This is a genomic window from Pseudomonas sp. GX19020, from assembly GCF_023371075.1.
Classification (GTDB): Bacteria; Pseudomonadota; Alphaproteobacteria; order Rhodobacterales; family Rhodobacteraceae; genus Pseudogemmobacter.
In genome coordinates, this window is the sequence record NZ_JAMCCR010000017.1 from 57530 (window position 1) to 106750 (window position 49221).

Annotated in this window: 45 protein-coding genes and 3 pseudogenes (1 of these 48 running past the window's edge); 29 read left to right on the plus strand and 19 right to left on the minus strand. The window is 61.9% G+C overall.

The features are described from left to right. Positions 1–81, plus strand: partial view of a hypothetical protein gene (locus M3484_RS19960; RefSeq protein ID WP_249498921.1) — the 3' portion only. The gene continues 645 nt to the left of window position 1, outside the view; 81 of the gene's 726 nt are visible here — the last part of the coding sequence; the start codon falls outside the window, past its left edge; its stop codon occupies positions 79–81. Positions 82–382: 301 nt separating this feature from the next. Here M3484_RS19960 and M3484_RS19965 read toward each other — a convergent pair whose 3' ends face one another. Then, positions 383–1414: a hypothetical protein gene (locus M3484_RS19965; protein ID WP_249498922.1), complete on the minus strand. Its 1032-nt coding sequence runs from the start codon at positions 1412–1414 to the stop codon at positions 383–385. Positions 1415–1915: 501 nt separating this feature from the next. Then, positions 1916–2686 (minus strand): AraC family transcriptional regulator, encoded by a 771-nt coding sequence (locus tag M3484_RS19970; RefSeq protein WP_249498923.1) that lies wholly within the window; start codon positions 2684–2686, stop codon positions 1916–1918. Between the two features lie 98 nt (positions 2687–2784). Between M3484_RS19970 and M3484_RS19975 the strand changes: the two genes are divergently transcribed. Continuing rightward, the gene (locus M3484_RS19975; protein ID WP_249498924.1) at positions 2785–3702 is read left to right on the plus strand and encodes a DMT family transporter; all 918 of its coding nucleotides are present in this window, start codon (positions 2785–2787) and stop codon (positions 3700–3702) included. Positions 3703–3964: 262 nt separating this feature from the next. Continuing rightward, complete coding sequence (locus M3484_RS19980; protein ID WP_092903178.1) at positions 3965–4633, plus strand: GntR family transcriptional regulator; 669 nt, start codon at positions 3965–3967, stop codon at positions 4631–4633. Positions 4634–4639: 6 nt separating this feature from the next. On the opposite strand, the gene M3484_RS19985 is transcribed toward M3484_RS19980, so the two are convergent. Next, the gene (locus M3484_RS19985; protein WP_249498925.1) at positions 4640–5092 is read right to left on the minus strand and encodes an Lrp/AsnC family transcriptional regulator; all 453 of its coding nucleotides are present in this window, start codon (positions 5090–5092) and stop codon (positions 4640–4642) included. 147 nt (positions 5093–5239) lie between these two features. Here M3484_RS19985 and ocd point away from each other — a divergent pair, with 147 nt between their 5' ends. The 7 genes from ocd to M3484_RS20020 all read left to right on the plus strand — a co-directional run bounded on the left by ocd (position 5240) and on the right by M3484_RS20020 (position 11257). Continuing rightward, on the plus strand, positions 5240–6316 hold the full coding sequence (gene ocd, locus M3484_RS19990) for an ornithine cyclodeaminase (protein WP_249498926.1): 1077 nt from the start codon (positions 5240–5242) through the stop codon (positions 6314–6316). Next, positions 6313–7245 (plus strand): citrulline utilization hydrolase CtlX, encoded by a 933-nt coding sequence (gene ctlX, locus M3484_RS19995; RefSeq protein ID WP_502942488.1) that lies wholly within the window; start codon positions 6313–6315, stop codon positions 7243–7245. Before ocd ends, ctlX begins: the two co-directional genes overlap by 4 nt. 110 nt (positions 7246–7355) lie before the next feature. Next, positions 7356–8156 (plus strand): dimethylarginine dimethylaminohydrolase family protein, encoded by an 801-nt coding sequence (locus tag M3484_RS20000; protein WP_249498927.1) that lies wholly within the window; start codon positions 7356–7358, stop codon positions 8154–8156. A 40-nt stretch (positions 8157–8196) separates the two neighbouring features. Beyond that, positions 8197–8979 (plus strand): transporter substrate-binding domain-containing protein, encoded by a 783-nt coding sequence (locus tag M3484_RS20005; protein WP_249498928.1) that lies wholly within the window; start codon positions 8197–8199, stop codon positions 8977–8979. A gap of 65 nt (positions 8980–9044) precedes the next feature. Further along, entirely contained in the window at positions 9045–9755 is a 711-nt protein-coding gene (locus tag M3484_RS20010) for an ABC transporter permease (protein WP_092903189.1), read from the plus strand. After that, positions 9755–10444: an ABC transporter permease gene (locus M3484_RS20015; RefSeq protein ID WP_092903191.1), complete on the plus strand. Its 690-nt coding sequence runs from the start codon at positions 9755–9757 to the stop codon at positions 10442–10444. Before M3484_RS20010 ends, M3484_RS20015 begins: the two co-directional genes overlap by 1 nt. A 45-nt stretch (positions 10445–10489) precedes the next feature. Continuing rightward, the gene (locus M3484_RS20020; protein WP_249498929.1) at positions 10490–11257 is read left to right on the plus strand and encodes an ABC transporter ATP-binding protein; all 768 of its coding nucleotides are present in this window, start codon (positions 10490–10492) and stop codon (positions 11255–11257) included. 143 nt (positions 11258–11400) lie between these two features. Here M3484_RS20020 and M3484_RS20025 read toward each other — a convergent pair whose 3' ends face one another. The 3 genes from M3484_RS20025 to M3484_RS20035 are packed head-to-tail and all read right to left on the minus strand — an operon-like array spanning position 11401 to position 14601. Further along, positions 11401–13071: a M20/M25/M40 family metallo-hydrolase gene (locus M3484_RS20025; protein WP_249498930.1), complete on the minus strand. Its 1671-nt coding sequence runs from the start codon at positions 13069–13071 to the stop codon at positions 11401–11403. Beyond that, positions 13061–13726, minus strand: coding sequence for a TetR family transcriptional regulator C-terminal domain-containing protein (locus tag M3484_RS20030; protein WP_249498931.1), 666 nt, complete (start codon positions 13724–13726; stop codon positions 13061–13063). Before M3484_RS20030 ends, M3484_RS20025 begins: the two co-directional genes overlap by 11 nt. Then, on the minus strand, positions 13723–14601 hold the full coding sequence (locus M3484_RS20035) for a dimethylarginine dimethylaminohydrolase family protein (protein WP_249498932.1): 879 nt from the start codon (positions 14599–14601) through the stop codon (positions 13723–13725). Before M3484_RS20035 ends, M3484_RS20030 begins: the two co-directional genes overlap by 4 nt. A 486-nt stretch (positions 14602–15087) precedes the next feature. On the opposite strand from M3484_RS20035, the gene M3484_RS20040 reads away from it, so the two are divergent. Continuing rightward, positions 15088–15531 (plus strand): DUF6891 domain-containing protein, encoded by a 444-nt coding sequence (locus tag M3484_RS20040; protein WP_249498933.1) that lies wholly within the window; start codon positions 15088–15090, stop codon positions 15529–15531. A gap of 483 nt (positions 15532–16014) precedes the next feature. Here M3484_RS20040 and M3484_RS20045 read toward each other — a convergent pair. Next, positions 16015–17010, minus strand: a pseudogene (locus tag M3484_RS20045) (alpha-hydroxy acid oxidase). A gap of 37 nt (positions 17011–17047) precedes the next feature. Continuing rightward, on the minus strand, positions 17048–17386 hold the full coding sequence (locus M3484_RS20050; protein WP_502942489.1) for a transposase: 339 nt from the start codon (positions 17384–17386) through the stop codon (positions 17048–17050). A 116-nt stretch (positions 17387–17502) separates the two neighbouring features. Between M3484_RS20050 and M3484_RS20055 the strand changes: the two genes are divergently transcribed. Further along, positions 17503–18762, plus strand: coding sequence for an ROK family transcriptional regulator (locus M3484_RS20055; RefSeq protein WP_249498934.1), 1260 nt, complete (start codon positions 17503–17505; stop codon positions 18760–18762). Here M3484_RS20055 and M3484_RS20060 read toward each other — a convergent pair. From M3484_RS20060 to M3484_RS20100, 9 genes are all read right to left on the minus strand, one after another. Beyond that, positions 18733–19518 (minus strand): response regulator transcription factor, encoded by a 786-nt coding sequence (locus M3484_RS20060; protein ID WP_249498935.1) that lies wholly within the window; start codon positions 19516–19518, stop codon positions 18733–18735. The genes M3484_RS20055 and M3484_RS20060 overlap by 30 nt on opposite strands. Further along, positions 19515–20489, minus strand: a complete 975-nt coding sequence (locus M3484_RS20065) for a substrate-binding domain-containing protein (RefSeq protein WP_249498936.1) — start codon at positions 20487–20489, stop codon at positions 19515–19517. The genes M3484_RS20060 and M3484_RS20065 overlap by 4 nt, the downstream gene beginning before the upstream one ends. Before the next feature lie 136 nt (positions 20490–20625). Next, complete coding sequence (locus M3484_RS20070) at positions 20626–21534, minus strand: ABC transporter substrate-binding protein (protein ID WP_249498958.1); 909 nt, start codon at positions 21532–21534, stop codon at positions 20626–20628. Positions 21535–21674: 140 nt separating this feature from the next. Continuing rightward, positions 21675–22688 carry an ABC transporter permease subunit gene (locus M3484_RS20075; protein WP_249498937.1) on the minus strand — a complete coding sequence of 338 codons (1014 nt, stop codon included), beginning with the start codon at positions 22686–22688 and terminating at the stop codon, positions 21675–21677. A gap of 123 nt (positions 22689–22811) precedes the next feature. Beyond that, a complete protein-coding gene (locus M3484_RS20080) occupies positions 22812–24344 on the minus strand; it encodes a sugar ABC transporter ATP-binding protein (RefSeq protein ID WP_249498938.1) in 1533 nt (510 codons plus the stop codon). 177 nt (positions 24345–24521) lie between these two features. After that, positions 24522–25133: an AAA family ATPase gene (locus M3484_RS20085; RefSeq protein WP_249498939.1), complete on the minus strand. Its 612-nt coding sequence runs from the start codon at positions 25131–25133 to the stop codon at positions 24522–24524. Further along, positions 25126–25446 (minus strand): transaldolase family protein, encoded by a 321-nt coding sequence (locus M3484_RS20090; RefSeq protein ID WP_249498940.1) that lies wholly within the window; start codon positions 25444–25446, stop codon positions 25126–25128. The genes M3484_RS20085 and M3484_RS20090 overlap by 8 nt, the downstream gene beginning before the upstream one ends. A 287-nt stretch (positions 25447–25733) precedes the next feature. After that, the gene (locus M3484_RS20095; protein WP_249498941.1) at positions 25734–28334 is read right to left on the minus strand and encodes a hybrid sensor histidine kinase/response regulator; all 2601 of its coding nucleotides are present in this window, start codon (positions 28332–28334) and stop codon (positions 25734–25736) included. 173 nt (positions 28335–28507) lie between these two features. Then, complete coding sequence (locus tag M3484_RS20100; protein WP_502942490.1) at positions 28508–29770, minus strand: MFS transporter; 1263 nt, start codon at positions 29768–29770, stop codon at positions 28508–28510. Positions 29771–29878: 108 nt separating this feature from the next. On the opposite strand from M3484_RS20100, the gene M3484_RS20105 reads away from it, so the two are divergent. From M3484_RS20105 to M3484_RS20120, 4 genes are all read left to right on the plus strand, one after another. After that, positions 29879–30316 carry a winged helix-turn-helix transcriptional regulator gene (locus tag M3484_RS20105; RefSeq protein ID WP_249498943.1) on the plus strand — a complete coding sequence of 146 codons (438 nt, stop codon included), beginning with the start codon at positions 29879–29881 and terminating at the stop codon, positions 30314–30316. Between the two features lie 552 nt (positions 30317–30868). Continuing rightward, a complete protein-coding gene (gene ahpC, locus M3484_RS20110; RefSeq protein ID WP_249498944.1) occupies positions 30869–31432 on the plus strand; it encodes an alkyl hydroperoxide reductase subunit C in 564 nt (187 codons plus the stop codon). An 85-nt stretch (positions 31433–31517) separates the two neighbouring features. Then, on the plus strand, positions 31518–33083 hold the full coding sequence (gene ahpF, locus M3484_RS20115) for an alkyl hydroperoxide reductase subunit F (RefSeq protein ID WP_249498945.1): 1566 nt from the start codon (positions 31518–31520) through the stop codon (positions 33081–33083). Between the two features lie 14 nt (positions 33084–33097). Next, a complete protein-coding gene (locus tag M3484_RS20120; RefSeq protein ID WP_249498946.1) occupies positions 33098–34003 on the plus strand; it encodes a LysR substrate-binding domain-containing protein in 906 nt (301 codons plus the stop codon). A 235-nt stretch (positions 34004–34238) separates the two neighbouring features. On the opposite strand, the gene M3484_RS20125 is transcribed toward M3484_RS20120, so the two are convergent. Then, positions 34239–35021 (minus strand): DeoR/GlpR family DNA-binding transcription regulator, encoded by a 783-nt coding sequence (locus M3484_RS20125; RefSeq protein ID WP_249498959.1) that lies wholly within the window; start codon positions 35019–35021, stop codon positions 34239–34241. A gap of 269 nt (positions 35022–35290) precedes the next feature. Between M3484_RS20125 and glpD the strand changes: the two genes are divergently transcribed. From glpD to M3484_RS20170, 10 genes and pseudogenes are all read left to right on the plus strand, one after another. Then, positions 35291–36889 (plus strand): glycerol-3-phosphate dehydrogenase, encoded by a 1599-nt coding sequence (gene glpD / locus M3484_RS20130; protein ID WP_249498947.1) that lies wholly within the window; start codon positions 35291–35293, stop codon positions 36887–36889. Positions 36890–36952: 63 nt separating this feature from the next. Continuing rightward, positions 36953–38041, plus strand: coding sequence for an ABC transporter ATP-binding protein (locus tag M3484_RS20135; protein WP_249498948.1), 1089 nt, complete (start codon positions 36953–36955; stop codon positions 38039–38041). 2 nt (positions 38042–38043) lie between these two features. Next, complete coding sequence (locus tag M3484_RS20140; protein ID WP_249498949.1) at positions 38044–39126, plus strand: ABC transporter ATP-binding protein; 1083 nt, start codon at positions 38044–38046, stop codon at positions 39124–39126. Next, positions 39126–39240, plus strand: a pseudogene (locus tag M3484_RS24065) (sugar ABC transporter permease); the annotation flags it as partial. The gene M3484_RS20140 and the pseudogene M3484_RS24065, both read left to right, overlap by 1 nt. A gap of 62 nt (positions 39241–39302) precedes the next feature. Beyond that, positions 39303–39995, plus strand: a pseudogene (locus M3484_RS20145) (carbohydrate ABC transporter permease); the annotation flags it as partial. A 26-nt stretch (positions 39996–40021) separates the two neighbouring features. Further along, on the plus strand, positions 40022–40798 hold the full coding sequence (locus tag M3484_RS20150) for a carbohydrate ABC transporter permease (RefSeq protein ID WP_502942492.1): 777 nt from the start codon (positions 40022–40024) through the stop codon (positions 40796–40798). Next, positions 40798–41223: a DUF2160 domain-containing protein gene (locus M3484_RS20155; RefSeq protein WP_092903231.1), complete on the plus strand. Its 426-nt coding sequence runs from the start codon at positions 40798–40800 to the stop codon at positions 41221–41223. Before M3484_RS20150 ends, M3484_RS20155 begins: the two co-directional genes overlap by 1 nt. Positions 41224–41285: 62 nt before the next feature. Beyond that, a complete protein-coding gene (locus tag M3484_RS20160) occupies positions 41286–43007 on the plus strand; it encodes an ABC transporter substrate-binding protein (RefSeq protein WP_092903233.1) in 1722 nt (573 codons plus the stop codon). Positions 43008–43074: 67 nt separating this feature from the next. Further along, positions 43075–44562, plus strand: a complete 1488-nt coding sequence (gene glpK, locus M3484_RS20165) for a glycerol kinase GlpK (RefSeq protein ID WP_249498951.1) — start codon at positions 43075–43077, stop codon at positions 44560–44562. Then, positions 44559–45695, plus strand: coding sequence for an iron-containing alcohol dehydrogenase (locus M3484_RS20170; RefSeq protein ID WP_249498952.1), 1137 nt, complete (start codon positions 44559–44561; stop codon positions 45693–45695). Before glpK ends, M3484_RS20170 begins: the two co-directional genes overlap by 4 nt. A 10-nt stretch (positions 45696–45705) precedes the next feature. On the opposite strand, the gene M3484_RS20175 is transcribed toward M3484_RS20170, so the two are convergent. Next, the gene (locus M3484_RS20175; protein WP_249498953.1) at positions 45706–46287 is read right to left on the minus strand and encodes a GNAT family N-acetyltransferase; all 582 of its coding nucleotides are present in this window, start codon (positions 46285–46287) and stop codon (positions 45706–45708) included. A gap of 187 nt (positions 46288–46474) precedes the next feature. Here M3484_RS20175 and M3484_RS20180 point away from each other — a divergent pair, with 187 nt between their 5' ends. From M3484_RS20180 to M3484_RS20190, 3 genes are all read left to right on the plus strand, one after another. After that, complete coding sequence (locus M3484_RS20180; protein WP_198839162.1) at positions 46475–46828, plus strand: cupin domain-containing protein; 354 nt, start codon at positions 46475–46477, stop codon at positions 46826–46828. Between the two features lie 138 nt (positions 46829–46966). Further along, positions 46967–48211: a glutathionylspermidine synthase family protein gene (locus tag M3484_RS20185; protein WP_249498954.1), complete on the plus strand. Its 1245-nt coding sequence runs from the start codon at positions 46967–46969 to the stop codon at positions 48209–48211. Positions 48212–48233: 22 nt separating this feature from the next. Continuing rightward, complete coding sequence (locus tag M3484_RS20190) at positions 48234–48851, plus strand: DUF1190 domain-containing protein (protein ID WP_249498955.1); 618 nt, start codon at positions 48234–48236, stop codon at positions 48849–48851. Positions 48852–49221 lie beyond the last annotated feature (370 nt).

Sequence of the window (49221 nt, forward strand, 5' to 3'; positions counted from 1 at the left end):
ATGGTGCCTTTGGAACGGGCCGTGGCCTATGGATACGGGTGCAATCTGCGGTGCAATGTCGTCACTGAGGATCAGGCCTGATTATTCTCATAATTCTTCCATGGCTTTGAGTATCTGCAAGGCTTGTTCACAAAAAGCACTGCTGAAAAGACAGAGGCCGATTTGCTGGGGCCTCACCAGGCTGGCAAGGTCACTCGGGTCTTCGCAATCGCCGCCCTCCGGCCTGAGCATCATCCGGGCTTCGCCCAAGTGATCGCAACAAGTGATGGGCAGCACGCGGTTTTCGTGTCTTTTACAGAGCGTTGAAATGCCACCGCCCGCACGAAGGCGGGCGGGGTTGCGATAGGGGGCTGGTAGGTCCGGAGCGAACCTCCGGGGTCTTTCAGCTGAGGGTATCGTCTTCTTCAAACTCCTCGACACCGCGCAGCTCGGCGGGGAGCAGCGCAGGCGGCGCCATGCCGCCGAAAGGATCCATGAACAGCCTCTCGATCAGCGGGGCGCGGTGGGCATTGCTGTCGGCGAGGATCAGGATCTCGTGACGGTCCTGGTCAAAGCGGGCTTCACTGATCTCACCGGCATCGCGCAGCCGTTCCAGCTCGGTCAGAACGGCATGGGTATAGTCGCGCAGTTCGGCCGGGTCTGCGGGGCTGGCAGAGATCTCGTCGAACCGGGCCAGATGGGCGAAAGCGAAAAGCACAAGCTGCATAAGTGCGTCACCCGCAGGCGCGCCACGGTTCATACGATCCGCGACAAGCGCCTCTCCGGCGGAGGTCAGCTCGATGCCAAGGGTGACGAGGAAATCCCGCAGCCCTTCCAGCAGATCGGGGTCGAGCGATGCGCTCAGCTGCGCGGCCTGGACCGCCATCGGCACGCCGCCGATATCATCTGCATAGCCGACAGGCACCGGGCGAGGGCGGGTCTGAACGGAAGGCGGTAATTCGATGGCGCTGGCGGTGAGCCGGGGATCGGGCTCTGGGGGCGCCATCGGTATCGGGTCGGGCAGCGGTTCGGCCACCAGCTCGGGTTCCGGTTCCGGCACGGCAGCCTCCGCCGCAGGCCCGGCTGTCAGCGGAACCGGATCGAAATGCTCAGCCGGTGTTTCGGCAGTCTCCTGCGCAGCACTGTCCTCTATCAGTCCGGGATTCGGCTCAGGCGATTCAACTGGCACCGTCAGCGGTCGCAGCACCATCTCGCGCCGCCTGCCAAGGAGCCAGCCGAACCAGCCCGGCTTTGTCTCATATTCCTCGACCAGGCCTGCCGCTTTCAGCCCGACCAGCAGCCGTGCCACGTCGAGTCCGCGCCCGCGCCCGACGACCGACAGGCGGATGCGAGGAACAGGGCCTAATTCGGCATGGAGCTTTTGGATCAGGATCAGCAATTCCTGCTCGGCGCAGTCGCCTGGTTTCTCTTGCATGATGCCCTCACTAGAGATCGGGCGCAGCAAATCGCAGATTGCCGCAGACTGGTCAACGGCAAGTGAAGCCGGTCGCAGATCAGATCCTGCCAGATGGCGTCCTGGTTGGCGGCTCGGGATGCGCGCAGCGGCATCTGCGCGCACAGGGAGATCGCGATATGGATCAGCAGCGCGGGGGCCAGATCTTCCAGCAGTACATTGCCGGTATTGGACAGCCAGAGAACTCCAGCGGCCCCGGCGGACAAGGCCTTCGATCTTGCCGTACAGCACCGGCCATAACCCCGACAGCGCCGAAGCTCATCCCCGCAACCAGTGCTTCGGCACTGTCCCACCCGCCAGGCCGGGCGGGTGCATTTTCGGGGACATGGCCATAGAGCGCTTTCCCGGGGGATCTCACGGGATTGATGGTGAGTGAAGCCCAGGGCTCGGTACCTTCGGGACGACCGGTAACGACAACACAGAAGAAATCTGACACCCTGATTTTGCAGGCAAAGGGCTGCGCTACCGCCCAACATATCGTGCAGGGCTTTCCCCCATAATCCCTTTGAACATGGCGATGAAGGCAGAAGCGGTGGCATAGCCAAGATCAAGCGCGATGGTCTCGACGCTTACATCCTCCTGCAGCATTGCGATGGCGCGAACCGCACGCTGCCGGTTGCGCCATTCGGTCAGTGACATTCCCAGATCCCGTTTACACAGACGAAGCAGCGTCCGTTCACTCAGCCCGAAAGATCGGGCAAGTATGGCGGTGCTTCTCCGATCCGACGGATTGTCGTGCAACGCGGCCAGCAGTCGTTTCAAAGCGGGCTCGTCGCTGTCGGGCAGGAAGCTCTGCGTCACCGGACAGCGCTCCATCTCGTCGACCATCACGCGCAGCAGTCTCGCTTGCTGTGGTGTGTCATCGAAAGAGGCTGGTTCCAGCCGGTCGAGCATTGCCCGGAGCAAGGGCGTCACGCGCAGAGAAACCGGTACCCTTGGCATTCCGGCGCAAAGTGACTGATCAATATAGATCGAAACATGCACCGTGGCCTTGCGATTATATCCGACCTGATCGGCCCCGGCCGGGATCCAGAAGGCCATATGTGGCGGCGCCAGCAGCACCTGACCGCCGGTTCGCAACTCGGTCACGCCACTATAGGAATAGACGAACTCCCCCCAGGGGTGTCGCATGAAAGGATAAGTTCCGTTATCCGGCATGGCTTCGACCCGAAACCAGATCGGCGCTGGCAGGGTGATATGTCCGGGCGGCTGGCGGAGATGGGGCGGTTGCATGATTGGCAGATTCCCGGAATGGAATGGCGGATAATCACTATATGCACCAATATCGCCAGATGTAGATAAGGCAAGTGCTTTAACGGACGGCCCCTTCCATGAAACGACCGATTGACCTTACGGCCTTTGGGCTGATGATCCTGCTTTGCCTCACCTGGGGCCTGCAGCAGACCGCTATGAAACTTGCAGCCCCCGGCATCGACCCGATGCTGCAGATCGGGCTGCGCTCCGCCATGGCGGCGGCACTTGTCTTCGCCATCAGCCGACTTGTCCGCCGCGACCGCTGGCTGCCCCGCATTTTCCTTGGCCCGGGCCTGCTGGCAGGCACGCTTTTTGCGCTGGAGTTTCTGCTGGTGGCCGAGGGGCTGCGCTGGACCACGGCATCGCATATCGGGGTATTCCTTTATACCGGGCCGATCTTTGCCGCCATCGGGCTGCATTTTGCCCAGCCGGATGAAAGAATGGCGCGTGTTCAGTGGCTGGGGGTGGCGATAACCTTCACCGGAGTGGCGGCAATCTTCCTTTTGCCAGAGCTGCGCGGCAAGCAGCCCCTCGCGCCGTCGATGATTGTCGGTGACCTGCTTGGTCTTGGTGCCGGTATTGCCTGGGGGCTGACGACGGTCGTTATACGCACCTCACGCCTTGCCAATGCGCCTCCGTCCCAGACGCTGACAAACCAGCTTTTCGTCGCGGGCATTGTGGCCCTTGCATTCAGCGCAATGACCGGACGCCTCGATATGCAGCCCAGTGCCGGCGACTTGGTAAATCTTGGGTTTCAGACCATAATCATCTGCACCGTCAGCTTTATGATATGGTTCCGCCTCCTTCAGATCTATCCGTCCTCCCGCCTGGGCGTGCTCAGCCTCATGACGCCCGTTTTCGGTGTGATCTCAGGTGCGCTGCTGCTGGGCGAACATCTGACGCCGGACTTCCTCTTTGGCGGCGCTCTTGTGCTTCTGGGGATGCTTACGGTTCAGGCCCACGACCTGCTACTGCGTCGTCGCGGCCTCAGGTAGGGGCATGCCGGAACAAGCTGAGAGAGGTGATAATCCCCTGGAAAAACAGGGCGTTATATATAAATAGCGCAATTCTGCCAGATTTTCGGGACCAGCGCGTGGGCGGGATGAAGCAGATCCGGTTCTGGACATGACATGGTTTTCGGGTGCTTATGTCCTGACATCGATATATCTATTATGTGATATGTTGTATATAACAAATCTGTGGATGGATTAGCACCGGCGAAGCGGCTAGCATCCGGCGAAGAGAAAGAGGGGTCGGATGTCCGGTATCTCCAATGCACATCGGATCAGGAACGCTCTGGAAAATGCCATTGTAGAAGGCATCCACGCCCCGGGTTCGCGTCTCGATCCTGAGGCGCTGGAACGCGAGTTCGACTGTTCCCGCACCCCGGTCCGCGAAGCGCTGCATCAGCTGGAGGCCTCGGGCCTTGTGCGGGTGATGCCCAAGCGCGGCACCTATGTCAGCTCCTGGTCGGTGGAAGAGCTGGCCGAACGGTTCGAGGCCATGGCCGAGGCCGAAGCCACCTGCTGCCGTCTTGCGGCGCGGCGGATCACCGCCCCGGAGCTGGCGGCTTTAGAGGCGCTGCACCGGCAATGCGCGGCCCTGGCCGAAGCGGGCGATGCCGAGGGCTATTACCGGCATAATTCGCTGTTCCACCATGCCATCTTCCGGGCTACCCATAATGCGTTTCTGCAGCAGGAGACGGAGCGGTTGCACGCGATGCTGCAGCCCTACCGGCGGATGCAGCTGCGGGTGCGCAACCGGATCCCGCGATCATGGAGCGAACATGATGCAATCCTGGCGGCAATCCGGGCCGGGGAGGGCGAGGCGGCCGCTATGGCGATGCGCGATCATGTGATCGTGCAGGGTGACCGCTTCCATGACCTCGTGGCCGCGCTGCGGGCCTGTGCGCCGGCGGGGCGCTGAGCCGCCTCAGCCGCTGACCGAACTCAGCATCAGGCTGGTCTCGCTGTTCAGCACGCCGTCGATCATGCGGATCTCGCGCAAAAGCTCGTCGAAATGCGACAGGCTGTCGGCGCGGATTTCGGCGATGAGATCCCAGCCGCCATTGGTGGTATGCAGCGCCACCACCGCCGGCAGGCCGCGCATCTTGCGGATTACCTGCGAGGTCGATTTCCCCACAACCTCGATCATCATGATCGCCCGGAACGAGCCGCTTTCGTAATCCTCGCGCACGCGGATTGTGAAACCAAGGATCGCGCCCGCGCTGAGAAGCCGGTCGAGGCGGTTCTGAACCGTCCCCCGCGAAACTCCAAGCGCATCGGCAAGCTTCGAGAGCGGCGCACGCCCGTCAGCCCGCAGAAAGCTGATCAGCTTGCGGTCCAATTCATCGAAAACAAGTTTCGCCTGATCCTGAGCTGCCATCCGCTTCCTGACGATATTTGCAACATGACTATAAGATGTGAGCAAAATAATCCAGAATAATGCCGGATTATAGCATTTAATTTGTATATTGCTCTGTCAGACACTTTTGCTCACGGTCCTGAACCCGCCTCGACCAAGGAGAAAAAGATGCAAAAACCAGTCCCGTCCGGTCGGGCGCTTGTGCCCTTTGTCAGCGTTGAAAACATGGCGCGCCTGATCACCAGCATCGGCCTGCCGCGCCTGCTGACAGAGCTTGTCGATTATATCGAACAGGATTTCTTGCGCTGGCAGAGCTTTGAAAAATCGCCGCGCCTTGCGTCGCATTCCGAAGGCGGCGTGATCGAACTGATGCCGACCTCGGATCATGTGAATTATGTCTTCAAATATGTGAACGGCCACCCGGTCAATTTGCAGCGCAACCTGCAGACCGTTGTGGCCTTTGGCGTGCTGTCGGATGTCGAGACCGGCTATCCGCTCCTTCTGACCGAGATGACGCTTCTGACCGCGCTGCGCACGGCGGCGACTTCGGCCATGGTGGCGCGGCTGCTGGCGCCGAAAGACGCGCGCGTGCTGGCGCTGATCGGCAATGGCGCGCAGGCCGAATTCCAGGCCATCGCTATGCAGACCATTTGCGGCATCGAAGAGGTGCGGCTTTACGATATCGACCCCGCCGCCACCGCCAAGACCGCGCGCAATCTTGCGCAGACCGGTCTCAGGATCGCCGAATGCAAAAGCGTCGAAGAGGTCGTTCTTGGCGCGCAGATCATCACCACCTGTACCGCCGACAAGCAAAACGCCACCATCCTGACCGATAATCTGGTCGGCGACGGGGTGCATGTCAACGCGATTGGCGGCGATTGCCCCGGCAAGACCGAACTGGCCGCCGCCATCCTAAACCGCTCGGATGTGTTTGTGGAATTTCCGCCCCAGACCCGGATCGAGGGAGAGATCCAGCAGATGCCCGAGGATTTCCCGGTGACCGAGCTTTGGCAGGTTCTGAACGGCGCGCGCCCGGGCCGGGTGTCAGACCGCCAGATCACGCTTTTTGACAGCGTGGGCTTCGCCATCGAGGATTTCAGCGCCGTCCGCTATATCCGTGACAAGATCCGGGACACTGACTTTAAAGAGGATCTGGACCTGCTCGCAGATCCCGATGACACCCGCGATCTCTATGGCATGATGGGGCGTATCGCCGGCGCCCGCGACGAGGGCGCCGCAAGATGAAGGCGATCCGCACCTCGGTCCAGGCCCCATCCGATGTGGTGATGATCCGGCCGCATCTTTTCACGGTGAATACGGAAACCGCCTCGGACAATGTGTTCCAGAAGATGGAAGAGGCGGCCGCCGATCTCTCCGGTCTGGCGCATCAGGAAATCACCCGCGCTGTCGAGACCCTGCGGAGCCATGGCGTCCGGGTGCATCTGTTCGAGGATGAGGGCCGGGACACCCCGGATTCCGTCTTTCCGAACAACTGGTTCTCGACCCATGCCGGCGGTCATGTGGCGATCTATCCGATGAAGGCACCCAGCCGCCGGCGTGAACGCAGGGCCGATATCATCGAGATGCTGAAAGCCGAATACCGCGTTCAGGACGTGATCGACTATTCCGGGCTGGAACCTGACGGGCTGTTTCTGGAAGGCACCGGCGCCATGGTTCTCGACCATATCGACCGGGTGGCCTATGCCGTCCAGTCCGAGCGCACCAATCCCATCGCGCTGGAACGGTTCTGCACCCATTTCAACTTTGAGCCGATGGTATTCGCCGCGGCGGACCGGCATGGCGTGGCGATCTACCACACCAATGTGCTGATGTGCATCGCAACCGATTACGCGCTTGTCGGCCTGTCTCTCATCACCGATGCCGCGCGGCGCGACGAGATTGCGAACCGTCTGCGCGGTACCGGACGCGAGGTGATCGACATCAGCGAAGAGCAGATTGCCCGTTTTGCAGGCAATGCGCTTGAACTGAGCGGAGAATTCGGGCGAATCCTCGTGATGTCCACCACCGCCCGCGAAAGCCTCTCGCAGCAGCAGATCGATATGATCGAAACCTCGACCCCGATTGTCGCGCTGGATATTCCAACGATTGAACGGGCCGGGGGATCGGTGCGCTGCACGATTGCGGGGCTTCATCTTACCCGCCGAACCAGGTAGGTCAAAACCGAAACTGCCCGGCGGCGTCATCGCCGCCAGGCAGAAACTGCAACCCCCGCTGCGGGACTTCCTTTCGGCCCTTATCCCGGCCCCATCTTCAGGTGACTTCCATGACCACGACCCCCGTTTACCGTTTCAACTCGGTCATTCTGCGCGCGCCGTCGCGTTCGATTGTGAATGGCCTGCGGGCGGTGGATACCGGCAACCCGACCTATGAGGGCGTGAAGGCGGAACATGAGGCCTATATCGCGGCGCTGACCGATGCCGGCTGCGAAGTCACGCTTCTGCCGGCGCTGGAAGAATTCCCGGATTCCGTTTTCGTCGAAGACCCCGCGCTGGTGTTTTCCGAAGGCGCGGTGATCCTGCGCCCGGGCGCCGAGACCCGGATGCGCGAAACGCAGCATATCGCGCCGGTCCTGCGCGAGAAATTCGCGACCGTGCTGGAACTGGCCGAGGGTGGCTATGCCGATGGCGGCGATATCCTGACCACACCTGGCCAGGTGATGATCGGCCTCTCGGCCAGGACCGACCGCAAGGGGGCCGAGGCGCTGCAGGATTGTCTGACGCAGCTTGGTCTCAAATCCTCCATCGTGGCCACGCCCGAAGGCGTGCTGCATTTTAAGACCGACTGCTCGCTGCTTGGCGATGATATGGTGCTTTCGACCGGCCGGCTGGCAGCCTCGGGCGTGTTTGCCGGGCTGCGCACCCTGATCGTGCCCGAGGGCGAAGAAGCCGCCGCAAATGCGCTGCGCGTGAATGACGTGGTGCTGGTGGGCAAGACCTTCCCGCGCACCATCGACCTGCTGACCGCTGAGGGCCTGAATGTCGTCGCCATCGACACGACCCAGATCGGCAAAGTGGATGCGGGCCTGTCCTGCATGTCTCTTCGCTGGTTTGATCCCAAAAAATAAGTAAAAACAAACCACCCCCAACTCCTGACAGGGAAAGACGATGAAAAAGACCCTCCTCTCCATGGCAGTCCTCGCGGCGGTTTCGACCGCCGCCCATGGCGAACCGCTGCGCCTTGGCGTCAGCCCCGAGCCCTATATGCCGATGACCTCGTTCGATTCCTCGGGCACCTGGATTGGCATCGAGGCCGAGCTGACCAATCTGCTTTGCGCCAATATCCCGGAAGGCTGCGAAATCCGTCAGATGACCTGGGAGGCGCTGATCCCCGCCCTCCAGGAGAAAAAATTCGACTTTATCGTCGGTGCTTTCTCGGTCACCGACAAGCGTCGCGAAGTCGTTGATTTCAGCACGCCCTATGTCTACGCCCAGACCGACGTCATCGGCGCCAAAGCAGACAGCCGTCCGCTTTCGCTGGTCAAGGATCCGAATGGCGAGGGCGAGGTGCTGTCGGAGGAAGGTCTTAATGGCGTCATCTTCGGCGTGCAGGCCGCAACGATCCAGGCGAATTACATCGCGACCTACCTGCCCGGCAATGGCACCCAGAACTACAATAATGCCGATAATGCGATCTCGGATCTCATGGCGGGCCGCGTCGATTACATCGTCGTGGACAGCGATTACGGCAATGACTTCCTGACTTCTGCCGATGGCGCGGAATATGAAACCAAGATGCGCCTGCCCAATAATATTGTCCTTGGCGAAGGCGTGGCCTATGCCGTCCGCAAGGGCGATGCCGAGACCCTCGACAAGGTGAATACCGCGCTCGGGAAGCTCATCGAGGCCGGCACCGCCAAAGAGATCCTGACCAAATGGGGTCGTGAGTAAACAATCCTTCCGGGGCAGGGCCAGGCGGCACTGCCCCGATTTTCTGCAAGGGCGAATACAGGCCGATGGACTCAAAATGGGAATTGCTCGGCTGGGGTGATGCCGGTTGGGGCGACCAGCTTCTGCATGGCTTCATGATGACGATCGTCGTGTCAGTGATTGCCTATGGGCTGTCGCTCATGATCGGACTTCTGGCGGCCCTGAGCAAACTGTCCGCGAGCCGCATACTGCGCGGCATTGCCAATACCTATACGACGATTGTGCGCTCTCTGCCCGAATTGCTGGTCATCCTGATCGTCTATTTCTCGCTGGTCGGCGGGGCGGAAAAGCTGCTGAAGAGCCTTGGGCTGGTCAGTGACAGGTTTGAATTCAGCGGGTTCTGGGCTGCGGTCGTCGCACTGGCCTTCGTCAATGGCGCCTTCATGACCGAGGTGATGCGCGCTGGTATCCTTGCGGTGCCAAAGGGCCAGACCGAGGCCGCCGAGGCCATCGGCATGCCGCGTGCGCTTCTGTTCCGGCGTATCGTCCTGCCGCAGATGCTGCGCCATTCGGTGCCGGGCCTGGGCAATCTCTGGCTTGCCATCACCAAGGAAAGTGCCGTTGTGGCCGTGCTTGGCACGTTCAACGAGCTGCTCTTTACCGCCTATCGCGCCGCCGGGGTGACCAAGGAATACGGGCTCTTCTACAGCGTGGTCGCCGCTGCCTTCCTCCTCATATCGCTGGTTTCCATGGCGATCATCCATCGCATCGAAAAGCGCGTGGGAAGGGGGTTCTGATGATCAGCGATATTCTTCAGTTTCTGCCGCCGCTGATAAAGGCGCTGCCGCTCACGCTGATGCTGACCGCAGTTGCCGGCACACTCGGGCTGATTTTCGGCATCCTCCTGGCGCTGGCCAGGATTTCGGGCTACCGGATCCTTGTCTGGCCCTCGTTCACGCTGGGCCTTGTGATGCGGGGCACGCCGCTCCTCGTGCAGCTTTATCTGGTCTATTATGGGCTGGGCGAACTGCTGCCCGGAACCTGGGTGCGCCATTCCTGGCTCTGGCCCTATCTGCGCAATGCGATCTGGTATGCGATCCTTGTGCTGACCATCAGCCAGGCCTGCTACAATGCCGAAGTATTGCGCGGCGCCATTCTTGCGGTGCCCAAAGGCCAGATCGAGGCCGCCCGTGCCATCGGCATGAGCCCGGGGCGCATCTTTCGCCGCATCACGCTGCCGCAGGCCTTCCATGCGGCGCTGCCGGTTCTGGCCAGCGATGTGATCATCCTCCTGAAGGCGACCTCGCTCGCCTCGACGGTCACGATCATGGAGGTGCTGGGCACTGCCCGCGCGCTGCAACGCGAGACCATGATGATCCTCGAGCCGCTGATCGCAGCCGCAATCATCTATTTCGTCGTCGTTCTCATCCTCACGCAGCTCACGACACTGCTTGAGCGCAAAGCAACCAGCTATCGCGCCCGATGACCGGGCGATGGGCCAAACCGCGCGCTGCGGAAAGGATTAAACAAGATGGCCAATGATATCGCGCTTGCGGTCAGGGATATCCGCAAGAGTTTCGGCCCGCTCGAAGTCCTCAAAGGCGTCAGCCTCGAGGCAAGGCGCGGTGATGTCATCTCGCTGATCGGGCAAAGCGGGTCCGGGAAAAGCACGCTTTTGCGCTGTATCAATTATCTCGAAACCCCGGACAGCGGCGAAATTATCGTCGGCAATGAGGTGATCCGCGCCCGGCCCGTCAAGGGCAGGATGCCGCGCGCCGACCGCAGGCAGCTGGAACTGGTCCGCCAGCGCCTTGGCATGGTGTTCCAGAACTTCAATCTCTGGGCGCATATGACGGTACTGGAAAACATCATCGAAGGGCCGCGCCACCTGCTGGGCCTGTCGCGCGATCAGGCCGTGGCCGAGGCCGAGCATCTGCTTGAAAAGGTCGGTATCCGCGAAAAGAAAGACAGCTATCCTTCGCGCCTTTCCGGCGGGCAGCAGCAGCGCGTGGCCATCGCCCGCGCGCTGGCGATGAACCCCGAGGTCATGCTCTTTGACGAGCCGACCTCGGCGCTTGACCCTGAACTGGTGCAGGAAGTGCTCCAGGTGATCAAAGGGCTTGCTGCCGAGGGCCGCACCATGATCCTTGTCACCCATGAAATGGCGCTGGCGCGGGATATCTCTTCCGAGGTGGTCTTCCTGCATCAGGGCCTGGTCGAAGAGCGCGGCGCGCCCTCCGACATGATGAGCAATCCGAAATCGGACCGGCTGCGCCAGTTCCTCCGCATGGTTGCATGAGGCCCCTGAGCAAGAGAACAGGGGAAATCTCTGACACCGCAGGCCGCGGGCACCAGGCCACCATCGCGGCGGCACTTGTCGCGATGGTAAGCGGGCGTTTTCATGACGATCTCGCCGCCCGTGTGGCGCCTCCCTTCGCGCCATTATCCCTGCGCGAAGAAGCGCGCAACGATTGCCGTCAGAAAATCCGGCAGTGTTTCAAAGGCATAGGGGGCGTGCACCCGTTCCAGCCGTTGGTGATATTCGCGCCCCCAGGGGCCGATATTGACTACCGGAAAGCGCAGCGCATTATCCGGCACATGGTCGATATAGCGCCGGGCGGGCGTGTTTTCCGCGACGATCCTTGCGTCTTCCGGTGGCGGGACATTGCCCAGAAAGCTCATGTCCGAGATGCCGACAAAGGTGTCTCGCCAGCAGATCTGCACGCCGGTCGCGGCAAGGATCTCCTGCCTTGCGGTCTCAATCGCCCCCATCAGCGCCGCATCTTCGGCCCGGTCGGGATCGAGATGGCTGTGCGGGTAATGCAGGCTGCCAAAGCCCAGCACAATCGCCGGCCCGTTCAACCCCGCACGCGCCACCAGCCGCGTGCAAAGCGCACGGCTGAGCGCCAGCGGATTGTCGTGGGCGGGCGGCGTCGCAAGGATCTCTTCCAGCGCGGCCTGACCTTCACGCGCGGCAACAAGGCGCATCAGCTCTGCGATTGTCAGAACGCGCGAGGGCTCGGGCTCCGCCACTTCGCCGGTAAAGGCCTGCCGGTTGCGCGCGAAAGCCGCCATCGCCGCCGCAAGCGCGCTTTCCGCAAGGCTGTGGAACTGCGCCATCAGCGCCGAGGGGCTGCGGCTGTGCGACAGCCAGTTGAAGGCCAGCCAGACCTGTTCCGGCGTGGTCACATCATAGCCCGCGCGGAAGTCACCCCCGTCAAGACAGATCGGCGGCGGCGAGACCTCAGCGCCGCCCCGGTCGCAAAGATCTGGGTTGGTCTCCATCGCAGTCATCAGATGGGCCGCAATCAGATGCGCGCTGGCCCCGTCGAACGGGTAGCTCGCATGGGAGGGCTTGCCCACGACCATCGCAAACGGCAGAAGCTTGCCGATCGTGCCTTTATAGATCGCCCGGCCCCCGGCGCCGTCGCCCTGATCGCTGGTCGCATCAAGATTGATGCCGCCTGCAATCTCAAGATCCCATTCGCGCGCGAGCTCGGGCAGGATGTCACGAAAGGCCCGCATCCCCTGCGAACTGGCCTCTTCATCCGGCGTCATGACAACCAGCAGATTGCCCTCTGCCGCGCCCGTGGCTGCGAAATTCTCCAGCGTGGTGATCCCGGCTGCTATGCCGCTTTTCATATCGAGAAGGCCGCGTCCTGGCAGGAAATCACCGCTTTCGAAATCGACCCGCGCCTTTTCCTCAGCGGGGGAAAGCGGGCGGCTGGCCAGATCCTGGCGCAGCGCGGCCAGCAGCGGTTCGGGCGAGAAGGCGAGATCCGCCAGATCGCGGTAATTCGAGGCGGAAACCACATCATAATGGCCCGCAAGCACCAGGGTGCGCCGCCCGGTCCCGCGCACAAGCCCGACCACGATCTGCCGTTCTGGCTCGCCATGGCTGGCAATCAGGCGCACCCGTTCAGGATGATCCGCGAAACAGGGCAGCCCCCGCAAAAGGGCGGCGGCTTTCTCGCCGAACGCTGCCTCGCCCGGGGAGCCGGTCTCGCTCGCCCATTCCACAAGACGCAGGGCATGATCCAGGCAGCGCGCCGCGTTTTTACCCTGAACCGCGCGCACGGTCTGGCCGCTGCCGGGCTGTTCTTCATTCACCATCGCTCATCCTCGCCGGCATGTCATTCTCACCCTCTCCGGGCGGCGCAAAACTCTCGCCCGTCAGGGCCTCAACCGATGACAGGGCCACCGTCACCAGTTCATTTTCCTCAAAAAGCCCGCCTGCAAGCCGGCCTTCCAGCCAGAGCCCGTCCATCAGTGCACTGATCGCAACGGCAAGCCGATGGGCGCGGGTCTCATCGATCTCTTTGCCGCGCGCGGCAAGGAAAGCCACGATCAGGCGCTGCAGCTTGTTGCGAAAGGCCAGATAGCCTTCGCAATGGATCCCGGCCAGTGTCGGGTTATGGCTCACCTGGCTGATAAAAGCCGACCAGAGTGCCAGATTTCGGTTGTTGGAAACCGGCTCCGTCAGATTGGCCACGATGAAACGGCGCAGATTTTCCGCAGCGGATCCTGCCTCCTCCTCATCGGTGAAGGTCAGGACAGAGACCACCCTGCGGTAAGCCTCCTGCAGCAGGATCTCTTTGCTTTCAAAGTGATGCGCGATCAGACCGGGGGCAACCCCGGCCTGTTTCGCGATCTCGCGAAAGGTCGCGCCCTGCAGACCCGATTGCGCAATGACATCCAGCGCTGCCTCGACCAGATCACCCCGGCGTTGCGCCTCGGGGATCCGCCGCCAGGCCGGGGCCTTTGTCACGCCGCTTGCCGGTGAACCGGACGGGTGAGGCAGGTCGGCCCGCCTTCGCAGGCGATGCAAAGCGCGTCGCCCTCGAAGGTTTCCACCGTGCAGCCGGCGGCGATGAGCGCGGCCGTGGTTTTCGGGAAACCGCTGAGCATGATCAGCTCATTGGGGCGGGTCGGCAGCACATTGAGGCTGAGGCCGTTGCTGGCGAGGAACTCATCCTTCGGCGACTCGACAATGCGGATGCCGCGCTGTTTCAAAAGCCTGTAAAGCGCGACCGGCAGCAGCGGCAGGAAGGCCAGCACCAGGTCATCCGCCAGCGGGCTCAGGACCGACAAGAGATGCAGGCAGGCGGCTTCACCGTCCCAGAGCGGCAGGTCAAAGGCCAGGATGCTGACACCCTCGGGCGCAAGAATTGCCGTCAGCTGGTCGATGCCGAGCTGATTGGTGCGGATGCCGCGCCCGACGAGCAGCGTTTTTGGGTCAAGCCAGATACAGTCACCGGCCTCGACGGTTGCCTCGCCGGTGATCCGGCCTGCAACCGGGATCTGATGCTGCTGATAGACGGCCTCGTGCAGAGCGGGTTCATCCCGGCGGCGCAGCTTGCCCATATTGAGGATGATCGCGCCCTTGTCGGTCATCAGTGAAGGGTCATGCGTGAACATCGCATCGGCAAGGCCGTCGTCCTGATCCTCAAGCCAGATGATCTCGGCCCCGGCCTTCACGATGAGATCGGCAAAGCCCTGATATTGCGCGATGGCTTTGGCGCTGTCGAAGGGGGTCACATAGTTCCAGTCAGCGGGATCGGCCTTGATGAGGCTTGCCCCTGGCCGCCGCATCATCACCTTCAGCAAAGGCGCCGACATTTCCTGTGAACCGTATTGTGCCATGGGTCTCTCCCTTGTCGCGCGTCACGATACCTTATTGGTCAGGTGATCAATAAGATTGGAAGGGCAGCGCCGTCAAGGCCCTGGCCACGCTTCGCAGAGGTGCGAATTGCACCATGTTTCGCGAACGCTCCCTCGCTGATTCCGAGGCAAGGCGGCCATGACGGGGACATGCAATTTCACGGACGGGTTCGGGGGCGATACGGTCGCGCAGATCACCGGGCGGGGCTGTCAAAAGACGCTGCCTGAGTTGTGCATATATGCTCAGATTATGAGCGGATTTGCATAATATAACGCCATCCCGGGCTGACCGCCATTGTGATACCCAGCCGGCGGCTGCACGGAGCAAGGAAGCCCGGGCCTGCTTACGAGCTTTTATTTTCGGCGGCATGAAACCGAACATGCCGATCTTTCGTTTAGTCGTGGTGCTGTGGGTTTAAGACAAGGCTTCAACAGAAGGTGTATGGTATAGTGTCGCAACAGTTGTTGGTGAAAAGTAACGAAGTCAGACAATACGTTTGTCCAGATGAATCGAGCGTTTCAGGTACAGAAACTGCGAAGCGGATTGAGATCCACAGAACGGTCGGGCGGGTATTTGAGGGGGTCGAAGCCCTTGGTGTGCTGACGATGCAGGATGCGGGCGCCGAGCAGGATGAAGGTATCAGCCGCGTTACGTATCAATTCAATCAGCTCAGACTATCCGGCTCTGACGCCTCAGCACCGAAATTTGCAGCCTGCTTTTACTGCCGCTCCGACATTGACCGGGCTCTCATCACTAATGAGCTCCGTCTGGGCCTGTGGGCACCCCCTTCGTTTCAATCAAACTGGATCGTGGTTGCCAGCAAGATTGTCGTTAACCAGTTTCAACTCGCAGGGATGAAAGTGCGATGGGATGGTTCAAAATACATGAGGCCAGTCGTTCATCTGGCATAGTGAACTGCCCGGACAAGGACCCAGAAGCTTTGACAGTGTCACACTATGCGAACAGCCCTCTTCGACCGGTCGTTCTGCCCGGGTGACGTTGGCCCATCTGGTGGCAGGGCACAGAAAGATTGGACGGCAGACCCCGTTGCTCAGCTGATCCAAACAGGCAAAGCACTGAGCCGGAGTCTCCCTCACGCTGGATAAAACCTGGGGGGGGAAAGGGGCATGGCGTAATTGCCACGGCATATGGGTATAGGGCCGGCCTCATCCGTTAGAAGCCACGCAGTTCATATCGACCGGGACGGCTGCAGATTTCAAAAAATGCCTTCAAAGACGGGTTTTCCGGGATTTCCCAGGGAAGGGCGACCAATCGGTCGCTTGCTCAAAGCAGGGCAGGGACCGATCACCCTTCAGACAGGCCGGATGCCGGAAAGGTCACGGATGAGGTCAGGCCTCAGCCAGACGGCGATACCCTTTGGCCTGTTGCCCCATTCAGTCCTGCCACAGCACATCGCGGCTGATCGCAGCGAGTGAGTTGCAACCGGTCAGGGCCATTGCCACTTCAAGCTCGGCCCGCAAAATGGTGATCATATGCGCGACCCCGCTTGCGCCGCCGGTCGCAAGCGCATGGATCTGCGGGCGCCCCACCATCACCGCCGCCGCCCCGAGCGCCAGCGCTTTCAGAATATCGGTGCCGCGCCGGATGCCGCCATCGCAGATCAGCGGCACCCGCCCCGCTGTGGCTTCGGCAATCCGGGGCAGGATCTCGGCAGAGGCGGGCAGGCCGTCAAGCGCCCGTCCGCCATGGTTCGAGACGATGATCCCGTCGATGCCTGCCGCAATGGCCCGGATTGCATCCGCGGGTCTCGTAACCCCCTTCAGAAGAATCGGCAGGCGTGTTGCGGCGCGGATTCAGGCCAGGTCTTCCCATCTCGGCTGTGTCTCCAGTAGCCCCAGAAACGCGGCGCTGCGACCGGGCATTGCGGTAACCCGGGGCGGCGCCATGCCGATAGTGTTGACCGCCCCGATCCCGTCGGGCAGGCGAAAACCGATCCTCTCTTCGGTATTGCGCAGCTTGACCGGCGCATCGACCGTCAGCACCAGCGCGCGCGCACCCGCCCCTTCGGCGCGCCGGATCAGGCTTTCGGTATCCTCGCGCCGGGCCTGGGCATAAAGCTGGAACCACCAGGGCCCCTGCGCCACCGAACCGAAATCCTCGATCCGCGTCGAGGCCAGCGTTGACAGGGTCACAACCGCACCGGTCGCGGCCGCTCCTAGTGCGGTCTCGATTTCACCTTCCGGATGGGCGAGATGGTGATAGGCCACCGGTGCCAGCGGCACGGGATGATCCAGCGCAAGGCCAAAAAGTGACAGGCCGGTCGAGGTCCCGCGCATATCCGCAAGCACAGTGAACTGAGCAGCTCCGGTTCCTACATATGCCCTGACATCACAGCGGGCTCCGGACGTCCCGACCGTGAGCATCATCATCTGCGCGTCACGGCGCAAAGGCGTCGCGCAGGCGCACTCACCCCGCGTCTCCTGCAACAACGCCGATGCGATGCTTGCGAACCAGCCATTCTCCGTCGCCCGGAGACCTGATCTCTGTGCAGTCGAAAGGCAGGTTCAGAGGTCGAAGGGCATGACGGTTCGGGATCTGCACCGCAATCCGTTTTAGCCTGCGGCTCACTATAGAAAAGCCCGGCACCGGACAGTCGGGCCTGCCCATCGGGAGAATACGCGCCACCACCCCTGTTGTTTGCCAAAGCGGCATGCCGAGCAGGGGCGCGTCACGGCGCACCGGAACCGGGCTTTCAAAAGGCTGCGCCGCGCCCCTTGGAACACTATTAATTAGCCAATTTGCCATATTAAAGAGACTGAGCCGCGCAAGAGTGGTCTTTGTCGGTGATGGCGGGGCGAGGCCCGCAGGAGGCTTGACCCCAGCCAGAGCAGGCCGGATAGAGTAGCGCGTGATAGTGGAAAATGTGCCAGAACAGCAAAGAGGGCAGGCAATTGTCAGGAAAGGGCAGCAATTCTGGCAGGCTACGGCAGTATAATGAGCGTTTCCTCCTGCAGTCCCTGCGCCACCAGCGCGAGGCCTCCAAATCCGATCTCGCCCGTGTCGCGCATCTTACCCCCGCAGCGGTGGCTGATATTGTCGATGGACTGGAGCAGGCAGGTTTCGTCAGGCAGGTTGGCAAAAGACTGGGCAAGCGCGGATCACCATCGGTTCTCTATGCCGTGAACCCGACGCGGCTCTACAGTATCGGCATCAAGATCGGCCGCCGCGCAATGGTGGCGGTGATGCTGGATTTCGCGGGCGAGATCTGCGACCGGATGGAACATGAATATGATTTCCCCGACCCGGTCCGGGTCCGGCGCGCGGGCAATGCCGCGATTGCGGATTTTCGCGCCCAGGCCGGCCGTGTGCCCGGGGCTGCTATGGCGGGTCTCGGCATTGCCGCCCCCTATTTCCTTGGCGGGTGGAGCGAAGAGCTGGGCTTCCCCGCGGATCTGGGCAGCCGCTGGCAAGCGCTGGATCTGGCGACCTTTTTCGACAGCGGAGAGATGCCGGTTTTCGTAGAAAATGATGCGACGGCCGCCGCCCATGCCGAGCTTGTGCTCGGGAGCGGCACCCGGTTCCGCGATTTCATGCATATTTCGATTGATACCTTTATCGGCGGCGGCCTGGTGCTGGATGGCAAGGTTCATACCGGCCCGAATGGAAACAGTGCGGCGCTCGGGCCGCTGCCGGTCTCACCTTCAGGCCTGACCCCGGCGAAAGCGCCATCTGCGCGCTATACCAGCTTGCTGCACCGCGCCTCGATCTGCGTGCTGATGGATCACCTGCATGCGCAGGGAATTGGGATCTCCCGCATTCGTGCGCTTGAGCCTTTGCCCGAAGTGGCCCGCCAGCCGGTGCGGGACTGGACGTTGGATTGTGCGGGGGCGCTGGTCGAAGCGATCATCGCGATCACGTCAGTCATCGACCTCGAAGCAATCATCATTGACAGTATTCTGCCACGCAATCTGCATCTCGATCTTCTCGCGCAGGTGCAGGCGCGGTTCAATGAGGCTGGGGCCATCGGGATCATCGCGCCCGAGTTGCTGGGCGGCGGCTTTGGTGCCCTGGCTGCGCCGGTGGGGGCAGCAACCCTGCCTGTTTCGGCCTTGCTCGCACCGGATTCCAGTGTGCTGATGCTGGGAGAGCGGTCACATGCGCTGGCGGGGCGGCTGTCCTGAGCGCGGGGGGCTGTCCGTGGATACTACCTCGACCGCGCCCGCGAAATGATAGCCGATTGCACGTTCGGTCATGATTAACCGGGGATGTGCGGGGTCCGGTTCGATTTTGCGCCGGAGCCTCAGGATCAGAACGTCGATGGTGCGTTCATAAACTGCGTCATGCCCGCGCCGCGTCATATCCAAAAGTTGGGCGCGCGAAAGGACCCGTCCATGTGCGGCCAGCAGGGCCGCCAGAAGATCGAATTCGCCGACCGTCAGATCGACAGCATTGCCCTTCTGATCGGTCAGTCTGCGTCGCAGCGTGTCGAGCACCCAACCGCCGAACCGGAACCCTTCGCGCAGGGATGTATCTCCCGGACCCGGCAGCGCAGCACCTGTGCTGCGGCGCAAAACGGCGCGTATCCGCGCGGCGAGTTCGCGCAGGCTGAAGGGTTTGACCAGATAATCATCCGCCCCGATCTCAAGCCCCACCACCCGGTCGATTTCTGATCCACGCCCGGTCAGGATGATGATGGGGATCTGGTGCAAAGCCCGCACCCGCGCCGCCAGAGCCAGCCCGTCCTCATCCGGCAGGCCGAGATCAAGCAGGACGAGGACGGGCGGCTCATCTGCCAGCAACCGTGCCAGGTCTCGTGCCTTCGGGCAGGGGCGGGGCAGATAGCCTTCCGCCTCGAGCAATTCACAAAGCAGCGCCGCCTGTGCCGGATCATCCTCGACCACGGCGATGGTTTCTCTGGTGGTCTGAGGCGCGCTCACAGAGGGTCCATCCAGTAATTCTCGCCTTCGGCCAGCATCTCCCGGGTAAAAAGCTGCACAGGAACTGTGAGTTCGGTCTGCGATACTGCCTCACCATGCCAGAGCGCCAGAGCCACATGAACCGCCTGAGCGGCCATCGCCTTTGGATATTGTGCGATGCTGCCCAGGAGGAGGCTGTCCCTCTCAGCCATGGCGCGCAGGCCCTCGGGCGAGGCATCTACCGAAACGATGAAGAACTCGTTCCGGCCCGCCTCGCGCGCGGCCTGCAGGACGCCCAGCGAAGTCGGGTCATTGAAGGAAAAGACCGCATCAATATGCGGCAGTCGCGGCAGCAGCTGTGACATATAGGTCAGACCGCCAAGGCGGCTGCCACCGGAATCGCCATATTCGGTCAGGATTTTGATGCCGGGATGCAGCGACAGCGCCGTTTCACAGCCCGCATTGCGGTCAAAGACGGCGGAAACCGGCGGGCCGTAAAGCATCAGTACATTGCCCTGACCGCCCAGCCGCTCGGCGATATAGGCGCAGGCGATCCGCCCGGCCTCGACATTGTCCGAGGTGACAAAGGCGTCTGAACCTTCGGCCTTTACATCGACCGCAACCACCGGGATCCCGGCTGCGCGGGCCTCGGCAATCACCCCGGAGAGCCCGGTCGTATTGACCGCATTGACGATCAGAAAATCGGCCCCCTCCGCCACCGCATCGCGGATCTGGCGTTGCTGGCGGTTCAGGTCATAGCCGCTGGAGCGCACCACGACCTCTGTTCCCGGTGAGAGCTCCGAGATGCTTATCTCGATCTGGCGCGCCAGATGGGCGAAAAACGGATTGGAGAGATCGGCGATGATCACCTCTGCCAGGCGGGGCGTTTCCGGTGCCTCTGCCATCAGAGGGGTCGCAGTTGCCATCACGCTCAGCCACAAAAAGGCGAGCCGTGGCCGCAATCGGATGATAAAGCGGCGAACCGGCTTCATGCGCATCCTCCCTTGACCGGAGGCTACAGAAAAATGCGGCGGTTGCAAGCTTCGGAAGGAAGAAGCCTGAACCGCCGCCGCTGATATCAGAGGACCCGGGAAGGGAGCGCGCCCGCAGAGCCTCCGTCAGCTTGCCTTAATTCGTGACGGCAGGGTCACTGGCCCAGCCGACATAGTTACCGACGTTTTCACGGGTCACGAGCTTTGAATCCATCAGCTCGACCGGCTCGGCCAGGGTTTCGCCATTCAGCACTTTCGCCCCAAGATCCACGGCCCGGCGCGCCATGTCATAGGGATTTTGCGAGGCAGAGGCCTCGATCATCACCGCGTCGTCGTCTTTCAGCGCCACTTCGATATCGGGCGCGCCATCGACGGCGGTGATGATGATGCCATTGCGGCCCTGTTGGCGGGCGGCCAGATCGGTGCCGATCGCCTGGGGGTCATTGATTGCGAAGACCGCGTCGATTTTGTCAAAGCGGGTCAGATGGCCCTGCATGACATTCATCCCGCCCTCGCGCGAGCCTTTGGCATCCTGATCATCGGAGAGAATGGTGATGCCCGGTGCCGCGTCGAGCGCTGTTTTGCAGCCCTTGACCCGGTCCGTCACCGCCGAGACCTGCGGGCCGTTCTGGATGATGACATTGCCTTCACCCTTCAGCTTGTCGACGATATACTGGCAGGCGATTTCACCCGCCTGGACGTTGTTCGTCGTCACCACCGCATCGGCGCCTTCGGCAAAAGTATCCACCGCCACCACGACGATACCGGCATCCCGCGCGCGCTTGATCGCCGGGCCGATGGCCACCGGATCAGCGGGGTTCAGAAGGATCAGGTTGACCCCGGCCGAGATGAAATTGTCGATCTGGCTGAATTGCTTTGCAATATCGTAATCATAGCCGAAGGCCAGCACCTCGACATCGGGGTTGATGGTTTTCGCCTCGGCCTCCGCGCCTCTAGCGAGGGCGACGAAGAACGGATTGCCCATCGACCCCAGCGAAATGCCGATCCGCTCCAGCTTTTGGTCTGACGGTTCACTTTCGGCCATCGCCGGGCCGGTGAGCAGCGCCAGAACAGCAGCTCCGGCCATCATATTGTGCTTGAACATTAACTCTCTCCTCCCGGGCCTGAACACCATGGCCGGAGACGGCAGACCCGTCCGCGCATCCGGCCTTCTGTTTCCCGGCCTCAGGTCCGGGCAGAATCCTTCTGGCGCAAGCGGTCCAGCGCGACGGCGCCGATGATCACCAGCCCCTTGATGACATATTGCCAGATGTCCGAGACCCCGATCAGCACAAGGCCGTTCGACAGAACTGCGATGATCAGCGCGCCGATCAGCGTGCCCCAGATCGACCCGATACCACCGACGAAAGAAGTGCCCCCGAGGATCACCGCCGCGATGGCGTCAAGCTCATATGCCTGACCCAGTTGCAGCCCGTTCGCAGCGTAAAGCCGGGTCGAAAGCATCACCCCGCCCAGCCCCGCGCACAGACCCGAAATCCCGTAAACGATCAGATAGATGCGGGGCACTTTGATCCCCGAAAGGCGCGCCGCTGCCTCATTGCCGCCGACGGAATAGATATGCGTGCCCAGCACGGTGCGTTTCAGCACAAACCAGGAGATTGCGATTACCAGAAGCGCAATGACGGCAAGCCAGGGCAGCGAAAAGACACCCGGAATGATCTGGATCGCGCCATTGCCGATAAAGGCAAAGGGGATATTCGGATTGAATATTGTTGTGTCATTGCCCATCAGCCGGGCGATGCCCCGCACAGCCGTCATCGCGCCGAGCGTCACGATGAAGGGCGGGAGTTTCAGCGAGGAAATCAGCAGCCCGTTCAGCATCCCGAAGCCAAGCCCGGTGCCAAGCGCTGCAAAGACCCACAGATAGCTGAGTCCGGGCATATTCGAAACGATCAGCCCGGCCATCGCCGCCGCGGCCAGCACCGAGCCGACCGAAAGGTCGATCCCCGCCGTCAGGATGACAAAGGTCATCCCCGCAGCAAGTACGATATTCACCGAAGCCTGCTGAAACACCACTGAGACATTCTGTCCGGTGAAAAAACGTCCATCCGACAAAAGATGAAATCCGATCGCCACCACGATCAGCACCGGCAACATGCCAAGCGTTGCGATCATCGCCTTCAGGCGCCGCTGCCGCTCGGCTGCACTGAAGCCGATTGTTGTATCTGTTGAGCTCATACCCTGTTCCTCCTCCCGTCCCTGAAATCCTGACGCTGCCGGACAAAATGGCCCGGCAGCCTGCAGGCAACACCAATCACTCGTGATGTAACGCCGGGCGCAGAATGGCCCCCGGATCTGGTCTCAGGCGGCGTTTGAAAGCCCGACCCCTGAGGCGAATGCCATGATATTCTCCTGTGTCGGGGCGATGCCGGTTCCGCCGCCGACCTCGCCACTGATCCGGCCCTCATGCATGACCAGAATGCGGTCTGAGACGCCGATCACCTCGGGCAGCTCTGACGAGATGACAAGGATCGCCACCCCTTCCCGGGCGAGCGCGTCGATGATCCGGTAGATCTCGGATTTCGCGCCGATATCGACGCCGCGCGTCGGTTCATCGAGTATCAGCACCCTGGGCCGGATCTGCAGCCAGCGCGACAAAAGCACCTTCTGCTGATTGCCGCCCGACAGGCCGCCGACCGGGAAACTCGCATTCGGGACGCGCACAGAGAGGCTGCGGATGGATTCATCCGCTCTTTCGCGGGCGCGGCCACGGTTCAGCACCATGCCCCAGCGGGCATCATTGCGCAGCACGCCGGTATTGATGTTCTCTTCGCAGGACATGTCGAGAAAGAGGCCATCGCCGCGCCGGTCCTCGGTCAGATAGGCGACGCGCGCGGCGATGGCGTCCTGCGGCGTCTGTGGCGCAAAGGGCTTTCCGTCCAGCCACATCTCGCCGGATTTGCGGGGGCGGGCGCCAAAGACGGCCTGCGCCAGTTCGGACCGTCCAGACCCGACCAGCCCGGCAAGGCCGACAACCTCGCCTGCCTGCAGATCAAAGGAACAGCCATGCACCCGGCGGCCGTCCGACAGGCCCTGCACTTTCAGCACCGTTTCTGCAGGTCTTGCCGTGTTCTCGGCCTTGCCGCTGGTCTTGGTGTAAAGCGAAGAAAGCTCGCGCCCGACCATCCGTTTCACGATGGCGTCCGGCGAGGCCTCGCCCCGGTCCAGCGTCCCGGCATAGGTGCCGTCGCGCAGGATCGAGACCCGGTCGGCCAGCTCATAAACCTCGTTCATGCGGTGCGAGATATAGACGATGGCCAGCCCTTCCGAGCGCAGCTGGCGGATCATGGAAAACAGGCCTTCGGTCTCGCGTTCCGACAGCGCCGTTGTCGGCTCATCCATGATCAGGATGCGGCTGTCGGCATGCAGCGCGCGCGCAATCTCGACCAGCTGCTGATTGGCGACGTTCAGATAGCGCACCGTGCTGGAGGGAGAGAAACCGGCGCCAAGACGTTTGAGAACCGGCTCGACCGAAGCTTCCATCTCGGCGCGGCGCAAGACCCCGCCATGGGACAGCTCGCGCCCGAGAAAGATGTTTTCCGCGACCGTCAGATTGGGGGAAAGCGCCAGCTCCTGATAGATGATCGAAACCCCGGCCGCTCTCGCGCTGATCGGACCGCTGATATTCACCGGCTTCCCCCCGATCAGAATCTCAGCCCCCGTATCGGGCCGGTAGGCGCCAGAGAGGATCTTCATCAGCGTGGACTTGCCTGCCCCGTTTTCTCCCATCAGCGCGTGAACTTCGCCGGGGTAAAGCGAGAGCTGCACATTCGACAGCGCCTTAACGCTGCCAAAGGTCTTCGAGACGTTTCTCATCTCCAGAATGGGTTGCATCTTTGTCTCCTCTCTCGCCGCAGGGCGGCACTCCCTGAGCAGAGGAAAGCGATTCTATGTGAATGGATGATCTGCGAATTGAGGCATTCCTGTTCATCGTCCATTAACAATTGGATGTTGCAGAAACGGAAACGGCCCGCCGGAGGGCGGGCCATCAGGGTGTTTCAGGGGCGAAAGTCAGCTTCGCAGGATGAAGTCGAACGCCCCGCTCTGGTCGCGGACAAGCGCGACATTGAGCATATCATTGTCATCGACATGTTGCGCGACCTCTGCCTCGGAACAACCGAGATCCGTCCAGCGCAGTGTCAGCCGCCGCCGCAGTTCTTCCTCCGGAACATCGATATATGCGATCAGGTCAAAGAGGGGCCGCAGCTGCGCCCAGGGGCCGGTCTCAAGCGCCAGATAGTTTCCTTCGACCACCACATGTTTCACATCCGGTGGCAGATGGCCGGCAGCACCGCGCACCAGGTCAAGGCGGCGGTCAAAGACCGGGGTGACCACCTCTTCGCCAGTTCTTATCCTGCGCAGCATCGCGGCAAGGCCGGAAATGTCAAAGGTCTCTGGCGCGCCCTTGCGATGGCGCAGACCAAGCTGATCCAGCAGGATATTGTCGTAATGATAGCCATCGGCCTGCAGGATATCGGCATTCCTCAGCCGTTCCGCGAGGCGACGCGCCAGGGTGGATTTTCCGGCGCCCGGCGGGCCGGCCAGCGCGATCAGAAAACGGCTTTTCCCGGCAGAGCGGGTCTCAATAAGCTGGGCCAGGGCCTCAAGACTGTGGTCAGACAACGCTTTTCCCCGTTTTTACCCGGTCGCGGGTGCGAATCTTCAGGCCGGCCCGCGTCAGGGGGTGATCCGCCACCGTCAGCAGCGCATCGGGAGGCGCCGTCATCACATCCGCCCCGTCCAGGGCTGTGCCGGCGATCTCGTTCACCGTCCGGGCCGGGGCGGCGCGGTTTCTGGTTGCAAAGCCATAATGAACATAAAGCCGGGGGATGTCAGCGATCAACTGCACCCCTTCGGGCCCGACATCATCCTCGCGCCTGGTAAACGGCGGGACATGGCCGGCCCCGGCTTTCGCGGTATCTGCAAAGAACAGCATGGGCACCTCCTGAAAGACATATTTAGTAATTCTGCTATAATAAATAATTAATCAAGCCGAAAGCGGAGCGGGGAATGATGCGCGTCAAACTGTGCCGTCAAAAGGTATATAATCCGACCTTATCTTTTCGTTCATATTGAATTAATTGCAAAGTTTTGGAACGGCACTCACCGGCTGCCCGCTTTGGGGCGGTGGGGTGAAAGACTCTGCGTCGCAGAATCTGTCTGTGAAAACTGGCCGTGATCACAAATTCCGGTGAAGTAATGCAGAAACATCAGGGCAGTGCGTCAGGCTGCTGCGCCATCTGTCGGGGGATGCAGAGATGAGCTGATTGCCCGGGCCAACTCACTTTTTCGGTAGGGTTTGCGCAGCAATCTGGCGCCTTCTGGCAAATGAAGCGCGCCCGCGCCTTCGACCTGCATATAGCCCGAGGTGAACAGCACCGGCAGTCCGGGCTGCAAGGTCGCGGCGTCGCGTGCCACATCTAAGCCGGTCAGGCCTTCGGGCAGCAGAACATCGGTCAGGAGCAGGTCATATTTGCTCTGCGCAAGCGCTTCCCGGGCCGAGCGGGCGTCCGGCACCTTCCGAACCTGGTAGCCGAGAGAGAGTAAGATATCGGCCACCGTCTCTCGCACCAGCGGGTCATCTTCGACCAGCAGAATATGCTGCCCCTGGCCAGGTTCTGACGTCTCAGCCAGCGCGTCGAACGTAGCGGAAGGCGAAAGATCCTCGGGCAGCGGCAGCCGGATCCTGACCCTGGTGCCTGCGCCCGGTTGGCTTTCGACCGAGATTTCGCCGCCGGACTGGGCGATAAAGCCATAGACCATGCTCAGCCCAAGGCCCGAGCCGCGCCCGTTGCTTTTGGTGGTGAAGAACGGCTCATAGATCCGCGCGAGCACCGCTTGCGACATGCCGATGCCCTGATCGGCGACCATCAAAGACAGCGCGCCCTCCTGCAGCGCGGCGCTGAGGGTCACGGTGCCGCCCTCGGGCAAAGCATCGCGAGCGTTGAACAAAAGGTTCAGCACTGCACTTTCCAATTGCCCCGGATCCACCACAATGGCGGGCAGGTCCGGGGCGATCTCTGCCCGGATCTCGACCGTGGGTGCGAGCCGATACCCCAGGAGTTCCAGAAGGTTGAACATCAGCTCATCAACTCTGGTCAGCACCGGCCGCAAGGCCTGCTGACGCGAGAAAGCGAGCAGGCGTTCGGTCACGGATGCCGCGCGTTCCGTCGCATCCAGCGCTCGCAGAATGCGTTGTGACAATTCGGGGTCGTCAAAGAGCCGATCCTGCAACATCTGGAGATTGCCGCTGATTGCCGCAAGGAAGTTGTTGAAATCATGGGCGATGCCACCTGTCAGCTGTCCCACGGCCTCCATCCGCTGCGCCTGGTGCAGCTGGCGTTCGATGCGGCGGCGGTCGGTCTGATCCATATAGACGGTGACAAAGCCGCCCTCGGGCATCGGCTGGCTGCGGATTTCGATCACGCGCCCATCCGGGTGATGCATCTCATATGAGGCCATGGTGCTGCTGCGCGTATTCGCCGTTTCCAGATGCGTTACCTGGCCACCATGGAGCCCGTGCAGCGTCACATCCGCGGCGCGCAGCTGATCGGCAATGGCGCCAAATCCAGTGCCATGGCGGATGCTGTCGGCGGCAAGGCCGGTCATCGTCAGAAAGCGCGGGTTCCACGAGATCAGGCGTTGATCGCGGTCAAAGACCGAAATGCCATCGCTCATATTGGTGAAGGTCGCCTCGACGAGACGATTGCCCTTGATCACCTGTTCCGCCAGACGCTCGCGCTCGAAACTGGCATCCTTAAAGACACTGGCGGCACGGGCGAGGCTGCCGAGTTCGTCATTGCGTTGCAGGCCGGGGATGCCGGCGCTGCGGTCGCCTGCTGCCAGCCGCGACATCGCCCGGGTGACGGCATCAAGGTTCCGTGCCAGATCCGTCAGGATGTAAAGCGCCGTGAGGGCGGCTGCAGCCAGGGCGATCACCCCCAGAATTGTGATATTGCGCTTGGTTCGTTCCAGCGTCGCGCTCAGCGCCTCGCTTTGCGTCTGGGCAGCGGCTGAGGTTGTCGCGATGATCCTGGCCACCTCGGCGCCCATATCTGCAGATAAGGTATGGATCGAAGCCAGCAGAAAGCGGACCCGCTGCTGCGATTGCAATTCACTGCGGCGCAGATTGAAAAGGCTGTTCTGCTGATCCAGAAAGCGCGGTATCCACGCTGCGCGCGCCGGCAATTCGGCTGCAGCCAGGCCGGCCCTTACCGTCTGGAACCGCGCTTCCAGCTGATCGAGCTGCCAGCTGCCATCGGCAATCCTTGCAACAAGGATAATCTCGACCGCCTCAGCGAAAAGTAGCCTCGGACTGGTCCAGATTGCGGCAACCAGAGCCTCCTGCGCCTCGCTATGGCGTTCAAATCCATACTGCAGCTCAACCATTTCCGCCCGCAATTCCAGTGTCTTGCGGCTGGCCTCCAACAATTGCCCTATCGCCTGCGACAGGCCCCTGGCAAGATCGCGCACCCGCTGCCCGGCCTCTCCGGCGAAGGATGCGCTGTCGGGCAGATCCGCCACCAGCAGACCAAGATCGCGGATCATCCCATCGATCCGCACCGTTTCGGCCTCGAGTTGATTCATCACCTCGACAGAGCTGACAAAAGGGGCAAGTGCCGCCAGGGCCGTGCTTTGCTGCGCGAGCCTTGTCGCCGAGAGGATATCCGGAAGCCGCTCTTCACTGAGCGAGGTCAGCGCGCTGCCGGTACGATTGAGCCCGCTGATGGCCAGAATGCCGGAGCCCAGCATCAGTGTCAGCATCGCGGCAATCGCGATCAGAAGCTTGGCCCTGACCGTGCGTGGCAGCGCGATTGCTGTCATTGGCCCCTCCATATTGCCTGCGTGATGCTCCTGGAGCATGCGCCTGTGCCGTCCAGGATGTCAAAGTGGCTCTTGAACCGATGGTTTTCTGATCTCAGGGTTTGATGATGCGATCCTCTTTTTTGCATGTAAGGATAAGGCAAGGCTCCGGGGGGCGTTCTCCCGACGAAAGACTATATTTGTTCATCGGCATCGACCGGATGAGCAGGTTCGCCGTGGCCTGACGCATCGACAAAGCCGACAGGAAGACGGCGTGTGAAAACCCATCCGAGCAAGGCTGCCGCGCTGAATGCCGCCCCCAGTGCCGAAACCCCGCCCCAGCCGGCATATGCGTAGGCCGTCGTTACTGCGATGGCTCCGATGGCGCTGCCGAGAGAGTAGAATGCCATATATCCGCCGACGAGCCGGCTGCGCGCCTGCGGATGCCGGTCGAAAATGATGCTCTGATTGGTGACATGGACGGCCTGTACTGCGAGGTCCAGCACCACGACACCAATCAACAGGGCGGGAATTGAGATCGGCAGCATTGCGATCAGCCCCCATGACACCAGCAGGAGCGTGAGCGAGAGGCCTGTCGTCCATTGACCGAGACCGCGATCCGCAAGCCTGCCCGCGCCCGTTGCAGCAATGGCCCCCGCCATGCCGACCAGTCCGAACAGGCCGATCTGGGTGTGGGAATAGCCGAATGGCGCAGCGCTGAGCGGCAGCACCAGCGCGGTCCAGAAGGTGCTGAACGCTGCAAAGATAAGCAAGGCGAGTATGCCGCGACCCAAAACCACGCGATCCGCCAGGAACAGAAGGGCGATGGAGCGCAAAGCCGCTGCGTAGCTGTCAGGGCTTTCCGGCGGCAGATTGCGCGGGAGGACGCGCCAAAGCAGTCCGGCCATCGCCAGTGTGAGGCCCGCCGAGGTCAGATAGACCGCCCGCCAACCGGCGAAGTCGGCGAGCATACCTGCGAAGAAGCGCGCGCCAAGGATGCCGATCACCACACCGCTCGTTACCATTCCAACAGCCTTGCCACGTTCGGCGGGCGTGGCGAGCGTCGCCGCGAAGGACACCAGCACCTGAACCATTACGGCGAACAATCCGACTGCGGCCATGCCGGCAAAGAGGATCGCTTCGGTCTTTGCGGTGCCGACGGCGATCAGCGCGACAACGGACAGCAAGCCCTGTCCGACGACAAGCTTCCGGCGGTCAACCAGGTCGCCCATCGGCACGATGAAGATCAGGCCCAGCCCGTAACCCAGCTGCGTCAATGTCACCACAAGGCCGATCGCGGCCGGCGCGATCCCGAAATCCTGCGCCATCGCCTCAAGCAGGGGCTGAGCGAAATAGATGTTGGCGACGCTGAGACCGGCGGCGATGGCGAAGACCAGGGCGATGATCCTCGACAAGCTGCCATCCTTGCCGTGCGGGGTGCTGCTTTCGTGCTGCATGGTGATCCTGCTTGCAACTTCATTCTGGTCTCAATTCAGAACTACTTGTGCGAGCAGTAATCCAGTTCTATTTTAGAACCAAATTCGCAATGATGGAGGTCGGCTGCGATGGTGAAACGGGTCAGCCTGTGGAATTCCGGTTGTCCGGTGGCGCGGTCTCTCGATGTGATCGGCGACTGGTGGTCACTGCTCATCATCCGCGATGCCTTCCACGGTGTAAGGCGGTTCAGCGAGTTTCAGACCGGCCTCGGCATTGCCAGGGGGGTGCTGGCAACACGGCTGCGCGATCTGACTGAACGCGGCATCCTGGAAATGGCGCCTGCCTCTGACGGCACCGCATATCGGGAATATGTCCTGACGGAGAAAGGGCGCGGCCTGTTTCTGGTGATCGTTGCGCTCCGCCAATGGGGTGAAGACCATCTTTACCACCCGGGCGAAGCAAGATCTTCACTGGTGGATATCGAAACCGGCGTTCCGGTCACTCGTCTGCAGCTGCATGCGGAAAATGGGCGGGCTGTCGGATGGAAAGAGACGCGGGTGCAGTAAACCAGCCTCGGCCGCGTCAACCACGCGTTCCTGCTGCGGTCGTATGACGGCCTGATCATCCGGGCCGGGAAGTCCCGGCCCTCCGCCATCGACGGCAGACCTGCCCGGCACCCCGGCTATGACAGGTCACGGCGCGTGCCGCATCAAACCCTGCGCAAAGGAAACCGTTCCGCACGGCAGATTTGTTCAGCAGCCTGTTAAGCCAGTGGCTGGATCTGCGGATAGTTCCGATAATAACAGAGCAAAGCGCTGATCCTGCCAGCGTTCCGAAATGTCGCGCTGCCAGATACCGCTTTCGCGCCTCATTCCGCTCCCCCATGCCGGCTGCGCCAGCAGCTGGCGCTTTCTGCGCTCTGCGCCTTCCCCTGGTCTGGCGCTCCGCGCCTGGCGGCGTGTCGGGCAGGGGACCTGGATTATTCGCTTTATTATACAGACGGTTGTCGCTCTTTCACCCGATTGATAGGCCGCACCTATCGAAACTGCTCCATTGATCGATTTGTCATTGCTGCGCCTGCATCCTAAAGGGGTCCGGAATTCTGCAAGGAGCTGACCATGGCCATCATCAACAGCAAGATCCTCCCCTTCAAAGCACAGGCTTTCCGGCAGGGCAAATTCATCGAGGTGACCGAATCGGATGCTGTCGGCCAATGGTCGGTGTTCTTTTTCTACCCGGCCGATTTCACCTTTGTCTGCCCGACCGAATTGGGCGATGTCGCCGATCACTATGCTGAATTGCAAAGCCGCGGCGTCGAAGTGTTCTCGGTCTCGACCGATACGCATTTCACGCATAAGGCCTGGCATGACAGCTCGGACACGATCGGCAAGATCAACTACACCATGATCGGCGACCCGACCCATCAGCTGAGCCGCAATTTCGGCGTGCTGCGCGAAGCTGAAGGCCTCGCAGACCGTGCAACCTTCATCGTCGACCCCGATGGTGTGATCCAGGCTTTTGAGATCACCGCCGAAGGCATCGGCCGCGACGCCGGGGATCTGCTGCGCAAAATCAAGGCTGCGCAATATGTCCGCGCCCATCCGGGCGAGGTCTGCCCGGCCAAATGGCAGGAAGGTGATGACACCCTTGCCCCTTCGCTGGATCTCGTTGGCAAGATCTGAGGCGCGCGCCGCTGATCCTGTCTCCCCCGGGGGTGTCCCCTCGCCCCCGGGACCTTCTGCTGACCCTGCCTGAAAGATTGATCCGATGCTCGACGCCGCTATGAAAACCCAGCTGAAGGGCTATCTGGAACGCCTTATGCGCCCGGTCGAGATCACCACTTTCGCGGGGGAAGACGCAAAATCGAGAGATATGCTGGCGCTGATCGCCGATATTCGCGGCCTCTCGGATAAGATCACTGTCACCGAAGGCGCGGATGCGGCGCGGGTGCCGTCTTTCGCATTGTCTTCGCCTGGCCAGGATATCAGCCTGACTTTTGCGGGCCTGCCGATGGGGCATGAATTCACCTCGCTGGTACTGGCGCTTTTGCAGACCGGTGGCTATCCGGCAAAGGTCGAACAGGCGATCCAGGACCAGATCCGGGCGCTGAAGGGCCGGTTCCGCTTTGAGACCTATTTCTCGCTCTCCTGCCAGAACTGCCCCGATGTGGTGCAGGCGCTGAACCTGATGGCGGTGCTGAACCCCGGGATCGAGCATGTCGCCATCGACGGCGCGCTCTTCCAGGCAGAGGTTGACGCACGGCAGGTGATGTCGGTTCCGACGATCTTTCTCAATGGTGAATTGTTCGGCGCGGGCCGGATGGATGCCGAACAGATCCTGGCAAAGATTGATACCGGTGCGGTGAGCCGCGCGGCAGAGAGCATCTCGGCCCAGGCGCCTTATGAGGTGCTGGTGGTCGGCGGAGGCCCGGCAGGTGCGGCGGCGGCGATCTATGCCGCACGCAAGGGGATCCGCACGGGCGTTGTCGCAGAACGCTTTGGCGGCCAGGTGCTCGATACGATGTCGATCGAGAACCTGATTTCGGTCCCGCATACCGAAGGACCGCAGCTCGCGCGTGCCCTGGAAACACATGTCCGCGAATATGAGGTCGATATTTTCAACACCCAGGTGGCCACCAGACTGGAAGAGGTACCGGGGGGCTATCGGGTTACCCTGGCCTCGGGCGCCGCGCTGAACGCGACATCGGTGATCCTGTCGACTGGGGCGCGCTGGCGCAAAATGGGCGTGCCTGGCGAAGAGCAATATCTGGCAAAGGGCGTCACCTTCTGCCCGCATTGTGACGGGCCTTTGTTCAAGGGCAAGCGCGTTGCGGTGATTGGCGGTGGCAACTCCGGCGCCGAGGCGGCGATTGATCTCGCCGGTCTTGTGACCCATGTGACCCTGATCGAATTCGACAAAGCCCTGCGCGCCGACGACGTGTTGCAGCGCAAGCTTCGCAGCCTGAAAAACGTCACCATCCTGACCGAGACCCGCACCACCGAGGTCAAAGGCGATGGCAGCAGGGTCACGGGCCTTGCCTGTGAAGACCGCCGGAGCGGCGAGATCCGTGAGATCGCGCTGGAGGGGATCTTCGTGCAAATCGGGCTGATGCCGAATACAGACTGGCTGAAATCCACGCTGACGCTCAGCCCGCGCGGCGAGATTGTGGTCGATGCCCATGGCGCAACCTCGCTGCCAGGGGTCTTTGCCGCCGGCGACTGCACTACCGCGCCCTATAAGCAGATCGTCATCGCCATGGGCGAAGGCGCAAGGGCCGGGCTCGCGGCCTTTGATCACCTCATACGTCTGCCGGTCGCCGAAAAGGCGGCCTGAACGGAGCGAATGGGATGAAGCTGCGCGATCTGGAATACCTGGTGGCCCTTGCGGATCACCGCAATTTCCATCGCGCGGCCGAGACCTGTCATGTCAGCCAGCCGACCCTTTCGGGCCAGATCCGCAAGCTCGAGGAAATGCTGGGATTTGATCTTTTTGAACGCGCGCCGCGCAATCTGCTGATCACCGATGCGGGGCGTGAAGTGCTTGCCCATGCCCGCCGCGCCCTGGCAGAGATCGGCCATATCCGGGATATTTCGGCCAGCCGCGCCAAAGGCGGGGCGCAGAGGCTGCGGCTTGGCGTATTTCCGACGCTTGGCCCCTATTTCCTGCCCTGCCTGGTTCCCGCTTTCGTTGCCCGTTTTCCCAGGACAGAGCTGATCTTGCAGGAGGCCAAAAGCAGCCTGCTGATCCGGCAGCTGGCGGATGGCCAGCTTGATGCCGCCTTGCTGGCGCTGCCGGTGACCGAGCCCGGCCTCACCGGCCTGTCCCTGTTTTCGGAACCCTTCCGCCTTGCGGTGCCGGCGGCTCACCCCCTGGCCGGGCGCGAACGGATCTCGGCGGCGGAGATGTCCGGGCAGCGCCTCATGCTGCTTGAGAGCGGCCATTGTCTGCGGGACCAGGCGCTTGATCTGTGCCGCATGTCAGGCGCGGAAGAGGTCGACGATTTTCGTGGCACCAGTCTCGAGACACTGCGCCAGATGGTGATTGCCGGCATGGGGATGACGCTTTTGCCCAGACTTGCCTGCACCAGCACCGATGGCCTCAGCTGTATCGCCATTGCCGATCCCGGATTTGTACGGCGGATCGGATTGTTCTGGCGCAAAAGCAACAGCCGCATCGAGGTGATGAATTCGCTTGGCGGCCTGATCGCTGATGCGGCGCGGGGGCAGGGGCTGCGTCTCGACGAAACAGCCTGAGGGCAATTGCCGGTCAGATGCTCTGTGTCAGCATCAGCCGCAGCGTGACAACAGGCCGGATCGCGCCACGCCGCGGTTTCCTCCGCTTTGTGGCCAGAGATCTGGCACCCGTGCCCCTGTCCGCGCGGTCTGAGCCGGAACTGTCGCTGCCTGCGCAATGTGGTGCGGGTACTCCTCCCAACACCCGCTGGCCAAAAACCGGGGCGTGGTCTCACCGGTCACGCCACCGCGCTGGTCAGGCGCTGGCAGGGACGGGGGGCGCTTCACAGATATGAAGATGGGTCCGCCATCCGGCGCATTTTTCATGCAGAGCATCAGGCAAGGCCCGGTCGGTAAACAGCGTGTCGATTTCAGCCAGACAAGCGATCCGCGCCGGTGCGGATCGGCCCAGCTTGCTGTGATCTGTGACCAGAAATGCCTGCCGGGCCTGGCGCAGGATTGCCCGGCTGACCCGCACCTCGGCCAGGTCATAATCCAGCAGGTCGCCGTCCAGATCCAGCGCCGATGTGCCGATAACCGCGTAATCCACCTTGAACTGTTCGATGAACTGGGTGGCAAGTTCGCCCACCAGGCCGCCATCTGAGCGGCGCAGCGCGCCCCCCGCTACCATGATCTCGCAGCCCGGATTATCCGCGAGAATATTGGCAACATTCATGTTGTTGGTGATGACCGTGATATTCGAATGGTGGATCAGTGCGCGCGCCACGGCTTCGGTTGTCGTGCCAAGGTTGAGGATCAGGCTGGAATTGTCGGGGATCGCTGCGGCGCAGGCGGTGGCGATCGCGGCCTTGGCCTCGGAATGCAGACGGCGGCGCGCCTCATAGCCCAGATTGACCATGCCCATACGGGGCACCGCCCCGCCATGGACGCGGTCAAGCAGCCCCGCCTCGGCCAGATCCGTCAGGTCGCGGCGGATGGTCTGCAGGGTCACGTCGAAACGATGCGCCAGATCCTCAACGACAACCCGGCCCTCGGCCCGGGCAAGTTCTACGATCTGGTTTTGCCGGATGCTCAGCACCAAGGAGTCGCGCCTTCTGCAAGGGTTCGTTTCATGCGCGGTTTTGTCCGCCGTTTTGCCGTTGTGATGCGGAAGAATACGGAAGGCAAGCCCGCGTGCAAGCCTGCGAGGCGGCGAAAAGCGAAAATTTAGACGCAGCATTTACGCCGCATCGCGGCAATTAATGTTCTTTAATGGCAAAATCGCGCAAAAACGAAAATGCATGCTTGACCGGTGAAATCTGGCTGCTACTCGTTGATGGGCGCGAAATTCGAGCTGAGGGAGAGAGGATGTCGACTACGACCGCAGACATGACCGATCTCTTTGTCATCGGCGGCGGCGTGAATGGGTGCGGCATTGCGCGGGACGCAGCGGGGCGCGGGCTTTCTGTCACGCTGTCCGAACAGGGTGATCTGGCGCAGGGCACCTCATCAGCCTCGACCAAGATGTTCCATGGCGGGCTGCGCTATCTGGAATATTTCGAATTCCATCTGGTGCGCGAAGCCTTGCAGGAGCGCGAAACCCTGCTGGTCGCCATGCCCCATATCAGCTGGCCGATGCGCTTCGTGCTGCCCTACAGCCCGGGGATGCGGTTCGAAAGTGACACGCCGACCTCGCGGCTTCTGGGGTTAGTGATGCCCTGGATGAAGGGGCGTCGCCCTGCCTGGCTGATCCGGCTGGGGCTTTTCCTTTATGACACGCTGGGCGGGCGCAAGATCCTGCCGGGCACGCGAAGGCTGGATCTGAAAACGGATCCGGCGGGGCGCTGGCTGCAGCCGGGCTTTGGTCGCGCCTGGGAATATTCCGACTGCTGGGTGCAGGATTCGCGCCTTGTGGTGCTGAATGCCCGCGATGCCGGGGCGCGGGGCGCGCGCATCCTGACGCGTACGAAAGTCATATCGGCGCACCGGACAGCCGCCCATTGGGAGATCACCACCGAAGGCCCGCACGGGCGCGAGACCCATCTGGCGCGGGCTCTGGTCAATGCCGGTGGCCCCTGGGTGGGCGAGGTGATCCGCGATGTGGCCCATATCACCTCGACCGAAGGGGTGCGGCTGGTGCGCGGCAGCCATATCGTGACACGCAAGCTCTATGATCACGACCGCGCCTATTTCTTCCAGGGCACAGATGGGCGGATCATCTTCGCCATTCCCTATGAAGACGATTTCACCCTGATCGGCACCACCGACAAGGATCATCAGGGCAGCCCGGCTGAAGTGGTCTGCACCGATGAGGAACGCGATTATCTTTGCGCCTTTGCCAGCCGCTATTTCGCAAAGCCGGTCACGACGGATGATGTGGTCTGGAGCTATTCCGGAGTGCGCCCGCTTTACAATGACGGCGCGAAATCGGCGACGGCGGCGACCCGGGAATATGTATTGAGCCTCGATACGGGGGCGGACCACAAGGCGCCGCCACTTCTGAATGTGTTCGGCGGCAAGATCACCACCTATCGCCGGCTGGCGGAAAATGCGCTGGCAAAGCTCGCGCCGTTTTTCCCGCAGGCCCGTGCGGCCTGGACGGCGCGGGTGGCGCTCCCCGGTGGCGATTTCCCGCATGACGGGGTGGCGGATCTGGTGGCGCGGCTGAAAGCGGCATTTCCGTTCCTGACCCAGGCCCATGCCGCCCGCCTGATCCGCACCTATGGCACCGAGGCGTCTGACCTGCTGGCGGGGGCGACCCGGCCGGAGGATCTGGGCCCGGATTTCGGCGCGACACTGAGCGGGGCCGAGGTCAACTGGCTGATCACCCGCGAATATGCCCGCGAGGCGGCGGACATCCTTTGGCGGCGCACCCGGCTTGGGCTGCATATGACCGAAGACCAGATCACGGCGCTGGAGGCCTTTATGGCCAAAGCGGCACAGAACCGGGAGATACCGGCAGCCTGAGAGCGAGAAATCGGCGTGCCCGGGCATTGGAGGATGCGAGGGCTGCGCCTGAGGGGAGGACAGATGACGCTGGAACTGCAGAACGTGTCGCGGCAGGTGGACGGGCGGGTGCATATCCACCCCACCAGCCTGACATTGCAGAAGGGCACGATGAATGTGCTTCTCGGGCCGACACTCTCGGGCAAGACCAGCCTGATGCGGCTGATGGCCGGGCTTGACCGGCCCGATGGCGGGGCGATCCTCTGGCAGGGCCAGGATGTGACGGGCCAGCGTGTCCAGGATCGCGGCGTCGCGATGGTCTATCAGCAATTCATCAATTACCCGGGCCTGACGGTCTATGAGAATATTGCCTCGCCTTTGCGCATCCTTGGCCGCCCGAAAGCCGAGATTGACCGTAAGGTGCAGGAAACCGCCGCCATGCTGCGGCTGACGCCGATGCTCACGCGCAAACCGCTGGAGTTGTCGGGCGGCCAGCAGCAGCGCTGTGCGCTGGCGCGGGCACTGGTCAAGGACGCGGGTCTTGTCCTGCTCGACGAGCCGCTGGCCAATCTTGACTACAAGCTGCGCGAGGAGCTGCGTGTCGAGATCCCGCGTATCTTCGAGGCTTCGGGCGCGATCTTTGTCTATGCGACCACCGAACCCGAAGAGGCGCTTTTGCTGGGCGGCAATACCGCAACCCTCTGGGAAGGACGGGTCACGCAATTCGGCCCGACACCCGAGGTTTACCGCCAGCCGGTCGATGCCACCACCGCCCGCGTCTTCAGCGATCCGCCGATGAATTTCCTGGCCGTGGTGAAGGAAGGCCAGCGGCTGAAATTCGGCAGCACGGCCAGCGCCCCCGCCGATGGGAGTCTCGCCGCGCTGCCAGACGGGCGCTACAGGGCGGGGTTCCGGGCCAATCACCTGTTCCTGCACCGGCCTTCCGCAAGTGCCGTATCCTTCCGGACAAAGCTCTCGGTCACCGAGATCACTGGCTCGGAAACCTTCCTCCATCTCGGCCATGAAGGCGAACGCTGGGTTGGTCTGGTCGAGGGGGTGCATGCCCTGACACCGGGCGCCGAGATCGAGGTCTGGCTCGACCCGGCGCATGTCTATCTCTTTGATGCGGAAGGGCGGCTGGCAGCGCCGGCGCCCTATGCGAGGGCCGCCTGACCATGGCACAGATCACGCTGAAAAACCTTGCCCACAGCTACCTGCCCAATCCCGCCAGCGAGAAGGATTACGCGCTGAAGGAGATGGACCATGTCTGGCAGGATGGCGGCGCCTATGCGTTGCTCGGGTCCTCGGGCTGCGGCAAGACCACACTTCTGAACATCATTTCGGGCCTCTTGCGCCCCAGTCATGGCCGGGTGCTGTTCGGAGATCTCGACGTGACCGACGCCGCCACGGCGGAGCGCAACATCGCCCAGGTGTTCCAGTTCCCTGTCGTCTATGACACGATGTCGGTGCGCGATAACCTTGCTTTCCCCCTGCGCAATCGCGGCATGGACCCGGCCTATATCAAGGCCCGCGTCGACCATATCGCGCAGATGATCGGGATGGAGGCGATGCTGTCGAGAAAGGCCCGGGGCCTGACGGCTGACGCTAAACAGAAGATCAGCCTTGGCCGCGGCATGGTGCGCGAGGATGTCAACGCGATCCTGTTTGACGAGCCGCTGACCGTCATCGACCCGCATATGAAATGGGAACTGCGCACCCAGCTGAAGCAGCTGCACCGCGAGTTTGGCCATACGATGATCTATGTCACCCATGACCAGACCGAGGCGCTGACCTTCGCCGATAAGGTGGTGATCATGTATGACGGGCGCGTGGTGCAGATGGGCACGCCGGAAGAACTATTCGAGACCCCGGCCCATAGTTTTGTCGGCTATTTCATCGGCTCGCCCGGGATGAACTTCCTCGAGGCTCAGGTCGCGGGGGATCGCGCCACGCTCAGCGATGGTACGGTGATCGCGCTTGGCGCTGATTATGCGCCGGTCACAGGCCAGATCGGCATCCGGCCGGAATATGTCAGCCTCAGCGCTGAGGGCCTCGCCCTGACCATCCACCGGATCGAGGATGTCGGACGGCACCGGCTGGTCCGGGGCGAGGTGCTGGGCAAGCCGTTGAATATGGTGCTGCCCGAGGGCGGCGGCGTTCCCGCAAGCCCCCGCGTCAGTTTTGCTGCGCAAAGGATCAACGTCTACGCGAATGACTGGCGGGTTGCACCGCGCTCGCCTGCAGAGAGGGCCGCGTGATGGAAAAGACGCAAAACAACCGCGCGTGGTTTCTGGTGATCCCGGTTCTGATCCTTGTCGCCTTTTCGGCGGTGATCCCGCTGATGACGGTGGTGAACTACGCCTTCAACGATACTTTCGGCAGCAATGATTTCTTCTGGGCCGGGCTGGAATGGTTCGACGAGATGATCCATTCCGAGCGCCTGCATGGCGCGCTTGGCCGCCAGGTGATGTTCTCGGCGATCATCCTCGCGATCGAGGTGCCTCTGGGGATTTTCGTCGCGCTGAACATGCCGAAAAAGGGCTTCTGGGCGTCTTTCTGCCTTGTGCTGATGGCGCTGCCTTTGCTGATCCCGTTCAATGTGGTCGGCACCATCTGGCAGATCTTTGGTCGCGTTGACATCGGCCTGCTGGGGCGCGGACTGGCGGCCCTGGGCATCAATTACAATTACACCAGCAACCCGTTCGATGCCTGGGCCACCGTGATCGTGATGGATGTCTGGCACTGGACCTCGCTGGTAGCCCTTTTGTGCTATGCGGGCCTGCAATCCATCCCCGAGGCCTATTACCAGGCCGCCCGCATTGATCAGGCCAGCCGCTGGTCGGTCTTTCGCTATATCGAATTGCCGAAGATGCAGGGCGTGTTGCTGATCGCGATACTGCTGCGGTTCATGGACAGTTTCATGATCTATACCGAGCCTTTCGTCGTGACGGGTGGCGGCCCGGGCAATTCGACCACCTTCCTGTCGATTGATCTGGTGAAAATGGCGGTGGGGCAGTTCGATCTTGGCCCGGCTGCGGCCTTCAGCCTGATGTATTTCCTCGTGATCCTGCTGGTTTCATGGGTGTTCTACACCGTGATGACCAATATGGATAAGGAGGCGAAGTGATGCGCGTGAAACCTTCCGCCATCGTGATGGCGCTTTACCTCCTGTTCCTGCTGGTGCCGATCTACTGGCTTGTGAACATGAGCTTCAAGACCAATACCGAGATCACCGGCGCCTTTACCCTGTTCCCGCATGAGTTCACGCTGCGGAACTACACGGTGATCCTGACCGACCCCTCCTGGTATATGGGTTACGTCAATTCGATCATCTATGTGGTGATGAATACGGTGATTTCGATCACCGTGGCGCTGCCGGCGGCCTATGCTTTCTCGCGCTATAATTTCATGGGCGACAAGCATCTGTTCTTCTGGCTGCTGACCAACCGCATGGCGCCGCCCGCCGTTTTCGCGCTGCCCTTCTTCCAGCTTTATTCAAGCGTGGGGCTTTTCGACACGCATATCGCGGTCGCGCTGGCGCATTGCCTGTTCAACGTGCCGCTGGCGGTCTGGATCCTTGAGGGGTTCATGCGCGGTGTCCCGAAAGAGATCGACGAGACCGCCTATATCGACGGCTATTCCTTCCCGCGGTTCTTCGTGAAGATCTTCATGCCGCTGATCGCATCGGGCATCGGGGTCGCGGCGTTCTTCTGCTTCATGTTCTCCTGGGTCGAGCTTTTGCTGTCGCGCACCCTGACCGCCGTTAACGCAAAGCCCATCGCCGCGATCATGACGCGCACAGTCTCGGCCTCGGGGATGGATTGGGGCGTGCTGGCGGCGGCGGGCGTGCTGACCATCGTGCCGGGCGCCCTGGTGATTTACTTCGTCCGCAATTATATCGCCAAGGGCTTCGCCCTGGGGAGGGTGTGATGACCACTGCCGAAACGGGCACTGCGGCCCGCCCCAACTGGACCCTGATCACCCTGACCGCTGCCGTGATCCTTGGTTGCGCATTGGCCTTCCTGATCTGGGCCACACCTTCGGGAAGTGACGGCAAGGCCTGGACCGACCCGATGATCCCGCGCGGCTGGATGGCCTGGAGCTTTCCTGTCGCCTTCTTCTTCTGGTGCATCGCGACAGTGCTGGTCACCTTTACCATTCTTGCCATCCGGTTTCCCGAAACGCCGCGCAAGGGCATTTTGCGCATCGAGACCACGCGCGGCGACCGTCTTTTCATTACCTTGCTCGGCTCGGCTTTCATCTGCCTCGGCTGGCTGTTTTTCGCAGGGCCCCCGGTGTGGGGGGCGCTCATCATCTGTCTTTTTTACGGCGCAGCGGTCTTTCGCTGGGTCTGACACTTCCCGGACCGGGATCACCCGGGCGGGCTCTTTCAACAAAGTTTCTCAGGGAGGAGAACATGAGGTTGAAGCATACCACCACCGCCATGGCGCTTGCGCTGATGGTCTTTGGCGCGCCCGCCTGGGCTGATATGGAGGCGGCGAAAAAGTTCCTCGACGCGGAAATCGGCGATCTCTCCTCGCTGACCCGCGCCGACCAGGAGGCCGAGATGCAATGGTTCATCGACGCGGCCGCCCCCCATAAGGGTATGGAAATCAAGGTCGTCTCGGAAACCATCACCACCCATGAATACGAGAGTAAAGTGCTGGCCCCGGCCTTTACCGCGATCACCGGGATCAAGGTCACCCATGACCTGATCGGCGAGGGCGATGTGGTTGAGAAGCTGCAGACCCAGATGCAGACCGGCGAGAATATCTATGACGGCTATGTCAACGATTCCGACCTGATCGGCACGCATTGGCGCTATCAGCAGGCGCGGAGCCTGACCGAATGGATGGCGAATGAGGGCAAGGATTACACCAATCCGGGCCTTGATCTGAATGACTTCATCGGGCTGAAATTCACCACCGCGCCGGATGGAGAGCTTTACCAGCTGCCCGACCAGCAATTCGCGAATCTCTACTGGTTCCGCTATGACTGGTTCAATGACGAGAAAACCAAAGCCGATTTCAAAGAGAAATATGGCTATGATCTGGGTGTGCCGCTGAACTGGTCGGCCTATGAGGATATCGCCGAATTCTTCACCGGGCGCGATATGTCCTATATGGGCGGGCCGGCTTCGGGCGTGTTCGGCAATATGGATTACGGGAAGAAAGACCCGAGCCTTGGCTGGCGCTACACAGACGCCTGGTTCTCAATGGCCGGGGGCGGCGACAAAGGCGATCCGAACGGTCTGCCGGTCGATGAATGGGGCATCCGGGTCGATGAAAACTCGCGCCCTGTCGGGTCTTGCGTGGCGCGCGGTGGCGCGACCAATGACGCGGCAGCGGTCTATGCTGTCACCAAGGCGATCGAATGGCTGAACAAATTCACGCCACCCGAAGCCCAGGGTATGACCTTCGGCGAGGCAGGTCCGGTTCCCGCGCAGGGCAATATCGCCCAGCAGATGTTCTGGTACACCACCTTTACCGCCGATATGCTGAAGCCCGGCACCGCCGTGATGAATGATGACGGCACGCCGAAATGGCGCATGGCTCCCAGCCCGCGCGGGGCGTACTGGACCGAGGGCACCAAGCTTGGCTATCAGGATGTCGGCTCCTGGACCCTGATGAAATCGACCCCGGTCGACCGCGCCCAGGCCGCCTGGCTCTATGCGCAGTTCGTGACCTCGAAAACCGTCGATGTGAAGAAAAGCCATGTCGGCCTGACCTTCATCCGCGAAAGCACCATCCAGGACAAGAGCTTCACCGAGCGCTCGCCCGCGCTTGGTGGTCTGGTCGAGTTCTACCGCTCGCCCGCCCGCGTGCAATGGACGCCCACCGGTACCAACGTGCCGGACTATCCGCGTCTGGCACAGCTCTGGTGGCAGCATATCGGGGATGCCATGTCGGGCGCGAAAACCCCGCAAGAGGCCCTCGACGCTCTTTGCGCCGAGCAGGAAAGCGTGATGGCACGTCTCGAACGTTCGGGCGTCCAGGGCGATATCGGTCCGAAACTGAACGAGGAATCCGATCCGGCAGAATGGCTTGCGAAAGAAGGCGCGCCGGTGGCAAAACTCGACAATGAAGATCCGACGCCGGAAACCATCAGCTATGACGAGCTGATCAAGTCCTGGCAGTAAGCTGACCGGGATCGGGCGGGCCAAAAGGGCTCGCCCGATTTTTCTAAGCAATGAAGAGGCCCGCGCGATGACCCATATTCTTGCCATTGATCAGGGCACGACCTCATCGAGAGCCATTCTTTTTGACCGGAACCTGAAGCCCGTCGCCCAGGCGCAGGAAGAATTTCCCCAGCATTATCAGCAGCCTGGCTGGGTGGAACATGATCCGGCCGATCTCTGGGCGACCATCGCTGCCGCGATGCGTGCCGTTATCGAGCGCGCAGGTATCCTGGCCAGCGACGTCGCCGCCATCGGCATCACCAATCAGCGCGAGACCACCCTTTTATGGGACCGTGCCACCGGCCAGCCGCTGCACAATGCCATCGTCTGGCAGGACCGCCGAACGGCGCAGATCTGCGACGCGCTGCGTGAGGCAGGGCACGAGGCCATGATCACGGCGAAAACCGGCCTGTTGCTGGATCCCTATTTCTCGGGAACCAAGCTGAAATATCTGCTCGATACGATTCCGGGTGCCCGGGCGCGGGCGGAAAAAGGCGAGCTGGCCTTTGGCACCGTCGACAGCTGGCTGATCTGGAACCTGACCGGCGGGCGCGTCCATGCGACGGATGCCACCAATGCCGCCCGCACCATGCTGTTCAATATCGTGGAAAACCGCTGGGATGCAGAGATCCTGACGCTGCTTGATATTCCGGCCGCCCTTCTTCCCGAGGTAAAGGATTGCGCCGCGGATTTTGGCATGACCCGTGCGGATCTGTTGGGGCGTGAGATCCCCATCCTTGGTGTGGCAGGGGATCAGCAGGCAGCCACAGTCGGTCAGGCCTGTTTCCAGCCCGGTATGATGAAATCGACCTATGGCACCGGCTGTTTCGCGCTTCTTAACACCGGAGCGCAGATGGTGCCTTCGAAGAACCGGCTCCTGACAACCATCGCCTACCGGCTGAAGGGCGAGTCCACCTATGCGCTGGAGGGCTCGATTTTCATCGCGGGGGCGGTGGTGCAGTGGCTGCGTGATGGCTTGCAGATCATCCGCGCCGCTTCCGAGACGCAGGCTCTTTCTGAGGCCGCCGATCCGGCGCAGGAGGTTATCCTGGTACCCGCTTTCACCGGGCTTGGCGCGCCTTACTGGCGGCCCGATTGCCGGGGCGCGATTTACGGGCTGACCCGCAATTCCGGCCCCGCCGAATTCGCCCGCGCCGCCCTGCAAAGCGTGGGCTACCAGACGCGCGACCTGCTGGAGGCGATGCGTGCCGACTGGGGGACCGATGCGGATGGCGTTTTGCGCGTTGATGGCGGCATGTCAGCAAGCGAGGGCGCAATGCAGTTTCTCTCGGATATCCTCGGCGCCCCTGTCGACCGCCCCGAAGTGACAGAAACCACGGCGCTCGGCGCGGCCTACCTTGCCGGTTTCCAGGCCGGGCTCTTGCCTGCGCCGGAAGATTTCGCGAAAAGCTGGGCGCTGGAAAAGCGTTTCACCCCCCGAATGGAGCCCGGCTTGCGCGATCAGAAATATGCCGCCTGGAAAAAAGCCGTGGCCGCCACAATGGCTGCGGCATGACCGGCAGTTTCAACGTCGCTTTGCCTGGCCGGATCCTGTTTGGCCGTGGCGAGGCGGCACAGGCGCCCGCGCTGATCCGTGCCTTTGGCCGCCGCGTGCTGCTGGTTCATGGCCAGGATCCCGCACGCGCCGCCTGGCTGAGAACGGCATTGCAGGATTGCACTTTACACTGCGTCTCTTGCGGCAGTGAGCCGACGCTTCCGATGCTCGAAGCGGCGCTGCGCGGTGTTGCGGGATTTGCCCCGGATGTGGTTGTGGGTCTCGGGGGTGGTGCGGTGATCGACATGGCCAAGGCGCTGGCGGCCCTGATCCCGGCGCCCGGCGGCGCGATGGACCATCTCGAGGTTGTGGGTCGCGCCTTGCCCCTCAGCGTGCCCCCGCTGCCTTGTGTCGCTTTGCCCTCTACCTCCGGCACCGGGGCCGAGGCGACGAAAAACGCGGTGATCGGCCTGCCCGAACATGGACGCAAGGTCTCGCTGCGCGATGACCGGATGCTGCCGCGCCTCGCGCTGGTCGATCCTGCGCTGACCGATCAGTGCCCGCGCAATGTGACGCTGGCCTCGGGCCTTGATGCGCTTGCCCAGGTGATCGAGCCTTATGTCTCGAACCGGGCCACGCCTTTCACCGATGCGCTGACCCTACCCGCTATCCCAAGGGGGCTTGCCGCATTGCAAAGCCTGATGCGCGGCGAAAACAAAGATGCGCGCGATGAAATGTCCTGGGTCAGCCTTACCGGCGGCATCGCGCTGGCCAATGGCGGGCTTGGCGCGGTGCATGGCCTGGCAGGCGTGATCGGCGGTGTGACACCGGCGGCACATGGTGCGATCTGTGGCGTCTTGCTTGGCCCGGTGCTTGCGGCAAACCGGGCGCGCGCGACCGGTGAGACCGCCGCGCGACTTGCCACCGTCTGCGATATTCTTGGCGAGGGGCTGGGGGTTTGCGGCGACGAGGCGCCGCGTGCGCTGTCCGTCTGGGCGCGTGCGGCCGGGCTTGCCGGCCTGCGGGATCAGGGCCTTGCGCCGGCGAGTTTTGCCGATGTGGCCAGGGCGTCGATGCAAAGCTCGTCCTTCAGAGGAAATCCGGTCGCGCTGAGCGCCGCAGATCTTGAAGTGATCCTGGCAGAGGCCGGGTGAAGGCCCGGGATCAGCCCTTGCCGATCGGTTTCGTGAAAAGACGCCATTCTTGCGCTGCGACGTCCCAGTCATCCCGGATAACGGGGCGGCTGGCGATCTGGCGGTAGCCCCTGGCCGTATAGAGGCGCAGCGCGTCCAGATGCGTGTCGGCGGCGATAAGGCTGATGCTGTCATGACCTGCCGCCGCCGCAATGATCTCGGCCTGTGCCAGCAAGGCGCTGCCAAGACCTTTGCCGCGAAATTCGGGATAAGAGGCCAGCACATTCAGATACCAGGAGCCGGGTGCCAGCGCCTCAAGTTCCAGCAGCGGCACAAAGATCGGCGGCATATCGGGGGCAATCGGGCCGGGCTCGGTCTCGGCCGCATAGCCCAGCAGGCAGGCCGCGACGGCACCGTCAGCCTCTGCGAGCCATGCATTGGAATAAGAGAAATTCCCGGTCTCACGTGCGGCACGTTCCTGCCCGAGCGCCCAGGGGTCGCCATTCGGGCCCACGGATTTGCGCCAGAAATGCAATGGCAGATCATCGGCTGCCATATTGATGAAACGCACCAGATGCGCGGCGTCATCTGCCCTTGCTTTGCGGATTTCCATGGCTCTGTCCCGTTCCTGCCTTTGCGCGGCTCTGATGTGCAGTCTTTGACGATCTGTCGCGCGCTTACCAGCCCCATCGGGTGTTGTACGCCGGATCCGCCGCCTGCCCGGCCCTCGCGGCTTGCGCGACGGGCGGCGGCGGCCTACCAAGATTGCCGAGATCTGAATCATCATTCCGAGGACAGACATGAGCATCACGGTATTCCGCTTCCCCGCGCCCGGACCCGAGCCCATCACCACCGATCTGGAGGGCTGGGTCAAGGTCGAGGGCAATCCGACCATGCGCTACTGGATCCAGCATACCTCGCTGGACGGTAATGTGATCTCGGGCACCTGGGAGGCAACGACCGGAACCTGGCATGCAAGCTACCAGTTCTATGAATTCGTTCACCTGATCGAAGGCCGCATCACCATCACCCCCGATGGCGGTACCCCTGTCACGGTCGGGCCGGGTGATGCTTTCGCGGTGGAGGCGACGTTCAAAGGCACCTGGACCGTCGAAGAGCCGGTGCGCAAACATTTCGCCATCCGGCTGAAGTAAACCCTGATCCAGTCTTTGCCGGGGGGCTGAACTCACCCTCCGGCAGACTATCCTTCGCAGGCCGGACCGCATGGGCGGCTGGACTTCGCGGGTGATTGCTCTATCTCTGCCCTTGCCTTTTTTCGGGACGGGGACAGAATGCAGAAAATCACCCTGCCAGAGCGGCCAGACTGGCGCGACAAAGCCGCAGAGCTCGGCTTTACCTTTGCCGATATGCATGGCGAGCCCTATTGGGATGAAAGCTCGGCCTATGGCTTTACGCTTGGCCAGATCGAAGAGGATCTGGAAGATCCCGCGACCGCGCTTCATGCCATGTGTCGCGAAGCCGCAGGTCAGATCATCGCCAGCGAAGAGCTGATGGAGCGCCTGGCGATCCCGCGCGCGTATTGGGATCTGGTCGCAGACAGCTGGCGCCGCAATGAGCCAGAGATCTATGGCCGCTTCGATCTGGTCTATGATGGCAACGGCCCGGCGAAACTGCTGGAATATAACGCGGATACGCCGACTTCGCTCTATGAGAGTGCGTCATTCCAGTGGACCTGGCTGGAAGATCAGCTTGCGGCCGGGGTGCTGCGCGAGGGCGATGACCAGTTCAACAGCATCCATGAGGCGCTGGTTGATCGCTTTCGCGAATTATTCGCACAAGGCACGGATCTGCATTTCACCGCCATGGGCGGCAATCCCGAAGATTACGCCACGGTCGAAACCATGGGCTGGGCTGCGCGTGAGGCGGGGCTTGGTGCGCATTACAGCGATCTGGACAAGATCGGCCTTTCGTCTGACGGCCAGTTCATCGATGCCGAGGACCGGGTGATCGGGACGCTGTTCAAGCTCTACCCCTGGGAAGATCTGCTGCGCGACGATTATGCGGCGCATATTGCCGGCTCGGGCGCGATGCTGCTGGAACCGGCCTGGAAGGCCGTTTTGTCGAATAAGGGCCTGCTTCCGGTCCTGTGGCAGATGTTCGAAGGCCATCCGAACCTGCTGCCCGCGTTTTTCGAGGCGGATATTTCGCAGGATCTGCCCGGGGCCGTAGCCGGATCTGCACGCGGCGCCATTCCGCCCGCTGTCAGTGCGAGCCTCAGTCGCGCCGAGGCGCAGCTCGCCCAGGGCTATGTGCGCAAGCCGCTTTTCTCCCGCGAAGGCGCCTCGGTCGATATCTACGAAGAAGGGCGCGCGACCGAGACCGCAGCGGCGCGCCGCTATGACCAGCATCCGCGCATCATCCAGGCCCTGCACCCGCTGCCGGTCTTTGACGGCTTTCGCCCGGTGATCGGCGCCTGGGTGGTCGGGCAGACCGCTGCGGGCATCGGGATCCGCGAGGATCGCTCCCGCATCACCCAGGACCTGTCGCGGTTCAAACCGCATTTCATTCGCGACTGAATTGACCCCGAAAGGCTTAGACATGCAAAAATCCGCTCCGGTCACAGCTCCGGTCATCAGGGCGACCAGAAAACGCTCGCGTCACGTCGCGCTGGCGATCCTCGGGGCGGCGAGCTTCGCGCTTGCGGCCTGTACCGAAGACGAGGTCGATGCCCAGGCCTTCCCGGATCTGAAAAGCTGTAAAGAAGCGGCATCACTGGGCGGCATGTTCTCAGGCGCAGATTGCGACGCCGCTTTCGCCGAGGCCGAGGTGCTGCATGTCGAAACCGCGCCACGCTATGACAGTCTGCAAACCTGTGAGGCAGAGCATGGCGCGGGCGCCTGCGGCAATGAACAACAGGTGCAGTCAGGCGGGTCGGGGTCGATCTTCATGCCGCTGATGATGGGCTATCTGATCGGCAATATGCTGGGCGGTCAGCGTGGCGTCGCGGCGGCGCAGCCGCTTTATAAGACATCGGATGGCAAATTCGCCAATGCGGCGGGAACCTCGGCCTATTCCTCGAATTCCGGCAAGGCAAAGCTCCCGGCGAGCCAGTTCACCCGGCCGCCCACCACCGTTGGAAAGCCGCCGATGACCAAAGCCACCGCGCAGTCTCGTGGCGGTTTCGGGGCCAGCAGTGGCAGCTCCGCCGGCGGCTGAGGCACAGGCGCAGTTCCCTGTCATGCGGCAAATATGTGGCCCGGCGTTTGCCGGGCCTTTTTCATTTGCGCAAAGGTGGTGGGGCGAAGGTGCTGACCTGTGACGACCATGCGCGTAGGTCGCGCGCAGAGGGAAATGCTCTGCTTCTGCGGGGAGAGGGACGCGACTCCGGGGGGTGTGCGGAAAATCCAGGTGCTTCTGGCGGAATCATCGTTGCGATTCTTGGTGCGGGGCATTGATTCCATGATGTTATCCCCATTTTGGGTTTGGGTCTGGGGATAAGGTTGTCTGGCTCTTTGGCAGGCTTTTGCTGAGAGGCCTTATTTTATTGGTCTCCTGACAAAAAAACGTCATGAAGTGCATTTTTCTG

Bases quoted from the DNA above. Each gene is read 5' to 3' on its own strand.
- M3484_RS19965 (WP_249498922.1), bottom strand. From the start codon at position 1,414: ATGCAAGAGAAACCAGGCGACTGCGCCGAGCAGGAATTGCTGATCCTG.
- M3484_RS19970 (WP_249498923.1), bottom strand. From the start codon at position 2,686: ATGCAACCGCCCCATCTCCGCCAGCCGCCCGGACATATCACCCTGCCA.
- M3484_RS19975 (WP_249498924.1), top strand. From the start codon at position 2,785: ATGAAACGACCGATTGACCTTACGGCCTTTGGGCTGATGATCCTGCTT.
- M3484_RS19980 (WP_092903178.1), top strand. From the start codon at position 3,965: ATGTCCGGTATCTCCAATGCACATCGGATCAGGAACGCTCTGGAAAAT.
- M3484_RS19985 (WP_249498925.1), bottom strand. From the start codon at position 5,092: ATGGCAGCTCAGGATCAGGCGAAACTTGTTTTCGATGAATTGGACCGC.
- ocd (WP_249498926.1), top strand. From the start codon at position 5,240: ATGCAAAAACCAGTCCCGTCCGGTCGGGCGCTTGTGCCCTTTGTCAGC.
- ctlX (WP_502942488.1), top strand. From the start codon at position 6,313: ATGAAGGCGATCCGCACCTCGGTCCAGGCCCCATCCGATGTGGTGATG.
- M3484_RS20000 (WP_249498927.1), top strand. From the start codon at position 7,356: ATGACCACGACCCCCGTTTACCGTTTCAACTCGGTCATTCTGCGCGCG.
- M3484_RS20005 (WP_249498928.1), top strand. From the start codon at position 8,197: ATGAAAAAGACCCTCCTCTCCATGGCAGTCCTCGCGGCGGTTTCGACC.
- M3484_RS20010 (WP_092903189.1), top strand. From the start codon at position 9,045: ATGGACTCAAAATGGGAATTGCTCGGCTGGGGTGATGCCGGTTGGGGC.
- M3484_RS20015 (WP_092903191.1), top strand. From the start codon at position 9,755: ATGATCAGCGATATTCTTCAGTTTCTGCCGCCGCTGATAAAGGCGCTG.
- M3484_RS20020 (WP_249498929.1), top strand. From the start codon at position 10,490: ATGGCCAATGATATCGCGCTTGCGGTCAGGGATATCCGCAAGAGTTTC.
- M3484_RS20025 (WP_249498930.1), bottom strand. From the start codon at position 13,071: ATGGTGAATGAAGAACAGCCCGGCAGCGGCCAGACCGTGCGCGCGGTT.
- M3484_RS20035 (WP_249498932.1), bottom strand. From the start codon at position 14,601: ATGGCACAATACGGTTCACAGGAAATGTCGGCGCCTTTGCTGAAGGTG.
- M3484_RS20050 (WP_502942489.1), bottom strand. From the start codon at position 17,386: ATGGCAAATTGGCTAATTAATAGTGTTCCAAGGGGCGCGGCGCAGCCT.
- M3484_RS20055 (WP_249498934.1), top strand. From the start codon at position 17,503: ATGTGCCAGAACAGCAAAGAGGGCAGGCAATTGTCAGGAAAGGGCAGC.
- M3484_RS20065 (WP_249498936.1), bottom strand. From the start codon at position 20,489: ATGAAGCCGGTTCGCCGCTTTATCATCCGATTGCGGCCACGGCTCGCC.
- M3484_RS20070 (WP_249498958.1), bottom strand. From the start codon at position 21,534: ATGGCCGAAAGTGAACCGTCAGACCAAAAGCTGGAGCGGATCGGCATT.
- M3484_RS20075 (WP_249498937.1), bottom strand. From the start codon at position 22,688: ATGAGCTCAACAGATACAACAATCGGCTTCAGTGCAGCCGAGCGGCAG.
- M3484_RS20080 (WP_249498938.1), bottom strand. From the start codon at position 24,344: ATGCAACCCATTCTGGAGATGAGAAACGTCTCGAAGACCTTTGGCAGC.
- M3484_RS20090 (WP_249498940.1), bottom strand. From the start codon at position 25,446: ATGCTGTTCTTTGCAGATACCGCGAAAGCCGGGGCCGGCCATGTCCCG.
- M3484_RS20095 (WP_249498941.1), bottom strand. From the start codon at position 28,334: ATGACAGCAATCGCGCTGCCACGCACGGTCAGGGCCAAGCTTCTGATC.
- M3484_RS20100 (WP_502942490.1), bottom strand. From the start codon at position 29,770: ATGCAGCACGAAAGCAGCACCCCGCACGGCAAGGATGGCAGCTTGTCG.
- M3484_RS20105 (WP_249498943.1), top strand. From the start codon at position 29,879: ATGGTGAAACGGGTCAGCCTGTGGAATTCCGGTTGTCCGGTGGCGCGG.
- ahpC (WP_249498944.1), top strand. From the start codon at position 30,869: ATGGCCATCATCAACAGCAAGATCCTCCCCTTCAAAGCACAGGCTTTC.
- ahpF (WP_249498945.1), top strand. From the start codon at position 31,518: ATGCTCGACGCCGCTATGAAAACCCAGCTGAAGGGCTATCTGGAACGC.
- M3484_RS20120 (WP_249498946.1), top strand. From the start codon at position 33,098: ATGAAGCTGCGCGATCTGGAATACCTGGTGGCCCTTGCGGATCACCGC.
- glpD (WP_249498947.1), top strand. From the start codon at position 35,291: ATGTCGACTACGACCGCAGACATGACCGATCTCTTTGTCATCGGCGGC.
- M3484_RS20135 (WP_249498948.1), top strand. From the start codon at position 36,953: ATGACGCTGGAACTGCAGAACGTGTCGCGGCAGGTGGACGGGCGGGTG.
- M3484_RS20140 (WP_249498949.1), top strand. From the start codon at position 38,044: ATGGCACAGATCACGCTGAAAAACCTTGCCCACAGCTACCTGCCCAAT.
- M3484_RS20150 (WP_502942492.1), top strand. From the start codon at position 40,022: ATGGCGCTTTACCTCCTGTTCCTGCTGGTGCCGATCTACTGGCTTGTG.
- M3484_RS20155 (WP_092903231.1), top strand. From the start codon at position 40,798: ATGACCACTGCCGAAACGGGCACTGCGGCCCGCCCCAACTGGACCCTG.
- M3484_RS20160 (WP_092903233.1), top strand. From the start codon at position 41,286: ATGAGGTTGAAGCATACCACCACCGCCATGGCGCTTGCGCTGATGGTC.
- glpK (WP_249498951.1), top strand. From the start codon at position 43,075: ATGACCCATATTCTTGCCATTGATCAGGGCACGACCTCATCGAGAGCC.
- M3484_RS20170 (WP_249498952.1), top strand. From the start codon at position 44,559: ATGACCGGCAGTTTCAACGTCGCTTTGCCTGGCCGGATCCTGTTTGGC.
- M3484_RS20175 (WP_249498953.1), bottom strand. From the start codon at position 46,287: ATGGAAATCCGCAAAGCAAGGGCAGATGACGCCGCGCATCTGGTGCGT.
- M3484_RS20180 (WP_198839162.1), top strand. From the start codon at position 46,475: ATGAGCATCACGGTATTCCGCTTCCCCGCGCCCGGACCCGAGCCCATC.
- M3484_RS20185 (WP_249498954.1), top strand. From the start codon at position 46,967: ATGCAGAAAATCACCCTGCCAGAGCGGCCAGACTGGCGCGACAAAGCC.
- M3484_RS20190 (WP_249498955.1), top strand. From the start codon at position 48,234: ATGCAAAAATCCGCTCCGGTCACAGCTCCGGTCATCAGGGCGACCAGA.